The sequence below is a fragment of the Ruegeria sp. HKCCD7559 genome (assembly GCF_013110575.1).
Lineage (GTDB): Bacteria > Pseudomonadota > Alphaproteobacteria > Rhodobacterales > Rhodobacteraceae > Ruegeria.
This window is the reverse complement of record NZ_WVQU01000009.1, coordinates 55,047-111,251: the sequence shown is the minus strand read 5'-3', so window position 1 is coordinate 111,251 and position 56,205 is coordinate 55,047. Positions and strand designations below refer to the sequence as shown.

The window sequence follows — 56,205 nt, the reverse complement described above, 5'->3', positions numbered from 1 at the left end:
ATGCGCAAAGGCGACTGGAACGCAGCGTTGCGCGTATCCGGCCAGCGTGGTTCTGTATCGCGCGATATCATTGTCTGGCACTGGCTGCGCGAGGGCTTCGGCAGCTCTGGCGACGTGTTGGTGTTTCTCGAACGTCGCCCGGACTGGCCCGGGCTGGCATGGTTGCGCCGCAAGAGCGAGCCTGTTTTCACCGGTGCCGATCCAGACAGGGTTCTGAAATTCTATGCCGGCATGCCGCCTCAGACGGCAGAGGGCGCGTTGAACTTTGCCGTCGCTCTGAAAGCCAAGGGACGCATCGGAGAAGCGGAGGCCGACATTGTGACCGCTTGGCGCACCATGCCAATGGGTTCGGGTCTGCAAAAAAGCTATCTGGAGAACTTTGCCAAACTTCTGAAGCCGCATCACGCGGCGCGCTTGGACAGAATGCTGTGGGACGGTCATCTTGTAAGCGCCGGGCAGATGTTGCCTTTGGTCGGTTCAGACGAACGCAAACTGGCCGAAGCACGGATAGCATTGCAGAAACGCCAACCCGGTGTGGACACCAAGGTGGCAGCAGTTCCCAAGTCTCTGGCGGATGCGCCCGGGCTGGCCTTCGATCGTTTTGTCTGGCGCGACAAGAAAGAACTGGATGACAGCGCCGTCGATCTGATGCTGGCACGCTCTACCGGGCCTGACGCCCTGGGTGAGCCTGACAAATGGGCCGAGGGACGGCGCCGTCTTGCACGGCTTGAGATGCGATCGGGCCGTGCGGCGCGCGCATATGACGTGGCCGCCAATCATCACATGACCCCCGAAATGGGTTACGGCTATGCCGATCTTGAATGGCTGGCCGGTTTTCTGGCGCTTCGCAAACTGAATGATCCTGCCACCGCCATTCGCCACTTCCAGAACTTTTCGGACGCCGTGAAATCTCCGATCTCGAAAGGCCGTGGTGGCTATTGGCTTGGGCGCGCTTACGCGGCATTGGGTGACGCGGACAAGGCGTATGACGCCTATGCGATGGGGGCCGACTACCAGACCTCATTCTACGGTCTGTTAGCCGCAGAACGGATCGGACGACCGTTTGATGCAGAACTGGCCAATCCGCGGCGCGCGCCGCATTGGCGGCAGGCGGAATTTGCCGATTCCAGCGTTTTGGAGGCCGGATTGCTGTTGCTGAAAGCCGGAGAAGCAAACCTGTCCGAACGGTTCCTGACCCATCTGGTCGAAAGCCTTGATCCAGTACAGGCCAATCAATTGGGCGATCTGGTGATCGAACTGAAACAGCCGCATCTGGCCGTGATGATCGCCAAACGGGCGGCAACTACGGGAACCGTTCTGCCCGCAGCCTATTACCCGGTCCATCCCGTTGCAGATATGCGATTGCCGATGGCCAAGGAAATGACATTGGCCATCGCGCGCCGTGAAAGCGAGTTCGACCCGGTCGTCGTCAGCGGTGCGGGTGCACGCGGCCTGATGCAGGTAATGCCCGCCACGGCCAAGCTGGTCGCGGGCGAGCTGGGCATTCTCAGCGGCCATCAGACGGGACGATTGACCACGGACTGGCAATACAACGCAAAGCTTGGGGCCAACTATCTTTCTGGTCTGGCGGCCGATTTCAACGGCAACGTTGTGATGATGGCGGCGGGGTACAATGCGGGGCCACGGCGCCCGATCTCGTGGATGGAACGCTATGGTGATCCGCGCACAGGCGAGGTCGATATCGTCGACTGGATCGAGACGATCCCGTTCAACGAAACGCGAAACTACGTGATGCGCGTGACCGAAAGCCTGCCGGTCTACCGTGCCCGCCTGGGGCAACCCGCCCTTCCGGTTCCTTTCTCGCAGGAGCTGATCGGATCATCTCTGGCGGCGTTCGCGCCATAAGGTGAACAAACCTGCGGCCACGACGATGGTTGCGCCCGCCACGACTTCGGGGCGCAACGTTTCGCCAAAGATCGAAATACCCAGGATCGCGCTCCAGACCAGGTGAAAATATGCAAAGGGTTGAACCGCACTGGCTTCGGCCATCTCATAGCACTTGATCAACAGCCAGTGCCCGAACACCCCACTGACACAAAGCAGCGCCATCCAGAGCCAGTCGCCGCGCGCCATCGGCTCCCAGAACCACATGCCAAACACGGTCATCGCCACGGCACCGGCGACACCGGTCCAGAAAAAGCTGGTCGCCGCGCTGTCCTGACGGGCGACATATCGCGTCAAAAGACCATAGATCGCAAACAGCAAAGCGGAAATCAAAGGTATGACAGCCCATGGGTTAAAGACCCCGGCGCCCGGTTGCAGGATGATCAGAACGCCGATGCAGCCGACACCGATCGCGGCCCATCGCCGCCATCCGACCTTTTCGCCCAGCACCGGCCCGCTCAGCGCGGCGACAAGCAAAGGATAGCAGATGAAGACGGCCATACTGTCGATCAGGCCAAGGACCGTAAAGCCGAACACCGCAATGCAGATCTCGGCCGCCAGCAACAAGCCCCGCACGATCTGCAAACCCAACTGACTTGTCTTTGTGGCCGCCTTCAGCCCACCGGGGGCCCGGGCGGCCAGAGCGATGACAAAAGCCGCAAAGAACCAATAGCGGATCATGACCACCATGTAGGTGTTGTAGGTTCCGGCCAGATGGCGCGAGATACCGTCCTGCAAGGCAAAGACAATTGTCGCGCCCACCATCAAAGCGATGCCCGCACCGACATTGTTCGTCTGGGTCATGCTTTGTGTGCCCGTGTCATGTGCCGCTTGCGACCATAGCCGGGTGTGCGGGTTACGTTGAAACCGGCGCTTTCAAGCCCCCGGCGCACAAAACCCGCGGCTGTATACGTGGCAGCTGTACCGCCTTTGACAGTGTGGCTTGCCACGTCCTGCATCAGGTCCGCGCCCCACAATTCAGGGTTCTTGGCTGGTGAAAACCCGTCGAGAAACCAGGCATCTGCCACACCGTCCCAGTTCGGCAATGTCTTGCGTGCATCGCCGATCACCACCTCAAACCGAAGCGAATCCAACATACACGTGCGCCCTGTCCAATGCGCCAGAAACCGGCTGCTCCACGGATGCAATTCGGGAAAGGCCCCAAGCGCGCGCTGCATGTCGTCCGGTGCCATAGGAAAGGCTTCGAAACTGGTAAAGCGCAATGGCCCTTTCTGGCCGGATGCCTCCCATTCCGACCAGGCGGTCAGCAGGTTAAGGCCGGTGCCAAAACCCAACTCGGCAATGTGAAACCCCGGCGCAAATCGCGCAGGCAAATCATTTCCCGCCAGAAACACATGGCGCGTCTCTTCCAGCCCGTTCTGTAACGAGTAATATGGGTCGTCGAAGCGATCCGAGACCGGTATCTGATCTTCGGTCCACGTCAATTCGGCGCACTGGTCTGCCATTGGGGAATCCTGTAGCTAAGCGGCGCGACACTGAACAAGGAAAAGGGAATTGGCAATGGTCGATGTGACGGTTCGCGGCGCAGGAATTTTCGGCCTGTCCATCGCCTGGATTTGTGCGCGCCGCGGCGCGAAAGTGCAGGTTGTCGATCCGTCCGGTCCCGGCGCCGGGTCCAGCGGAGGTCTGGTCGGCGCATTGGCCCCGCATGTGCCGGAAAACTGGAACGCCAAGAAAGCATTTCAGTTCGACAGTCTGATCATGGCTGAACCGTTCTGGCGACAGATCGAAGACACCGGCGGGGTTTCACCCGGCTATGGCCGGCTGGGCCGCCTTCAGCCGATCCCGGACGCGCGTGGTCTGGAACTGGCCCGCCAGCGCGAAGGCACCGCAGATGAGCTTTGGCAAGGTCGGGCGGAATGGCGTGTCATCACCGCGACCCAAGCGGGTTCATGGTGCCCACCCAGCCCCACAGGCTTTGTCATTCGCGATACGCTGACGGCACGAATGCACCCCCGGCGGGCCTGTGCCGCGCTGGTCGCAGCGCTGGAGGTCATGGGCGTTCACATTGTCAGTGAAGCCGAGGACAAGGGGCAGGTCATCCACGCCACGGGCCTTGCAGGATTGCAGGAACTGAACGACGCCTACGGCAAGACCGTCGGAAATGGAGTCAAAGGGCAAGCCGCCCTGCTGCGCTTCGACGCCGGGGAAGTGCCGCAACTATTCGCCGACGCGATTCACATTGTGCCGCATGCAGACGGAACACTTGCGGTCGGATCGACCTCGGAACGGGATTATGAGGACCCGACCAGCACGGACGAAGCTCTGGACGACGTGATAGACCGCGCCACGCGCGTCCTGCCCTTGTTGCACGGGGCCGAGGTGATCGAACGCTGGGCTGGTGTGCGCCCGCGCAGCAAAAGCCGAGCGCCGATGTTGGGCGCCCATCCCCTGCATCAAGGGCAGTACATCGCCAATGGCGGGTTCAAAATCGGTTTCGGCATGGCCCCCAAAATCGCCGAGGTCATGGCCGATCTTATGCTGGAAGATCGGGATACGATCCCTGATGAGTTCCGGCCCGAAGCCTCATTGTGACTGGGCGACGGCTTGCATGCATTGCCGCCCGTCAGGGCCGCGCACCCACATGTTTGCACCCCTCCGACACAACTGGGCAGTTTCGAAATGCATCAATGGCGAAGTCGCGCGGAACGAAAACGAGGCGAGCGGACCGATCAGGTCAACCGCGAAAAGCATCAGAAGCTGCGCCAGAAGCGGCCCGTGCACGACCAGCCCGCCATATCCTTCCACATCGCGCGCATAGTCCAGATCATAGTGAATACGGTGGCCATTGAAGGTCAGGGCCGAGTATCGAAACAACAACGTTGAATCGAACCCGACTTCGCGGCAATCGGTCTCATCGGTGCGCGCTGTGGGCGGTTGGGGCATTTCAGCATCCGGCGCAGGATCTTCGCGATAAACAAGATCCTGCCACTCTGTCATGCGCAACTGACCGTTCTGCCAGATCTCGTGCCGCAACGTGACAAAGCCCAACGGGCCGGACCGCCCCACCTTGGCGCTTTGACTTTCAAGAACCGATTTCTTTTCGGCGGTGATCCCTGCGATCAGAGGAGCATGAAAGGTCAACCGCCCGCCGGCCCACATTCTGCGCGGCAACCCTATATCCGGGATCAAGCCCCCAACCTTGGGATGCCCATCCCGACCCAATGCGGCGGCCGGTTGCGGGGTCCAGAAATAAAGCTGATGGAAGAAGGGCGGCAATTCCGAACCACTGGCGATCGTTGGCACACCACCCAGCGCGACCTGAAATGCGGCCGCGCGGGCCGGATCCAAGAGATCGGTCTGTCGCTCTTGCGTCATTTGCCTGACCCGCGATCAGAAACCGGCCTCGGCCCGGAGTTTCTGCATCAAGTCATGCAAAGACTTTTCGTACCGGTCCGAACGCAGCTTTCCCAGATCGTCGAATTCGTTCGAACTGTTCGCCAGATGGATTTCGGGCCCTTGCAGGATGCGCGGCTGAAATGGAACCATACAGGCCCGCAGGATCATCTGCGCCCGTTCCCCGCCTGCACGACCAGCGGCCGCCGACATTACCGCAACCGGTTTGTCGGCCCATGGATTGCCTTGCGTTCGGCTGACCCAGTCCAGCGCGTTTTTCAGAACGCCTGATGGACCCTTGTTGTACTCTGGTGTCGAAATGATCACCGCATCGGCCTGTGCGATCTGATTGGCCAGCGTATGAACCGCCTGGGGAATCCCTTCTTTGTCTTCCAGATCACCGTCGTAGAGGGGCAGGTTCAAATTCGCTTCGACAAAGCTTGCCGGATCGAACAACCGTGCCGCCTCGCGCAGAAGCTTACGGTTGGTCGCGTTCTGGCGCAGGGACCCGGACAGGCCAAGAAGGGTCGGTTGGGACATCGGGAAAGCTCCGTTTCTGTGTTTGGCGCAAGTTAGACCGAGATCACCCCGATCCAAACCCCATTTGACGCACAGTCATTGCGCAAACCGAGCCGCCCATTGGGCGGCCCCGCTGTTCACGCCGCGCAGTGGTTACGCGTTCCCGCTGGGCACCACGACAATCTCGACACGCCGGTTTTGCGATTTTCCTTCCGGCGTCAGGTTGGACGCGACAGGGTTGTTTTCGCCCTGCCCGATCGTGCGAATACGGTTGTAGCTGACACCGTTGGCCTGAAGGATATCGGCCACGGCATTCGCGCGGCGCTCTGACAGGCCCTGATTGTAGGTTGCGTCGCCGTCGCTGTCAGTGTGCCCGATGATCTGCACGTTCGAATTCGGGTAGTTGACCAGATTCTGGCCCACTTTCACCAGATCAGACCGCAACGCCGGGCGCACAGTCGAACTGTCGGTGTCAAAGGTGATGTCATTCGGGACCGTCACAATCAGGCGATCGCCTGCGTTGACGATTGTAATTCCGTCATTTGCCAGTTGTTGGCGCAGCTCCGCAGCCTGCTTGTCCAGTTGATTGCCGATCACGCCGCCCCCGGCAGCACCGATTGCAGCACCGGCCAACGCGCCCAGACCGGGGTTCGAATTATTGGCAATCGCCCCGATTCCAGCGCCGACCAGCCCACCCAGAACGGCGCCCTGTTTGGCGTTCTGGTTCGGGTCGTTTTGTACTGTCAGCGTGCCCGGGTCGGTACAGGCCGCCAACACAAGGGCTGAACACAAACCTGTGGCCACGAAAAACTTGGAAATCGTCATGATATCACCTTCTGCTCCAGCACCCGTTATTCGGGCGTGCTTCGTTTTCCTCAGTATATCACTGTGCAGGCTTGGCGGCTCAAGCTACAATGCGGTGAAGTCGGCGAATACCCGCCAAACACGTATTCAAACCGCTTCAACGAACGTTTCTGCGTTCTGTTGCTCCAGCCAGAGCTCGCGCAACGACCTGCTTTGTCCTGAAAAGCTATCTTCGGTGCATTCACTGGACCAGATACGGTCGGTGCGGAAATGGCGAAACCCGTTGCGCAATTCGCACCAGCCTGCCAACATCGTGCATTCGATGTGATAGATCAGCGCCACAGGGCGCACGACCCGAACCGTGCGTTCGCCTTCGCCATCTTCATAGGTGATACGGATTTTCCGCTCTGCCCTGATGGCTTCGCGGTAATGCGCGATCGAAACGCAACCCTTGTTTGGATCATCCGCCGGGGCACCCCATGGGGCAACCTGCAACCAATCCGCTGGGCAATGCAATGCGTCGATCTTCTGGCATATCCGGCTGGCGGCCCTTTGAAGGTGACTGTCGCCGGTACGCGCAAGAAGAGACAGGCCAACCCACAAGGCCTCAACTTCTTCTGCATCGAAATTGAGCGGCGGCAGATCATAGCCTCGCCGCATCACGTACCCGATACCGGCCTCACCTTCGATGGGCGTCCGTTGCGCCTGCAACTCGGCAATATCCCGATAAACCGTGCGCACGGACACCTCCAACCTTGCGGCCAGGGCCTCTGCCGTGACCGGAGCGCCCGCAGCCCGCAGGATCTGGATGATTTCAAACAATCGGGTCGAACGGCGCATTGCATCCTCCTGTCACCATGCTGACACCCTAGCACACCCCACTGACAAGAGGGTGTCAGGAGTGATGGGCCAGATTGAATTGGCATCGAAAGAAGGAGCACGAAAAATGCCATACCTCGACACCCATGTCATGATGACACTCAGGCTGGGGCAATGGTCTCAGGACCATACCCTGCGCGCCTTCGAGATCGAGCGCGAAATCGCCATGGCCCGGCAGTGCAAGCAGCCCGTATCAAAGAAACGATCCAGACGATTTTCGCTGGGAAATCTAAAGATGCTCTGGACCAGCACGGCCTGAGATCAGAACTCGGGCCGGGCCCGAAACTTCATCGAAACCCCACCTTCCGGGTGTTTCAGACGCAGTTCTTCCGAATGCAGCATCAATCTGGGGAAGTCCAACGCATCGCCCGTCGCATAGAATGGATCGCCCAGGATCGAGTGGCCCAGCGCCTGCATATGGACGCGAAGTTGATGAGACCGGCCCGTTTTGGGAAACAGACGCACACGCGTCGTATCGCCTTCGGTCTTCACGACACGCCAGTCCGTCACGGCAGGTTTGCCCGTCGCGTGGCAAACCATCTGTCTGGGTCGGTTGGGCCAGTCCACGATCAGAGGCAAGTCCACGGTGCCGGTCTTGGGTTCCAGCTGCCCCCAGACTCGGGCGATATAGGTTTTGCGGGTCTGACGCTGCTCGAATTGCATGCTCAGGTTGCGCTGTGCGTGCGGCGTTTGGGCAAAGACCATGACACCGGACGTGTCACGGTCCAGCCGGTGCACCAGCAGTGCTTGTGGAAATGCATCCTGCACCCGGGTCAACAGACAATCTGAAAGATGCGCGCCCCGCCCCGGAACCGAAAGCAGGCCCGAAGGTTTGTTCACCACGATCAGCTGTGCATCTTCATGCAACACATCCAGCGGGGTTTGAGGGGGATCATAGGTGTCGCTCATGCAGGGTGCCTATCCCAGCTCGTGACCTCCCGCAACGTCGTCCTTGCATGCCCGCCGATGTTCGGTGACCTTCTCTTCAAAAGCGGAGGAGATGCCATGCACCCGACAATTGAACGCATGCAAGAGGTTGTCGCAAAGGGCGATGAGACCTTGATCCATCAGCTCCTGGCCGAAGATGTGCAGTTCCTGCCGCCCACATACTACAGCACCTGGACAGGGCGCGCTCCGGTCGCTGCCGTTCTGGGGCATGTCGGGCAGGTGTTTTCAGATTTTCGTTATCGGCGCGTCATGGGCGACGGGAAAGACTGGGCATTGGAGTTTCAATGCAAAGTCGGTGATCTGGATGGTATCGGCGTGGATCTTGTTACATTGAATGACGACGGGTTGATCCAGGTTTTCGAGGTCGTCATGCGCCCCCACAAAACGGTAGGTGCCTTGCGCGATGCCATGATGGCGCGGGTCATGACAGACGCTCGCTTTCTGGAATTCAAAAACGCGCTGAGCTGACAATGCCTCGTTCCCTAGCTGCCGATCAGATTTTGCGGGTTCCGTTGCTTCCGGTGCTTGCCACGCAGGGGCTATCGGTGCGAAGGAACGCGCAGTTGCTGCCGGAACCGACTGGCCCGCGCGAAGGCCGCACAGGGCGCGGGCCACGTCTGCGGCTTTTGATCACCGGTGACAGCTCGGCTGCCGGAGTGGGCGCAGGCACGCAAGATCAGGCGTTATCCGGTCATCTGGTCAACCGTCTGGCCGGCCACTATGCGGTCGAATGGCGGCTGGAAGCGACAACCGGGCACACCACCCAGGACACGATCGACCGCCTGTCGCAAATGGACGGCGAGTTCGATGCTGTCGTTACGGCACTCGGAGTCAATGATGTCACCCGTGCCGTAACACGCCAGCAATTTGCGCGCCGTCAGACCCGCCTTATCCGCTTGCTTTCAGAAAACCTGGGGGCTCGTCGCATCGTCGTAACCGCTGTCCCGCAGATGAACAGGTTTCCGGCCCTACCACAGCCGCTGGCCTGGGTGCTTGGATGCCAGGCCGCGCGCCTGGATCAGGGGTTGCAAGAGGTTGCGGCTGCATTTCCGCATGTTCAACATCTGCCACTCGACCTGCCGGACGACCCGGCATTGGCTGCACCGGATGGCTACCATCCCAGCCCACGGGCGTATGCGCTCTGGGCGGATGCAGCCGCGCGTATGTTGCTTCAGGCCTGACCGCGCGCCTGCCGGATCATAGGGATCGAGTAAACGACCAGAGCCGCCCAGATCAGTGGGAACGCGATCATCCGGCCCGTGTCTATCTTCTCGCCGAACAGGGTTATCGCTGTAATGAAGATCATGGTCGGCGCGATGTATTGCAGGATGCCCATCGTGGACAGACGCACCAGTTTGGCGCCATTTGCATAAACCAGCAATGGCACCGCCGTCACGACCCCTGCACAGGACAACAACAAGGTGTCCGACATCGCGACACCGAAATGACCAGTGCCCCGCACACCCAGAAACGTGACATAGACCAGCGCCGGGATCAAAAGGATCAGGACCTCAAGCAGGAAACCCTGGTTCGGCCCAATCGGCAGCGAGCGCTTGAAGAACGCGTAGAATCCCCAACTGATCATCAACCCAAGAGCCGCCCAAGGCAAACGACCGGCTTCCACCACAAGTACCACCACACCCAGCGCGGCCAATCCGACCGCGAACAGTTGTGTCCGTGTCAGGGGTTCTCTCAACAGGATTGCCCCCAGCGCGATACTGAATAGGGGGTTGATGTAATACCCCAACGCCGCATCCAGTGCGTTGCCCGTGGAAATGGCCCATACGTAAATCGCCCAGTTCACGGAAATAAGCGCAGCGGTCAAAGCGGCCATACCCAACATCTTCGGATTGACAAGCGCGGCCTTCAGATCCCGGGTTCGGCCCAGGACAACCAGCAACAACCCGGCCACAGGCACTGACCAGATAACACGGTGCGCCACAACCTCGACCGCGCCCATATGATCCAGCGCTTTCATGTACAGAGGCAAGAACCCCCACAGGACATAGGCCGTGACTGCCAGCGCAAGCCCTTTTGGTGTGTCCGTGTTCTGTGAAGGTAGAAGCGTGTCTGCCACATCGGGTCTCCGGTTGATACCGGTTCGGTTTAAGGCAGAAATGAACGGGTTGAAAACTCTGAAAACAGTGAAGTGTCACATAACAATGTTTGATGAGTTGTCAGACCACGCTTTTCAGGTGAGGTCTGAAATGCGAGGCTCTGCCTCGCGCTCCGGGATATTTGTGGCCAGATGAACAAGGGACCCGCTCTTCATCTGGCCGAAAATATCCCGGGGGAGTCGCCGAAGGCGGCGGGGGCAGCGCCCCCACCAAAACCCGTGGTCACACCTTCACCCGTTCGGATTTCGGATCATACATCGGCTTGAGCGACGCTTCGGCTTTGACCTTCACGCCACACACATCGATCTCGTAGCTCGAGGCCAGCACGTCGGCAGCCTTTTCCCCCTCGCAAGGCACATAGCCCATGCCAATCGCGCCTCCCAGCGTGTGGCCATAGTTGCCCGAGCTGAGATAGCCCACATACTCGCCATCGCGGATGATCGGTTCATTGTGGAACAGCAGCGGCTCGGGATCGGTCAGGCGGAATTGCACCAGGCGCGATTTCGGCCCGCTTTCCTTGCGAGCGATCACCGCCTCGCGGCCGATGAAGTCGCAGCCCTTGTCCACCTTGACGGCAAAGCCCAGCCCGGCGTCCACCACGTGATCTTCGCAGGTGATGTCATGGCCGAAATGGCGGAAACCCTTTTCGATCCGGCAGCTGTCCATCATGTGCATGCCGCAAAGCTTCAACCCCATGTCCTGCCCCGCCTCGTGCAGCGTTTCAAAGACGTGGCCCGCCATGTCGGACGAGACGTAGATCTCCCAACCCAGCTCGCCCACATAGGTGACGCGGTGGGCGCGGGCGAGGCCCATACCGATCTCGATTTCCTGCGCGGTGCCGAAGGGGTTTGCCGCGTTCGAGAAATCGTTGGGCGAAACCTTTTCCAGCAGGGCCCGCGTATTCGGACCCATCACCGCCAGAACGCCTTCACCCGCCGTGACATCGGTGATGACCACGTTGAAGTTCCCCGAATGACGCATCATCCACGTCTGGTCCGCCAGGCGCGTCGCCGCCGGGGTGACCACCAGATAGGCGGTCTCGGAAAGGCGGGTCACGGTGACATCCGCCTCGATCCCGCCGGAACGGTTCAGAAACTGCGTGTAGACGATCTTGCCATTGGGCACCGCATAATCGCCGCCACCGATATAGTTCATGAACTTCTCGACATCGGGGCCTTCGACCCGGATCTTGCCGAAGGAGGACATGTCATACATGCCCACGTTCTCGCGCACCGCGCGGTGTTCGGTGGCCGAGTTCTCGAACCAGTTCTGACGCTTCCAGCTGTAGCTGTATTCGCGTTCCTGCCCTTCGTTGGCGAACCAGTTGGCGCGCTCCCACCCGGCCAGTTCGCCGAACACGGCACCGTGTTCATTCAGGTGGTGATGGAATGGCGTCCGGCGCACGCCCCGCGCCGTGGCTTTCTGGCGATAGGGATAGTGATCAGCGTAGAGCAATCCCAACGTTTCTTTTGAGCGTTCATAAAGGTATTTCTTATTGCCCTGAAACGGCTGCATCCGACCGATATCCACATCGCCCAGGTCAAAGGGTTTTTCACCGGCATCCATCCACTCGGCCAGCGACATGCCCGCGCCACCGGCGGACTGGATACCGATCGAGTTGAACCCGGCCGCGACCCAGACATTGTCCATCTCGGGTGCCAGACCCAGGTGATAGGCGTCGTCGGGAGTAAAGGATTCGGGGCCGTTGAAGAAGGTGTGAATACCCGCCTCGGACAGCATTGGCATCCGGTTGCACGCCGCTTCGAGGATCGGTTCGAAGTGGTCGAAATCCTCGGGCAGTTGGTCGAACTCGAAGCTGTCGGGAATACCGTTCATGGCCCAGGGTTTGGCATTGGGCTCGAATGCGCCCAACATCATTTTGCCCGCATCTTCCTTGTAGTAGGCGCATTCATCTGGCACCCGCAGAACCGGCATCTGGCTCAACCCTTCAATGGGTTCAGAGACGATGTAGAAATGCTCGCAGGCGTGCAGCGGCACATTCACGCCGGCCATCTTGCCTACCTCGCGCCCCCACATTCCCGCGCAATTGACAACCATATCACAGGCGATATGCCCTTGGGATTGCCCGTCATCACTGACCCAGTCGACACCGGTCGCGCGCCGTCCGTGCCGGGAAATCCCGGTCACCTTCACCCGTTCCTTGATCAACCCACCGCGTTGACGCGCACCCTTGGCCAACGCCAAGGCAATATTAGCAGGATCTGCCTGGCCATCGGTTGGCAACCAAACGCCACCTGCCACGCCGTCGAGGTTGATATGCTCATATCGCTCTTTGACTTCGGTCGGAGAAAGCTCTTCGACCGGCACGCCAAAGGCGCGGGCCATTGCCGCATTTCGGTGAAGCTCCTCCAACCGCTCACTGGTCAGGGCGACCGAAACGGACCCGACCTGACGTAGGCCGGTGGCGACACCGGTCTCTTCCTCAAGGCCCAGATAGAGCTCTGCGGAATAACGCGCCAGTTTGGTCATGTTGGAAGACGCGCGCAGTTGCCCGATCAGGCCCGCCGCGTGCCAGGTGGTGCCACTGGTCAGTTGCTTGCGTTCTAGCAGAACAACATCGGTCCAGCCCTTCTTGGTCAAATGATATGCAACCGAGCATCCGATGACGCCACCGCCGATGATGACCACTCGGGCCTTGCTGGGAAGATCAACCATCCTGAAATCTCCGCTGTGTCAGGTTTGGCACAGATTGCCATGAAAGATCGACGACAAATGCATCAAAAGCGTCACAGAATCCGCAGTTTTCACCGATGTGATGCGGCTCGCTTTTGCCGGCGTACGACAAAGGGCGTGACCCCGAAGAAGCTTTTGTACACGGACGAAAACCCGTTCGGAAAACCACAGGCCAATCCAATTTCGCGTACGCTCATCGTGGTGTTCAGCAACAGGTTATTTGCCTTGGCCAGTCGCATTTCCCGGTAGAATCCGTTGGGAGTGGTTCCAAAAAAGGTTTTGAACTTGCGCTCGAGGGACCGGTTCGACAGGTGCAGCGATTCGACGATCTGATTGATCGGCAGGGGGTCTTCGATATTGGCCTGCATGAGCTTTATGCACTGATCCAGCTTCGAATCGCCGGTCGCCGTCAACTTGGCCCCCGAGAACGGTTGCATCGAAGCGAAATCGCGGATGTTCTCATGCAGCATGATGTCGGCCACGGTCATCTTCGCAGGCCCCGAGATATGGCGCCCGATCACCGCCAAGGCGATATCCGTCGTGGCCTCCATCCCGGCGCATGTCACAACCGCGCCCTGTTCGGTTGCGATCGACAGCTTGGCTTCGAACCGGGCACCGCGTTCCCGCAGGAACGATGCGTTTTCCCAATGGGTTGCCAAGTCGGCTGTTCCCTGCTCGTCGATATAGCGGCTGGCGGCTTCGGCCAGCAGGAACACCTTGGCGTCCCGGAAGGTATAGTCCGACACCACCCGCCCCAACGACAAATCCGGATGGTCCGGATCTGAATTGCCGATTACGAACAGGTAATCCGCCCTTGGCTGTGACGGCACCGCTTCTGTTTGAACCACGGCGTCACTGCTGCTGGCAATCGGGCCACCTTTGAGCGAGCGATAGGTGAAGGAGAACGGAGGGCTTGGGCATACGCGGTTGGCCAGCCTCAATACCTCTACCAACGACGCCAGCTCCAACAGCACGAAACCCGGCGCGACAAGGATGTCGAAATGCCGGATGGCCTGCTTTGGAGCGTCCGAAGTAGATTTTGCCGCCATTTTTTTCAAACGATGTTATGACCGGCGGCCCGCAACCGGTTCGCCAGTTCTTCGATATGATCCGGCCCGATTTCGCAGCACCCGCCAACAATCGTTGCCCCCTGATTGATCCACCGCATCACCTGATCCGCATAAGCCCTGGGGCCAAGGTCATGCCGTTCTTGCAGGGAATCCACGGTCGGCGCATCCTGAAGGAAATCATCCGTAATATGCGTGAAGCCATTGGCGTAGGCCCCGTAAGGCCGGTTCATGCCGGACAGAACCTCGAGCGCCGCCGGGATCGCCTCGGGGCGCGAACAGTTGATTAACACGGCATCGGGCGAAAACTCCTCCATCAACGGTGCAATGTCCGCCAACGGTTCGCCGGACCTGAGAAGGCTGCCATCGTCATCATTGACCGACAGGGACAGCCAAACCGGTTTTCCGCATCCGACCGTGCCACGCAATGCGCCCTCGGCCTCTTGCACCGAGGACACGGTTTCGATCAAAAACAGATCGACCCGCGCGGCCATCATGGCCACAAGTTCAGCGAACTTTTCAGCCGCATCCGCAGGGTCCGGGTTAAGGTCGGGGCGATATGAAGCGAGCAATGGCCCCAGTGCACCCGCAATCCGCCCCCCGGTTGCCGAGCGGGCACGTTCGGCCTGCGTCAAGGCAGTGTCGATCAGGGTGGGCATCTGATCCTCCATCCCCACCCGCACCAGGCGAGAGCGATGGACGGCATAAGTATTGGTTGTCGCGACCGTCGCACCCCGGCTGAAATAGTCGCGGTGCACTTCCGCAACCAAATCGGGGTGATCGATCATCACGCGCGTCGACCACAGCGGTGTCGCCCGGTCGCCACTGCGTTTTACCAGTTCCTGCCCGATAGAGCCGTCCAAAAGAGTGATATCCGCCATGTCATTACTCCTCAGGGCACCAATACCAGTTTTCCCGGAAGAGTCTTTGACTGAAAATCAGCCTGTGCAATACCAATATCCTTCAACGGATAGGTCCGGGAAACCAGTGGCTTGATCCGTCCGGTATTCACCAGTTCGACAAGACGGGCAAAGACTTCGGGCGCCTGGTGCGTGCACCCATGTATGGTGATGTCGCGCAGATATATGTCCCGCAGATCAGCTTCGACAATCGGGCCTGCTATTGCCCCCGAAACGGCATAGTGCCCGCCGGATTTCAGGGAAAGGATCAGCGACGGCCAGGCCGGGCCACCCACAACATCGATCACCACATCGAACTTATCCTGCGGCAGCGGGTCGTTCCGGTCAAACGTATTCTCGGCCCCCTGGGATTTCACGATCTCGGCTTTCGTGCCCGCTGTTACAGCCCAAACCGACGCCCCGCGCAGGGCGGCCAGTTGCACCGCCGCCAGCCCGACGCCGCCCGAGGCGCCGGTGATCAGCACATTGTGCCCGGCAGTCACGCCTGCGCGGGTCAGCAGGTTTTCCGCCGTCCCGAAGGCGCAAGGAATGGCGGCGATTTCCACGTCCGAAAGGGGCGAGGCGCTGACGTCATAGAGATCATCGGCTTCAACCAGACAATACTGGGCAAAGGCCCCATCGATTTCGGATCCAAGCGCAATGAAGCCCTGCGGGTTTCCCGGGCGCGGACGCGGCAGGTTTATCGGACAGGTCACGCGCTGCCCGGGTTTGAAGGCAACACCCGGCCCAACCTGTTCCACGATGCCACAAAGATCTCCGCCCTGAATGCGGGGAAAGTGCAATGCACCGCCCCAACCGCCCGCTTCGACCTTCTGATCAACGGCATCCGTCGCACCGGTGACGCCCGAGGAATACCAACCGACCCGTGTGTTGATATCCGTGTTGTTCACACCTGCGGCAGCGACCCGAACAAGAACTTGCCCTGCCCCGGGTTCAGGAGCCGGAATATCATCACGCCATTCCAGAACCTCGGGTCCACCGTGATCGGTCAGGTAAACGCCCGACATGGTATTGGGAATCGTCATCTCAGACCTCATCATCCGAATGTTTCGGACTGTGGCTCGTGATCCTCAGCCCACATCAACGCGATCCACATCAACAAGGAAACCAACCCCGCCTTCCGGACAACAGAATGTCCCGGCATGGCTGTCGTGGCGATGAAGGCCAAGTGCGAAGCTGGCCTTCACGTTGTCTTCCATCAGTGTGTAGGCTCCGCCCGTGTCCTGACCGGAAACTTTCACGAAGGTATGGTCGTTTTCCCAGTCATAGTTGGGACCTTCACCAGGTCCCATCTTGGAATATCGCGGGCGCATGGGGGCCTCCTGTTTGTCAGGCGCGCAGCCGCTCGTTTGCGGGATCCCACAGCGGCTGATCCTCCTGTACCACGGCGCGGCACTTCTGGCCGTAGATTTCAACCTCGAGCTCGGTACCGGGGTTTGCAAGTTCTGACTTGATCATGCCCAGCGCGATGGATTTGCCGACGCGGTAACCCCATGCGCCGGAAGTGGTCTCGCCCACGATCTGATCGCCCTGCCAGATGCACGACATGTAAGGCGCATCGCAATCACCTGCGTCGACAGTCAGGGTGACGAACGACTTTTTCACACCCTGCTGCTTTTCGTTCAGGATTGCAGCCTTTCCGGGGAAGTCCTGTGGCTTGTCCAGTTTGACAAACCGCTCCAAACCCGCTTCCAGCAGCGAGTAGTCGGTGCTCAGATCACCCTTCCATGCGCGATAGCCCTTTTCGATGCGCAGGCTGTTCAGTGCATACATGCCGAACGGCTTGGCCCCGGCGGCAAGGATCGCGTCATAGATCGCGGGCATGTGCTCGTTCAGCGCGTGCACCTCCCAGCCCAGTTCGCCAGCAAAGGACACGCGGATCAGGTGGGCGGGTTGCCCGGCCACGGTGGCGGCCTGATGGGTCAGCCAGCCCAACGAAAGGTCGGCATCGGTCAGACCCGACAGGATCTCGCGCGATTTGGGTCCTGTCACGATCAGGGTGTCGCGGGTGGTGGTCACGTCCTCGACGGTGACGCCCGCGGGCATCGTGTTCATCAGGATGTCGCGGTCGTGCCATTGCGCGGTGGCGGCGGTGATCATCACGAACTCATCCTCGCCCAGGCGCATGCAGGACATCTCGGTCAGGATGCGGCCGCGGTCGTCAGCGATGTAGACCAGGTTGATCCGCCCCACTTTGGGCAGGCCGCCGGTGACCAGCCCGCGCAGCGTCTCGGCCGCGCCTTCGCCTTTGACGACGAAGCGCGAGAAGCCCGGCAGGTCGAGCACGCCGCAATGGTCGCGCACAGCTTCGCATTCTTCCTTGATCCGTTGCTCCCACGGGCCCGAGCGGCCCCAGGTGTGGGTGCTTTCCTCGGAGGTATCGTCCCCCGGCTGCGCAAACCAGTTGGCGCGCTCCCAGCCATTATAGGCCCCCATAACGCCACCCAGTTCCTTGACCTTGGCATGTACCGGCGACAGCTTCTTGTCGCGTGCGGCGGGCCATTCGTGATAGGGGAAGTGCATGGCGTATTCGTTGCCATAGACCTCCATACCCTTTTGATTGCAGTAGTCCTGATCGGTGTAGTCGGTATAGCGGCGCGGATCGACGGCCCACATATCCCATTCGGTGGCGCCATCCACGATCCATTCGGCCAGTACCTTGCCCGCGCCGCCGCCTTGGGCGATGCCGAAGGTGAAGGTATGCGCCTCAAACGCGTTCTTGACGCCGGGCATCGGGCCGATCAGCGGCAGGCCATCGGGCGCATAGGGGATCGGCCCGTTGATCACGCGCCCCACGCCCGAGGTCGCCATCAGCGGCACCCGCTCCATCGCATCGGCGACAATGTCCTCGATCCGGTCCAGATCGTCGTTCCACAGCTGGAACGAGAAATCTTCGGGCATCTGGTCGTCCTCGGTCATCCAGTGCCCCTTGCAGTTGGGCTCGTAGGGGCCGAGGTTGAAGCCGTTCTTCTCCTGCCGCAGGTAGTAGGAGACATCCACGTCGCGCAGCAGCGGCAGCTTGCCGCCGTTTTCCTTCGACCAGGCCTCGATTTCGGGGATTTCCTCAGTCAGCAGGTACTGGTGGCTCATGACCATCGCGGGCACGGTGCGGCCACCATAGGGCTTGAACCATTCACCCACACGCTGGGCATAGTAGCCCGCGGCGTTGACGACATAGTCGCAGCCTATATCGCCCTTTTCGGTATGAACGGTCCAGGTGCCGTCGCCATGCTGGGTGACGCCAGTTGCCGGACAGAAGCGGATGATCTTCTGGCCCATGTCACGCGCGCCCTTGGCCAGCGCCTGCGTCAGTTGTGCCGGGTCGATGTCACCGTCGGTCGGGTCATACAGAACACCCTCAAGATCATGAGTTTCCAGGAAAGGGTAGCGTTCCTTGGCCTGCTCCGGCGTCCACATCTCCATCGGAATTCCCTGATAGCGGCCCATCGACATGGCCCGCTGGAACTCCTGCATCCGTTCCTTGCTGTGCGCCAGACGGATCGACCCCGAAACATGGTAGTTCATCGGATAGTCGACCTCTTCGCCCAGACGCGAATACAGCTCGGTCGAATAGCGCTGCATGTTCATGATCGCCCACGAGGTCGAGAAGGTCGGAACGTTACCGGCCGCGTGCCAGGTCGAGCCTGCGGTCAGTTCGTTCTTTTCCAGCAGAACGCAGTCGGTCCAGCCTTTCTTGGCCAGATGATACAGCGAGGAAGCCCCCACCACACCGCCACCGATAATGACCACGCGTGCTTTTGTCGGAAAATCACTCATGAGTTTTGGTCCCTGTTACTGTGCCCGTTGGGGCAGATCGTCCGTGATGTCGTAATAGTCGCCCTTGTCAGCCACAAAGATGTGCCTCGAGAGCTTTTGGCCCGTGGGCGCATCGAACGCGCCCATGGCAATCGAAATCGTGTCCTCTTCGGTATGTTGCCAGAAGAGGAATGAACCGCATTTGCTGCAAAAACCGCGCCGTGCGATGTCTGATGCACGGAACCACTTCAGCGTGTCGCGGGCCGAGAAACTCAGGTTGTCCTGATGGGTCGTGGTCGAGGCCCAGACGTGGCCGGATTGCTTTCGACACTGCCCGCAATGGCAGGCTGAAGGCGGAGAAAGGTCTCCGTCGATGGTGAAAGCAACTGAACCGCAAAGGCAGGACCCTCTGTACATAAGATTACCCCCTTGCCGCAGGCGCGGTGCTGGTTCCCAACAACACGCCGTAGATTATGAAACAGGCCGCCATCACCCGGCGCACCCAGATGTTGAATACTGCGCCTAGTGCCGCCTTGCCCATCAAAGCGCCCAAAACGGTAAAACCGGTATAGCTGAGCGTTGTGATTAATAGTGCGGTTGGCATAATCACGACCATCTGCTGCCAGATCGGCACGTCCGGCTGCACGAATTGCGAAAACGCGGCCAGATAGCCCGCGACGCTTTTTGGGTTGATCGTGGCCACTGCCAGCGCGTGCAGATAAACGTGCCGGGCCGGGCGTTCCGAGACCGGAGCGGGCTTGCCGGCATTCATCCATCCCCGCAGGCCCAACCAGATCAGAAAGCCCGCACCGACCAACTTGGCCACGAAAAACCCGGTCGGAGAAGCCGCAATCAGGGCTGTGACGCCCAGCGCGGATAGGATCAAAAACATGCTAGCCTGCGTCAGTATGGCCAATACACCCATCATGGCCTTTGGAAACGGCAGGCTCATCCCGTTCGAGATGCAGTTGACCGCGTTAGGCCCCGGTGTGGTGACGAATACCACCCAGAACAGCGCGAAAATGGACCACGCCTCGAATGACATCAGTACACCGGCGGAGCAATGACCCAGATGGCCACTGCAGGCTCTTCATAGGGGTTGGCCCATTGATAAGGTTCATGTTTGATCCGAAAACTGTCGCCCGGCCCCACCAGGAATTCACGCGACCCGATCGTCAGATTCAATCGACCTGAAATCATATAGCCCACTTCCTGAGTCGGGCGGTTGGCCGGTGTCTGCATCCGTGAATTTGGCTCGAAAGTGGAATGCACCATTTCGAAATCATCAGTCAGATCCGGCGACAGCAACTCTTCGATCAGCCCTTCTTCGCCCGACCCCATCGGGCGACGCGACCCGGCGCGCACAACGTAGCCCAATTCGTTCGCAGGGGCGGCTGAATGCGCAAACAGCATCGACATTGGCACGCCGAGGCATTCGGCAATCTGGCGCAGGTCCGAGATTGAAGGCTCGGACAAATCGCGCTCGACCTGGCTCAACCAACCGACAGAGCGATCCAGCCGAGTTGCGATCTCGGTCAGGGTCAACCCTCGGGCCTTGCGCAAGGCCCTCAGGTCAGCACCAAGGGTCGCGCTTTGGGGGGCTTGGCTGTTCACAGGCCGCTCCGAATCTTGTGAAATTCTTCCTTCGTTTTTCACGATGAAGCAAGCCGGTGAAATTTCCAAGCGTTTTTTCACGCCCGGTTAAAATGGGGTGTCGATCATCATCGTGTGCGAAAGACAGAATTGAGGAGCAGAAGGCGCACAGGCCCCTGAAACACCAGAAAAACCGCAGGGGCGCAGCAGCCGGATTTCAGTGTTTGCCGTACAATGGCTTCATTTCAAAAAGACAGCACATATCGTTGCCCCGTCGTGCTGCGGCGACATGCGAAACCCTTCGCGACAGAAACAGATCTGGAAAAGCCTGGATCGTGCAAAGCCCGCCCGGCCTTAGAATTGAAGACCGGCAAAAACCTTCACTTCATCCAACACATGTTGAGGCCAACGACGGGTGAAACTGTCGGCGATCGTTTCGCGCTTTTCCGGCTCAAGCCCGGCAAGCAAGCTGGGAAAGCGGCGGCGATTTCTGGGCAGCGTCCACATTTCGATACCATTTTCGAAACAGTAACGGGCAAAACGCACATCGACGAACTTCTCGCTGCCTTCCATGTATTCCAGTGTCGGGAACAGCGACCCGGACACCATGACGGTTCCGGTTCCCAGCTGGTGCACCCTGGTCGAGTAGGTCAGCCGTTGGTTCATACGCAACAACGTGCGCTGCCGTATCGACTTGGGCGTCGGGTTTGTGAACGTCGTGGCATGATAGCCGAAGACACGCTTTTCCAGTCCGACGCCCCGCGCCCGGCGTATGGTCTGACGGACATAGTTGTCCGCATATTCGATATCATCGTCGACCAGAAAAACGGTATCTGCCGGATCCGGTTGGAAGATGAACTTGCCGACATCCTTGTAATCCCGGTCGGGGATCACGGCGGTGACGTTGTCGAACTCACCCAGAAAATCGGGAACTTCCTGATATTCGTTCAGGCAGATGAAAACTCTGTCGACCTGATGCGCGATGCTTGCCACCGAATGGGGCAATACGCCGATGCGATCCGGGAATGTCGCCATATGGGCGCGTCTGATCCCTTTTCGAGGCGCTTCATCTGCGACCGTCGGATTGATGTCAGACTCTTGCATCCCTGAGAAACACCCCAAAACGAAACTTCGCTATGGATTCTGATAGGAGATCGCTTCGAAGCCTGCAAGATGAAGTCAGCCGCGCCCTTCATTCGCCCGGGAATCCCTTGGGTTGATGCACATCCGCAACGACCGCAGCGGTCAGTGCCCGGCAAACACTGCGGTCAAAATGCCTTCCAGATTTTGCGCATCCTGTTGCGTGAAAGCATCCGGCTGGTCGCTGTCAATGTCAAAAACGGCGATGACTTGTCCCGACGAATCCCGCACGGGCAGAACCAGTTCGGACCGGGTTGAGCTGGCGCAGGCGATGTGACCCGGAAACGCATCGACATCCGGCACCAGTTGCGTTTCGCCCGTTCTTGCTGCGGCACCGCAGACGCCCCGTTCGAACGGGATGACCAAACAACCATGCCCACCCTGATAAGGGCCGATCTTCAGAACGCCCGGTTCGGTGACACGATAAAACCCGGTCCAGTCGAAACGATCGTCGGAATGGTGAACCTCGCAGGCGACAGTCGCCATAAGAGCAACCTGGTCCGTTTCGCCTTCGGTCAGGGCCGCGATGGTTTTGGCAAGCGTTTCATAATCGGCAGTCATTGATTGCAACCCCTTCGGATGGTTGGGGGCACGGCCCCCGAACCCCCGGAGTATTTGGAAAAAGATGAAGGGTCAAACGCGTTCGATGGCAATGGCCGTGCCTTCCCCCCCGCCAATGCAGATCGCCGCGACGCCCCGTTTGAGGTTACGTTTTTCCAGCGCATTCAACAACGTAACGATGATGCGGGCACCCGAGGCACCGATGGGATGGCCTAGGGCGCAGGCGCCGCCATTCACATTCACCTTGTCTCGTGGCAAGCCCATTTCGTGCATGAAAGCCATCGGCACAACCGCGAAGGCCTCGTTCACTTCCCACAGGTCGACGTCATCCTTGCTCCAGCCAATGCGTGACAAGAGCTTCTGCGCCGCCGGAACCGGAGCCGTCGTGAAAAGGCCGGGGGCCTGAGCATGACTCGCATGCCCCAAAATCCGGGCCCGAACCGTCATGCCCCGCGCTTCGGCGGTTTCTGCCGACGCAAGAACCAGCGCCGCCGCGCCGTCCGAAATCGAAGACGAGTTGGCGGCCGTCACCGTACCGTCCTTGCGGAACGCAGGCTTCAGCGTCGGGATCTTCTCGGGGCGGGCGGATTTTGGCTGCTCATCTGTCTCCAGCAGAATTTCACCTTTGCGCGTCCGGACGGTAACGGGTGTGATTTCCTGATCGAATGCGCCATTTTCCTGCGCAGACAGCGCGTTGGACAAAGATTGCAGCGCGTATTCATCCTGTGCTTCACGGGTGAACTGATACGCCTCGGCACAGTCTTCGGCGAAAGTCCCCATTAGACGGCCTTTGTCATAGGCATCTTCAAGGCCGTCGAGGAACATGTGATCAACCACCTGACCGTGGCCAATGCGGGCACCGCCGCGCATCTTGGGAAGAAGATAGGGCGCGTTGGTCATGCTTTCCATGCCGCCCGCAACCATCGTATCTGCATGACCCAATGCAATTTGGTCGAAGGACATCATAGCGGCCTTCATCCCGGAACCACACATTTTGTTCAGCGTCGTGGCGGGTACCTCTTCGCCCAATCCCGCCGCGAATCCGGCCTGCCGCGCAGGGGCCTGGCCCTGCCCCGCCGGCAAAACGCAGCCCATCAGCACTTCGTCGACCGTCTGCACCCCTGCCTGCTGCAAAGCCGCGCGGATTGCTTCGCCCCCGAGGTCAGCCGCAGCAACACCGTCAAACATGCCCTGAAACCCGCCCATCGGTGTACGGGCGGCCCCTGCTATAACAACGTCTCTCATCCGGGTTTTCCTCCTGCTTTCGGGCTCTTGAATACCGAATGGTAAGAATTGCCGTCTAGCGTATTTCTACGACTCAATTTCAGTTTGGAAGGCGGCAGGATCATGGGGCTGACCAGCAAGACAACCGGCGAAACTCAGATCATCACCGTTCATGCCGACCGGATCGATGCTGCAATGGCCATTCAGTTCAAGGAAGACATGCGCACCAATACCGAGGACAGCGCTCATCGCGTTGTGCTGGATCTGTCCGATGTCGAGTTCATTGACTCCAGCGGTCTGGGTGCAATCGTTGCTTCAATGAAACAGCTGGGAAAAGACCGGAGGCTTGATCTGGCCGGGTTGCAGCCAGTGGTCGAAAAAGTCTTTCGCCTGACACGCATGGATACGGTTTTCAGACTTTTTGAAACTCTGGATGACGCGTTGTCAGAGACAGACGCCTGACGGCAGCAGGGGATAGATGGCGTGGAGCCGATTGAAAACAAGACCTGCCTGGAATTGACCTTCCCTGCGACGGAATCAGAGGCCAGCGAGGGCATTGCAAAGCTTAGCGTCGGTCTGGCGGAACGGGGATTGCCCCCGCATAAAGCCGGCGATGTGAAGATTGCTTTGGCTGAAGCCATCAACAACGTCGTGGAACACGCTTACAATGGCATCGCCGCGGCCAAGGTTCAGGTCACCTGCCGGCTGGACAGGGATCTTCTGGACATCTTGATCTCGGATACGGGGCGCCCGCTGCCTGGATACCGACTTCCGGATGGCACCCCTGCTCCGATGGGAACGGATCTACAGGACCTCCCCGAAGGTGGGTTCGGCTGGTTCCTGATCCATCGCCTCACCAGTGATATCCGGTACGAGCGGCGCGGTGGATGCAATCGTCTGTCCCTGCGGTTTGATTTTGAACCCAACGGGTGATCGACCACAATTGGTCACAATAAGGTCATTTTCGAAACATTGTCGCGCCGCAAACAACCACCATACAGTGACTCGTAGCTCAGATAGCTTCCCTCGGCGCCACAAATCACAGCCCCCACCCAGTGAATGGCGCCGAGGAACTTCCCATCCTGAAATCGCTGGACAATCGCTGATCAGTGAATAGCTTTCTCTTGTTCTAACGAGAGAGAATTCGCCATGCGTGATCTGCATAATCCGGGCCGATCCGAAGTTTTTGCCACGCAAGGCATGTGCGCGACGTCGCATCCGCTGGCGGCCAAAGTGGCCATCGATATCTTGGGCCAGGGCGGCAACGCGATGGATGCCGCGATTGCCGGGGCTGTTCTTTTGGGGATTTGCGAACCACAGATGACCGGATTGGGCGGCGATTGCTTCGTTCTGTTCAATCGTGCCGGCGAAAGCAGGATACGCGCGCTCAACGGATCGGGCCGCGCACCGGCTGCCGCGCAGTCCCAGATGTTGCGCGATCAGGGCCTGTCATCCGTACCTTTGGGCGTGCCGGATGCCGTGACCATTCCCGGAGCCGTCGATGCCTTTTGCCACCTGGCCCAGACCGAGGGTCGCCTGGGGTTGGGCGCGATTTTGAAGCCGGCGATTCATTATGCTGAAGCGGGTGTTCCGGTGGCTCCTCGGGTCGCTTTCGATTGGAAATCAGGTGCCGCAACACTTCAGGGCGCCGCCCGCGACCACTATCTGATTGACGGGCAAGCCCCGTCGATCGGGCAGGTTTTCCGTGCGCCGGGACAGGCGAAGGTATTGCGCCAGATCGCGGCCCACGGGCGCGACGCGTTCTATTCAGGTGAAATCGCCGATGATATGATCACCGCGCTTTCGGAAAGGGGTGGTGTCCATTCCGCTGAGGACTTTCATCACACAAGATGTACTGAAACGCAGCCGATACATGGGGCCTACAAAGGTGTGGATCTGGTGGAACATCCGCCGAACGGTCAGGGCGCAACCGCGATTTTGCTACTGAATATCCTCAAGCATTTTGACATGGCCTCGATGGATCCATTCGGAGCGGAGCGTATTCATATCGAAGCCGAGGCCACCAAACTGGCCTATGACGCTCGAAACCGGTTCATCGCGGATCCCGACCACATGGCAAGAGTAGAGCGCTTTCTGGATCCGGATATCGCTGCCAGACTGGCTGCTTTGATCGATCCCCAAAAGGCGATGCCTGCTGCGGCGCCTCTGACCGAAGCGGTTCACAAGGACACGGTTTACATCACCGTCGTCGACCGCGACCAAATGGCTGTTTCGTTGATCTATTCGATCTTTCACAGCTTTGGATCCGGTATCGCGTCGGGAAAATACGGCATATTGCTGCAAAACCGCGGGGCAGGATTCACATTGCAGCCCGGCCACCCCAACGAACTGGGCGGCGGCAAACGCCCGATGCACACGATCATTCCGGGAATGTTGGCGCAGAACGGTCGGGTCACGATGCCATTTGGTGTCATGGGCGGCGCCTATCAGCCAACCGGACACGCGCGCTTCGTGTCAAATCTTGTCGATTTCGGGCTTGGGTTGCAGGAAAGCATCGATGCGCCACGCGCCTTCTTTGACGGATCGGTTCTGAAACTGGAGCGTGGCTACAGCGACGAGATCGCGAAACAATTGTCCGATATCGGCCATAATATTGAGATGCCGGAAACACCACTTGGCGGAGCGCAAGCGATCCGAATCCGAAAAGACGGTGTTTTGGAGGGTGCCAGCGACCCACGCAAGGATGGCTGCGCCCTTGGATACTGATCTGCGGCAGACCTACGCCCGCCGGTTCGGCGCACTTAGTTCAGGTGGAAATGCAGGGGGTATGCACCATCTTCGAACGGTCCGAACATATTGGGAATATCCGGGTGCTCGACCGGTTCGCCTGAATAGTCTGCAACCAGATTTTGTTCTGAAACATAAGCAACATAGAAGGATTGGTCGTTCTCGGCCAGCAGATGGTAGAACGGTTGCTCTTTCCTTGGGCGGCTGTCTTCCGGAATGGCCTGATACCATTCTTCGGTATTCGAAAACTCGGGATCCACGTCAAAAATCACCCCTCGAAAAGGGTGTTTCTTGTGACGAACCACCTGGCCCAAGCCGTATTTTGCACGTGTCTTTAGCATTGTATCAGCCCCCAACGCTTTTTTTACCCGTTTCCGGGCGGAAAAGCCAATCATTGATGTGAAAATCAGGGAAACAGTCTGTGAACCTTATACTGACAGTGTTCGAAATCGTGGCGCCGGTTTTTCTATTGGCGGCTGTTGGTTTTACATGGGTTAAGCTGGGTTTCGAATACCGCCTGCAATTCGTCACCCGCTTTGCAACGATGCTGGCAATGCCCAGTCTGATCTTTGTTGCCCTGATGCAAACCGAGATCCCGGGCAATGATCTGTCACGCTTCACAATGGCGACACTGGTCGCAAATCTGCTGCTGGCGGTGTTGTTCTGGCTGATCGTTCGAGGGCTGAGACTGGACCCGCGAACATACCTGTCGCCTTTGATCTTCGGCAATACCGGAAATCTGGGCCTGCCGCTGTGCATCTTTGCCTTTGGTCAGATTGGTCTGGGATATGCTGTTGTCTTTCTGTCAGTTACCGCATTGTTTTCTTTCACTTACGGGATTTATCTGGTCGCCGGGAAAGGGGCGTGGGGACAGGTTGCGCGCCAACCAATGGCCTGGGCGACGATCCTTGGCGCAGTGTTTTTGTGGCAAGGATGGCAGACGCCGACATTTCTGACCAACACGCTGGAGCTTTTGGGGCAAATGGCTGTCCCGCTGATGTTGGTCACGTTGGGTGTGGCAATCGCCCGCCTGACTTCGCACAGCCTGGGGCGGGCGCTGTGGCTGTCAGCGCTGAAACTGGCGGTGTGCTTTGCGCTGGGATGGGGAATCGGACGATGGTTTGATCTGGATACGATCGCATTTGGCGTTCTGGTTCTTCAAATCTGTACGCCGGTTGCCGTAACCTCTTACCTGTTGGCCGAACGGTTTGGGGCCGATTCCGACGCCGTCGCCGGCATGGTCATGGTGTCCACCGTGCTTTCCGTTGCGGCGTTACCGGCTATTCTGGCTATCATTTTATAGCGATTGTGATTTCCTAAGCGCTCAATCTGCGCTAGAATACACAAAAAAAGGCACGAGGCACATGAGCAGAATTCTTTTCGTACTCCTGGGGGTGCTGCTTCTGGCATCCTGTGGGGGCGGCTCTAAACAGCCGCCCAGCAGATTAAACGATGCGTGCAGTATTGCGCGTGAAAAACCCGACTATATCAAAGCCTTCAAGAACACCGAGCGCAAATGGGGCGTTCCGGTTCACGTTCAGATGGCGACCATCTATCAGGAAAGCCGGTACAGGCATGATGCGCGCACTCCGCATAGATATGTATTGGGCGTCATCCCAATGGGCCGTCAAAGCAGCGCTTACGGCTATGGTCAGGCACTGGACGGCACGTGGGAACAATATCAGCGCGAAACAGGAAAACGTCGGGCCAAGCGCGATCGCATCCGCGACGCCTCGGATTTTATCGGCTGGTACATGAACAAAAGCTACGAGCGTAACGGTATCCACCCGGCAGATACGCGCAATCAGTACCTGGCCTATCACGAAGGCCATACAGGCTACGCCCGTGGCAGCTACAACAGCAAATCCTGGTTGTTGAACGTTGCCAATGACGTGGACGCACGCGCACAACTATATCAGGCACAGTTGGCGAACTGCCGGTATTGATACGTACAAGCGGGTCAGCGATTGCCTGACCCGCTTCTCTTTTTGTCCGAGAACAGCTTCTGATCAAGGCGACCGCCTTCATTCAGGGCGCCCAGCAATACCGTCGTCTGGCTGCCCGCATTGTCGTGAATCACCCACTTGCGCAGCTCGACCGGATTGTCCGTGAACATCAGTTCGATCCGACCCGCTTCGGGGTTCTTGGGATCCTGCGCGGTGACGACGGTGGCCGTGCCGTCAAAGCTGTGACCTACAACCATATTTGCCTGGCTCAGGTTCACGTTTCGCGCCAGCACGATGGACAGTGGTGTGCGCTTAAGCGGGTATTGCTCGGGCGGCTGGTTCGATTTCGGATCAAAGATCTGAACACTTCCGGATCTTGCCAGCACCACGGCACTGTTGGGTGGGTCATATTCAAACCGCATCTTGCCGGGGCGCTGCATCCACAGCTTGCCGGTGCTCAGCGAGCCATCGTCATTCACCTGGGTGAATGTCGTCTGAACCGTCTTCAACCCGTTCAGGTAATTGGAAATCTGCGAGAGCGGCAGCTTCTCCGCCGCCCATGCGGCGGGTGCGGCCAGTGTCAAAGCAAGGGCAAAAGCAATCTGTTTCATGCCGTACAGATAGGTCTTCTGCCCTTGTAATTAAATATCCTATTGCTCGGGGACGAGGATTTCGCGTTTCCCGACATGATTTGCTGACGAAACAACACCTTCGTCTTCCATTTGCTCAACAAGCCGTGCAGCTTTGTTGTAGCCAATGGCAAGTTTTCGCTGAATATACGAGGTCGAGCATTTGCGATCCTTGATCACGATTGCCACCGCCTGATCGTACAACGCGTCCTCTCCGTTCGTATTGCCGCCTGTGTTCAGTCCCAAAACGGCATCGATATTGTCAGCCTTTTCTTCGGCCGGACCGTCGACAACACCGCCAATGTAGTCCGGCGGACCAAACTGTTTCAGGTGGTTGACAACTTCCTCGACCTCTTCATCCGAGACAAAGGGCCCGTGGCAGCGGGTAATCTTGGCACCGCCAGCCATGTAAAGCATGTCGCCCTGCCCCAGCAGCTGTTCGGCCCCCATTTCACCCAGAATGGTGCGGCTGTCGACTTTCGACGTCACCTGGAAGGAAATCCGCGTTGGGAAGTTCGCCTTGATCGTACCGGTGATCACGTCGACCGAGGGGCGCTGTGTGGCCATGATCAGGTGAATGCCCGAGGCCCGCGCCATCTGTGCCAGACGCTGGATGCAGGCTTCGATTTCCTTTCCCGCCACCATCATCAGGTCGGCCATCTCATCGACGATGACAACGATATAGGGCATCGCTTCGGGCGCGAATTCTTCAGTCTCGAACGTTGGTTCACCGGTTTCATCGTCAAACCCGGTTTGCACCGTGCGGCTGAACATCTCGCCTTTGGCCAACGCATCCTTCACCCGGCCGTTATAGCCTGCGATGTTGCGGACGCCCATTTTGGACATCTTGCGATAGCGATCTTCCATCTCGCCCACGACCCATTTCAGGGCGACCACCGCCTTTTTCGGGTCGGTCACAACAGGCGACAGCAGATGCGGGATACCGTCGTAGACCGACAGTTCCAACATTTTCGGGTCGATCATGATCAGGCGGCATTCATCCGGTGTCAGCTTGTACAGCAGTGACAGGATCATCGTGTTGATCGCCACTGATTTACCCGAACCCGTGGTTCCCGCAATCAGCAAGTGCGGCATCTTCGCCAGGTTCGCCACGACGGACTCGCCGCCGATATCCTTGCCCAAGGCCAACGGCAGTGCCTGGTTGCCATCGCCGAAATCACGGCTGGCCAGGATTTCGCGCAGAACCACCATTTCGCGATTTTCGTTCGGTAGTTCGATACCGATAACCGAACGGCCCGGTAGGGTCGAAACCCGCGCCGACAGGGCCGACATCGAACGTGCGATGTCATCGGCCAGGCCGATCACGCGGCTTGCCTTCAGCCCCGGAGCGGGTTCCAGTTCGTACATGGTGACGACCGGGCCCGGGCGAACGCTGACGATCTCACCCTTCACGCCATAATCATCCAGCACATTTTCCAGCATCCGCGCGTTTTCTTCCAAGGCTTCATCGCTCAGATGGTGGCGCTGAATGCTGGCCGGATTCGACAAAAGGCCCAGAGGTGGCAGTTCGAAATCCGAGTGCCGCTCTTCAAAGGATAGTGCAGGCTGTGCCTCGGCCTGTGCGCGGCGAGACGGTTGCGGTGTACGGCGTACCGGTTGCGCGACCACGGGCTTGCGCGGTTCGGCTACCGGGATTTTCATCGCCGGGCGCGGTTGCAAAACAGCTTCTTCGACATCCTCGAATACCTCGTCCTCCACATCCGGCTTGGGCGCATAGGGGGTCTGCATAGGCGCGGGCGCGTTTTCAACCGGCGTGGATTCTTGCCACTCTGGCTTATCACCCGCTGTTACGGGTGGCTCGGGCGGCAGTCCTGCTGCTGTCACCGGCGGTTCCGCCGGCAAGCCATCGGGCTGGCTTGTGTTCAGGATCAGCGGCCCCGGGCGGCGGCCACGGCCTTTGGTCAGCGGAAGGTTCGGGTCGGGTTCGGGCGTCAACTCACCTGTGGCCACTTTGCGATTGCGCACAGCAGCCGAGATTTTCGAACGGATGCGATCCTCGCCCGGCATTTCGTCGAAACCCGCGATTGGTTCCGGATCGACCAGCTCTGGCTCGGGCATGGGATCGGGGCGCCGGATAAGTGACGGCATGCGCGCCAACAGACCGGACTTGACCGGAGGTTCGGGACTTTCCAGTTCGGGTTCTTCAAAGATTGGATCGGCATAAGCCAGATCATCCTCGAACACGGCTTCGGCCTCTGCGGTTCGCGCAAGTTTGCGCTCTTCCCATTGCGCGCGGCGATCTCGTGCTGCCTGCGCAGCCGAGGCTGCACCACGGCCCATCAGGGTCATCAGCATGTCATATGCCATCACCAGACCCAGCAAGAAGGCGCGGAAACCCCGCTTGACATCGATTTTGGTGAAACCCAGCACAAAAATACCCAGCGCAATCATCCCGACCGCCATGGCCAGCGACATCAGCTTCACCAGAAAATGCGACGAAATCGGCAACAGCGTCAGCAATGCGCCCATGACCGTATCGCCGAACAAACCGCCCAGACCATAGCTGTGGGTCGCGCGCCAGCCTGCATCAGGAACGAGGGTCGCGGCATACACCGAGACGACGGCGATCCAGATCGGGGCAAAAATCAGACGCGCAATGGCGCGATCTTCCCCGAAATGGCCCGCAAACCGAAAACCCCAACCAATCAGAACCATTGCGATGCCCCAGCTTCCCCAGCCGACGATCATGAACAAGGGTGCGGCGATCGAGGCCCCAATCCGCCCCATCCAGTTCTGCACCGGCGCGTCGGTGGACACCATCCAGTTGGGATCATCGGGCGTGTAGGACCAGATCATCGCGGCCGCTGCCAAACCCAGCAGGATCAGGGCGATGCCAATCAACTCCTTGCTGCGTCGCTCCAGGGCTGCCTGCGTTGTGCTGTCCAGCAATGGATCGCGGTTGCGCGCGTTATATGATGCCATTTTGCCCTCGTACCTCACGAATAGATGCAGTCGCGGAGTGTGATCAGACCACGCTGCAACTCTGTTTTTGGGGCCACCAATGCAGCCCGGATAAATCCTTCGCCCGGGTTCTTTCCCGGATCGCCTTGTGAAAGATATGCGCCCGGCAGGACCCGGACACCGGTTTCCTTCCAGACTTTCAATGCGGTGTCTTCACCATTCTCGACCGGCAGCCACAGAAAGAAACCGGCCTCTGGCGCCATATAGCCCTGCACGCCTGCGAATACCTCATCCGCAATGGCGTATTTTTCCTGATACAGCGCGCGGTTTTCGCGAACGTGTTCCTCATCCGCCCAAACCTTTGCTGCGGCGGCTTGCAAGGGCAGAGGCAGAGGCGACCCGGCATAGGTGCGCAGCTGCTTGACCTGTTTGATCGTCTTTGGACCACCGGCGATAAACCCCGACCGCATACCGGCCAGATTCGAACGTTTAGAAAGTGAGTTGAACAGCGTGATCCGTTCAGGATCAGCGCCCAGTTCCTGCGCGACAGTCAGAATACCTGTCGGGGCTTCTTCACGGTAAATCTCGGAATAACACTCATCCGCAAAAATACGGAAATCGTACTGCTCGGCCAGACGGATCAGGTCGGCCCAATACTCGCGCGAGGCAACGGCCCCCTGTGGATTGGCGGGTGAACAGATATAGGCCACGGCGGTGCGGTTCAGCACGTCCGCAGGCAGGCCGGCATAGTCCGGCAGATGGCCCGTCGCGGCGGTGGCGGGCACAAAATAAGGCTGCGCGCCCACCGACAGCGAGGCGACCATGTAGACCTGATAAAACGGGTTCGGGCACAGGATGATCGGCTGCTGACCGTTCTTCTGTTCCGGGCACAAAGCCATGGCCGCGTTGTATAGCCCCTCGCGCGTGCCGTTCAGCGCCATCACGTTGGCATCAGGGTCCATCTGAACCCCATATCGCCGTTTGATCCAATCCGTGATCGCTGTGCGCAGGTCATCCGACCCTTCGTTCGGGGGATACCCTTGGAACCCGGCGGCGTTTTCCAAGATGACATCCGTCACCCAAGCCGGAAAATCATGTGTCGGCGCACCAATGGTCATGTGAACGACATCACCGCCCGGCTGGTGGTGATCCAACAGGGCGCGCAGACGCGGGAATGCATAAGCCGGTAGGTTCGAAAACCGCTCGGGGAAATCCATAATACTGCCTCAATATCGGGGTCATTGGCGCCCCGTTTTTTTGGCAGATTACAGCCCGGGTCCCTCTTCGTCCAGACAAAGAGGTTCCGAATCAGGGGATTGTGGCATTCAGGCCAGCACCGTTTCCGCTGCCGAACCCAGCCGCAACAACGCCTCTTCCGAGCCGGGATAGCCCAGCATCATCAACCCGCAGCCGGGCGTTCCGGTGGGCAGGCTCAGCGCCGCCAGCCCCATCAGATTGCCAATCCGCGTGTTCCGCAGGGCCAGAAGATTCTCGGTTACGTAATAGTCATGATCGCTGAGCAAGCGCTCCAGATTGGGCGGCAAAATCGGCGCTGTCGGCGCCAGAACCGCATCAAACCCGGCGGTTGCCGCGTCCCAGGCGCTGCGGCATGCCTTGAGTTTGGCCCAGGCCGCCACATAGTCGGGACCCGAATAACCCATGCCAATGCGGAAGCGTTCGAGAATCTCGGGATACATTGCCTCGGGATTGGCTTCGATGACATCGCGCCACAGCCCATAGGCCTCGGTCGTGTATACGATGCTGGTCAACGTCATGGCCTCGTTCAACTCGGGCACTTCCAACGGCACGATCTCGGCCCCCGCGTCGGCAAGTTTGGCCACGGCTTCGTCATATGCTTTGCGCGGTGTGTCGCGCAGGTCGTCCTTGGCAATGTTCTGCAAATCGGCAAAACGGCGCCCTTTCAGCGAAGCACCACGCAGATCGGCAGGTGTTCCCCCCTCGAGCAGAGCCAGCACATGCGCCGCGTCCTCGACCGAACGCGCCACAGGTCCAACCGTGTCGAAACGCAGGCACAGCGGCACCACACCTTCCAGGCTGAGCCGTCCCGCAGTGGTTTTCAGCCCCACCAGATCATTCCAAGCCGCCGGGATACGCACCGAACCACCCGTGTCCGAGCCGATGCCACACGCCGCCAACCCCCACGCGACCGAGGCCGCCGCCCCCGAAGACGACCCTCCGGGCACTGCTGCCTCGTCATGAATGCAGGGCGGGGTTTCGGTGATCGGATTCAACCCGAGGCCGGAAAAGGCCAGCTCGCTCATATGTGTTTTACCCAGGCAAACGGTGCCCATCTGAGTCGCATTGCGCAGCACCAGCGCATCCGCATCCGGCACGCGATCCTTCAACAAAGCCGAACCCGCCTCGGTCACGGTGCCGGTGGTGTCGAACAGGTCTTTCCAACTGATCGGGACGCCATCCAGCAGCGACCGGCGCAGGCCCAGTTGCGCGCGTTGCCGAGCGGCTTCCGCTTCGGCCCGGGCGCGGTCGTGGGTGACGCGGGCATAGATGCGGTCCCGATGCGGATGAGCGTCAATAGCGGACAGGTAGGTTTCCGTCAGTTCGACCGGATCGATCTGCCCCATGCCAATGCCACGGCCCAAATCACACGCGGTCATTGTCAACCAATCCTGCATCTCATCCCTCCTGGTTTTTTCGGCTGTGGGTGACGGTAGCGACAGGACTGCACATGGACAATCCCGAAAGGGCGCGCATATTGCAGGGCATGACACAGGCTTCTGACATTCTGATCGTGGGCGGCGGGTTGAACGGCCCTGCTTTGGCGCTGGCACTGGCACAAACCGGTCATTCGGTCACGGTGATCGATGCGCTGGTCGAAAAGGTACGCAAGAACGCGGCATTCGACGGGCGCGCCTATGCGCTGGCTCTGGCCTCACAGCGGTTGTTGGATGCCATCGGTATTTGGGACCGCGTCGCGCAGCACGCCCAACCGATGCTGGAAATCAAGGTCACAGATGGCCATGCCGGGACAGGGCCATCGCCGTTTTTCATGCATTTCGACCATGCCGAGATCGAAGAAGGCCCGATGGGGTATATGGTCGAGGATCGCCACCTGCGCCGTGCTTTTCTGGACGCGATGGCCGAAGAGCCGCGCATCACCCAGGTAAGCGGCAAATCCGTCGTTTCGCAACAGACCGACACGGCCAACGTGACCGTGACGTTGGATGACAGCAAAACCCTGGGCGGCAGCCTGCTGGTTGGCTGCGACGGTCGCCGCAGCGGAACCGCGTCACGGGCCGGCATCAAACGCACCGGTTGGGATTACGGCCAGACGGCATTGGTCTGCGCCATCGAACATGAGCTGCCACATAATGGCATCGCGCATCAGTTTTTCATGCCACCCGGTCCGCTGGCAATTCTGCCGTTAACTGGCAATCGCAGTTCCATCGTCTGGAGCGAACGCACCGACAGCGCACAGCACATCAACGCCCTGCCCGAGGATGACTACGTGCAAGTTCTGCGCCCGCGATTTGGCGATTTTCTTGGCAAAATCAGTCTGGCGGGAGATCGTTTCACTTATCCGCTGAACCTGACCATAGCCAATTCCTTCATCAGCGATCGCATGGCGCTGGTCGGAGATGCCGCGCACGGAATGCACCCCATTGCCGGTCAGGGCCTGAACGCTGGCCTCCGCGATGTCGGCGCTCTGGCTGAGGTCCTGACTTTGGCGGGACGGCGCGGCGAGGATATCGGCTCGTTGATGGTTCTGGAGCGCTATCAGGAATGGCGCCGTTTCGACACGGCCTCGCTGGCGATGGCGACGGATGTCTTCAACAAGCTGTTTTCCAACGACAACCCGCTGCTGCGGCTTGGACGTGACATTGGCATGGGGGTTGTCGGCGCTTTGCCCGGCCTCCGTCGCGGTTTCGTTCGCGAAGCGGCCGGGCTGACCGGGGATCTGCCCAAGCTGTTGCAAGGGCGCCCGATTTAATCCAGCTGTCGGGCCTCGTCGACCAGCATGACCGGAATGCCGTTGCGGATGGGAAAAGCCAAACCCGCCGCTTTTGAAACAAGCTCTCGCTTTTCGGCGTCATAGTGCAGGGTCGTATGTGTCTGCGGGCAGATCATCGCCTCGAGCATGTGGCGATCAAAGGCGTGTTCAGGGTCGGTCATTGCAGTTTTTCCTCGTTTGATCCGCCGCGCATGGCGAATTCAATCAGCGTCACCAACGTTTCGCGCCGGGTGCGCAGGCAGGGGGCTTCCAGCAGGGCCTGTTTGTCCTCGGGGTCGAAATCCAGAAGCATCGACAGGGAATTCACCAAAAGTTCATCCTCTGCGTCCTTAAGCGAATCCCAGTCGGTGGACAATTGACGGGATGAAAAGAAACGCTCCAACAATGTCAGGAACGCGTTGCGGTCAAACTCGTTGTCTTTCTCGGCCTTTCCCAGATCACGGTCGAACCCGTCCCACGAGACCGCGCACCTCCGGTAGGGCGTGAACGAATCCAGCTCTGACATGACCCTGAACCGGGATATACCGGTCAACGTGATCAGGTACCGGCCATCTTCGGTTTCCGAAAACTGCGTCACCCGCCCTGCGCATCCGATACGGTGCAGCTTGTCTTCGTCATTGACCGAAGGATTCGGCTGAACCATTGCGATCAACCGTTCCTTGGTTTTCAGCGCGTCGTCCAGCATCTGAAGATAGCGCGGCTCGAATATGTGAAGCGGCAAGCGCGAACGCGGGAGCAGCAGCGCCCCGGGCAATGGAAAAACAGATACCGTTTCCGGCAGGTCGGCGGGATGCATCATGTACCCGACTCTAGCTCTGATGAGAGATTAGGCAAATATCATCGAACTGAGTTTGCGACGTCCGTTCAGAACAATCGGGTCATTGGGCTTGAGCGCATCGAAGATGGTGAAAAGCTGTGTCTTGGCTGCGCCTTCATTCCATTCACGATCCCGGCGGAACAGTTCCAGCAATTGTGCCACGGCTTCTTCCACATTGCCGTTCGCGTGCAGCGCCTGCGCCAGATCAAAGCGGGCTTGATGGTTGTCCGGATCCGCCTCAACCGCTGCCGTCAGCTCGGCGACGGGGCCGGCATCTGCTGCCTGCTTTGCAAGCTCCAGCTGCGCATGTGCGGCCTCCAGCTCGGCCGATGTGGAGATCTCGGCCGGAGCGCCGTTCAGGATCGCTTCTGCCTGCTCCAGATCACCGGTGGCAATATGCGCCCGCACCAGACCACCATATGCAGCGGCGTGGTTCGGATCTTCGCCCAGAATTGCGGCAAAGGTCTGAGCCGCGTCCGCAGCCGCGCCTTCGGCAAGCATTTCCTCGGCAGCCTGCACAGCATCATCCAGTTGGCCCCCGGGGCTTTCCCCCCCTGCGGCTTCGATCACGCGGTCCACGAAGGCCTTGATCTCGGATCCCGGCAACGCGCCTTGAAACCCGTCCACAGGCTGGCCCTTGAAAAAGGCATAGACGGTCGGGATCGACTGGATGCGCATTTGCGCAGCAATTGTCTGCGCCTCATCCACATTGATCTTGACCATCTTCACCGCGCCTTTCGCGGCTGTCACAGCCTCTTCCAGCATCGGTCCAAGGGTTTTGCACGGGCCACACCAAGGTGCCCAGAAATCGACGATCACAGGTGTTTCCTGCGAGGTTTCCACCACATCGGCCATGAAAGTGGCCTCGGTCCCGTCTTTGATCAGATCGGTTGCTGGGGCGTTTCCGCCGTTCAGAAGGTCCATGGCAATCACTCTTTCGTTCGAACTTGGCCCTATATGCAGTCGCTTGTCCCGGAAACCAAGGGCTGAGTTGCGGATCAGACGTCGAAACTGGCAAAGACCGGAGCGTGATCGCTGGGTTTTTCCCATCCACGGGCGTCCCGCAGAATACGGCTGGAATGGCCCGCGTTCGAGATATCGGCAGTGGCCCAGATATGGTCCAGCCGGCGCCCCTTGTCCGCCGCATCCCAGTCCCGGGCGCGATAGGACCACCAGCTGTAAAGCTGCCCTTCCGGGATATCCTGACGGGTGATATCGACCCAGCCACCTGCTTCCTGTGTCTCGGCCAGATGCTCGACTTCGATGGGCGTGTGCGAGACGATCTTCAGCAGTTGTTTGTGTGACCACACATCATCCTCGCGCGGGGCGATGTTCAGGTCGCCGACAAGGATGGATTTAGCCGGCTTTTCCGCACGGAACCAATCGCGCATATCAGTGAGATAGTCGAGCTTCTGGCCGAATTTCTCATTCACCTCCCGGTCCGGCACGTCGCCGCCCGCCGGGACATAGAAATTGTGGATCGTGACACCATTTTCCAACCGCCCGGCAATATGGCGGGCATGTCCGAGACCGGCGAAATCCTTGTCGCCCACCTCTTCCATCGGCAGGCGCGACAGGATGGCGACGCCGTTATACCCCTTCTGCCCCCGCGCGATCATGTGGGTGTAGCCCAGTTCGGAAAACCCTTCGGTCGGGATCTTCTCAACCGGTGACTTGCACTCTTGCAGGCACAATACATCAGGGGCTTCTTCTTGCAGCAATTTCAGCACGATAGGCTCGCGCAGGCGAACAGAATTGATGTTCCATGTGGCAAGGGTGAAAGGCATGTCGGGGATTCCTTTGTCGCGATTGGCGCAGGTTAACGTGGCACAACGCCAGTTGCCACGAGAAAAGGCAGCCCCGATGCCAGGACCACAGACCGGCAGTTAGGCGGGCGTCACATTCGTGCTTTCCCTTGCCCTGATATCTCGCCTGATGCAGACTTGTCTGCGAATGAGGAATGTCTGTTTCACCGCTGGGTCTGTTCGCGAACAGACCGGCCCGGCACCATGCTTTGGGAGGAGTGTGTCATGGCATCCGAGACCGCAGGTTCCACGCCACCGGAAAACCTGACGCCGCAGCAGCGGGACATGCCGCAGGTCAACAAGATCACGACGGATGACATCAGGGCGTCGCTGAAAGCCGGGTTTTCCGACTTTTTGGCCCGCCCTGTCCTGAGCGGCTTTTTCGGTCTGTTCTATGCAGTATTCGGAATTCTGCTGGTTTGGGTCCTGATCTGGCTTGGCCAGATCTGGATGATCATTCCCGCCATTGTCGGCTTTCCGCTGGTCGCACCTTTCGCCGCCGCCGGGCTTTATGAAATGTCGCGCCGCTTGCAAAAAGGCGAAAGCTTTGGCTGGGCTGAAATCCTCAGCGTCATGGCCAATCAACGCAAACGCGAATTGGGCTGGATGGCCTTTGTCACACTTTTCATTTTCTGGGTGTGGATCTACCAGGTTCGGCTTTGGCTGGCGATCACCCTTCAGAACGCATCCTTCTCGGATTTCGACGGGTTTTTGAACACCGTTTTCTTCACGCCGCAGGGCTGGATCTTCCTTGCCATTGGCACCTGTGTCGGCGCGTTCCTGTCAGCCGTACTGTTTTCGGTGACCGTCGTCGCCATGCCCTTGCTGCTGGACCGGGAAACCAACTTCATCTCTGCCATGTTGACCTCTTTGCGCGTCGTATCCGAAAGCCCGGCGGTCATGCTCGGCTGGGCGGCGATCATCTCGGTCACCATACTGTTGTCGCTGGTTCCAGCGTTTCTGGGCCTGATCTTTACCCTTCCGATCCTTGGCCACACCACGTGGCACCTTTACCAGCGCGCCGTTGCCCCGGCGGAAGGGTGAACCGCGGCAGAGCTCACCTCCGTCATTGGGCGAATATCGGTCAGTGCTGCTGTCTGCCTTCGTGTGGAAGCCGCCCCTCAGCAGCAAAAAAAGCCGGGCCATTCGGCCCGGCAGTCCAACAGGGAGGTACATGTCATAACCCGGACATGCACGGGTTGGGAGTAACCTAATTATGAGTACAGAGTATCACTTTGATCCACATCAATCCACAACCAGTTAAGACACGAGCCTATATCCACCCGATTCTGTGACCAAAAGGCGCGCATTGGACGGATCGGGCTCGATCTTCTGACGCAGACGATAGATGTGGGTTTCCAGCGTGTGGGTCGTGACCCCGGCATTGTATCCCCACACTTCGTGCAACAGCACATCCCGCGCCACGACACCATCGGTTGATCGGTACAGGAACTTGAGGATGTTGGTTTCCTTCTCGGTCAGACGGATCTTGCGGTCTTCTTCCGTGATCAGCATCTTCATCGCCGGCTTGAACGTATAGGGGCCAAGAACAAATACCGCGTCCTCGGATTGTTCGTGCTGCCGCAGCTGAGCGCGGATACGGGCCAGCAATACCGGAAATTTGAAGGGTTTGGAGACATAATCGTTCGCGCCGGCGTCCAGGCCCAAGATCGTATCGGCATCGCTGTCATGACCGGTCAGCATCAGAATCGGGCTTTTCACGCCCTGTTTACGCATCAGGCGGCACAATTCCCGCCCGTCGGTATCCGGCAGACCCACATCAAGAATGACCAGATCATAGATCGCTTCGCGTGCGCGCTCCATAGCGGAGTGGCCGTCTGACGCTTCGAAAACGTCAAAGTCTTCGGTCATGACAAGTTGCTCGCTGAGCGCCTCACGCAGATCCTCGTCATCGTCCACCAACAGGATTTTTTTGAGTTGAGCCATTTCCCGATCCTCCAAACGCTTTTCCATCACTTGCGCGCGGAATATGCAATCAACAAGATTTGCTGCAACGGTTTCACGCCATCGTGTCAGAGTTGGCAGAAATGTTTCACATTTCCTTTGGAAACAGCTAGGAGAAGGGCTGAGCGTTATAGGGTAACATAGATGAGCCTCATTCCCGATATCACCGAACTTCTTGCCCGGGCCCGGGCCGATCTGCGCATGGGCGTTCCAGTGGTTCTGACCGATGACAGCGGCTTTAGCGTTGTGGCGATCTCTGCGGAAACGCTCAACCCGCAGCGCCTGGCCGATCTGAAAAAGCTCGGAGACCCGGTGGTGGCCATTACCGGGCGGCGGGCCGAAACACTCAAGGCGCGGGCCTATGACGGCGATCTTGCACGCGTTTCAATTCCCGCCGATGCAGACATCACTTGGGTGCAGGCGGTTGCTGATCCCTCTGACGATCTGAACGCGCCGATGAAAGGGCCGTTGATGACCGAGCGCCACGGTAACGCCAATTTGCACCGCATCGCGATTGCGTTGGCCAAGTCCGCGCGCATTCTTCCTGCCGCGGTCGTCGTGCCGGTCGAAGATGGCCGGGCCTTTGCGGTATCGAACGGCCTGACCTGCATTGACCACACGCGCGCCGCCCCGCATCTGGCGGACCGCAGCGCCCTGCACGAGGTGGTTGCCGCGCGTCTTCCGATGGAAGTATCCGAGGCCGGCCGTCTGCATGTTTTCCGCCCCGAAGATGGCGGAGAAGAACATTACGCAGTCGAAATAGGCCGCCCGGATCGGGACAAACCAGTGCTGGCCCGATTGCATTCCGCCTGTTTCACGGGCGATCTGATGGGCAGCCTGAAATGCGACTGCGGTCCGCAATTGCGGGGCGCACTGGCGCAAATGGGGGCCGAAGGGGCTGGCGTTCTTCTGTATCTGAACCAGGAAGGGCGTGGTATCGGGCTGGCCAACAAGATGCGTGCCTATTTTCTTCAAGATCAGGGTTTTGACACGGTAGAAGCAAACCACAGGCTGGGTTTCGAGGATGATGAGCGCGACTTCCGACTCGGGTCGGATATCCTGAAATCTCTGGGTTTCAACTCGGTGCGCCTGCTGACCAACAACCCTGCCAAGATCTCGATGATGGAACGCACAGGGATCGCCGTGACCGAGCGCGTTCCTTTGAAAGTGGGTGAAACCGCGCATAACCGGGGATACCTGGCCACGAAAGCCGCGAAATCCGGGCACCTGTTGTGACTCCAGGCGATCTTGTGCTCACCCCGCGTGGTGTTCGCTTTCGTGGCAGGACGTTCCCCTGCTCGATTGGCAAAGGCGGATTGAGCAACACGAAACACGAGGGCGATGGGGCGACACCTACCGGATGCCATCGAATCGTCGGCATGCTCTACCGGCCCGACCGGCTGGTCGCCCCCAACTTCTGGGCGATCCCGATTGGGCCGCAGGACTTGTGGTCTGATGACGTCGAAGACAGCCACTATAATCACTTGGTGCTTGCCCCTTATGCGTTCAGTCATGAGAAACTGCGCCGGGCTGATCCGCTTTATGATCTGGTCCTGTTGACCGACTGGAACTGGCCGAATGCCGTTCCCGGCAAGGGATCGGCGATTTTTCTGCATCAGTGGCGCAGGCCCGGCTACCCGACCGAAGGTTGCATCGCCTTCCGTCGGGACCATTTGCACTGGATTGCAGGGCGAATCTCTCCTGGAACGCGCCTGATCATCCCAGAGGCTTGACCCGCTCGCCGAAAATGGCCGACCCGACGCGGACATGGGTCGCGCCCAAGGCGATGGCCTGCTCGAAATCACCGCTCATACCCATCGACAAGCCCTCAAGCCCGTTGCGTGCGGCGATCTTGGCCAAAAGTGCGAAATGAAGTGTGGGTTCTTCATCGACCGGCGGGATGCACATCAACCCGCGCACCGGAAGGTCCAAAGACTGGCATTCCGCGATGAACCCGTCCGCGTCCGCGGGAAGAACGCCGGCCTTCTGCGCTTCTTCACCCGTATTGACCTGAATGAACAAGTCGGGGCAGTATCCCAACTCTTGCGCCAGCCGCGCCAGGGTTTTGGCCAGTTTGGGGCGATCGACCGAATGGATCGCATCACACAGTTCCATCGCCTGCCTGGCTTTGTTGGTCTGCAACGGGCCGATGAGATGCAGATCGACGGCATCGAACTGCTCTTTGAAAGCGGGCCATTTGCTGGCCGCCTCCTGTACGCGATTCTCACCAAAACACCTGTGCCCCTGCTCAAGAACGGCCTGAACCCGTTCGTTGGGCTGCACCTTGGAAACGGCAATCAATTTGACCGAACCGGCCTGCCGTTGTGCTTTGGCTTCGGCTTTGGCGATACGCGCGGTGATCTCTTGCAACGACATGGGGCCCTCAATCTGTCTTTGGCGCAGAAAAACACCAAGTCGGCGCAAAAGAAAAGGGCGAGTCCGAAGACCCGCCCTTAAACCTTACGGTTCAGATCAGCTTAGAAGTTGAACTGAGCACCGAAGTCAGCCTTGATGGTCGAGTCTGCGCAAGAGTCACAGTCGTTTACACCCAGACCACCGCGCAGCGATGCACCGCCACCCAGGTCGTAGATTGCACCGATTGCAACCTGCTGAAGGTCAGCAGATGCGTTACCGTCACCATAGGTGAACAGCAGGGTGGTTGCAGCGCCCAGGTTGTAGGCAGCCGACAGACCCCATGCAGTACCGTCGGTCGAAGCAACTTTGGTTGCGTCGTCCGCGACAAACAGAGTACCCGAGAAGTCACCCCATTCGCCACCCAGGGTCAGAACGGTCAGGCTCGGATCGCTGCCTGCGCCACCGTCGGTCTGACCATAGGCCAGAGCGGCAGTGATGTTGTTGAAGGTGTAGGTCGCGCTGATGTCCCAGCGGTCTGCGTCAGTGGTGGTCGAAGCGGCACCACCAGCTGCAACAGTTGTAACCTGCGCTTGGTCATAAGACGCACCAAACGAGAAGTCGCCAACCGAATACTGGAAGAACACAGCGTTCGCGCCCGAACCGGTCGACGAGTACGCCAGGAAGCTGTAGTCAACGCCCGAGTACTGACCTGCGAACAGTTCCAGACCTACTTCGTTGCCGTAGTAGTTTGCCAGGTTGTCAAACGAACCTGCGACGTTGCCCGCGTCAACACGCAGACCGCCGTAGATGACCGAGAAGCGTGCGCCGTTCAGGCCGGCCGAGTTTGCTTCACCGGTGCTGCTGTCTTCGTCAGCTTGCAGACGAACACGGCCTTCAAAACGAACGCCGCCGTCGGTTTCTGCGATGCCGTCGATGTTCAGACGGAAGCGCGAGACCAGGATAGCGTCGTCAGACTGTGCGGTCGAGCTTGCGGATACGTCATCTGCTGTGCCCATCAGGCCGTCTGCGCCAGGTCCAGTAACGGTTGTGGTTGCGGTACGGTCTTCAGTGTAACCAATACCAAAACGGCCGTAACCGCTGAAGTTAATCTCAGCTGCCGCAACGCCTGCGGTCGCGATCAGCGCCGTCGATGCGAAGAGAACTTTTTTCATCTTGTTTCCCTCGGTTTCTTTCAAAAGAGTTATCTACTCGACACATGCCTCGGCATATGTCTCAGCACGGACACCGTTTCGCTCTTTTTGCCCCCATTGCGCAAGCTTGGCATAAACCCGGTCCCGTCATTGGGGTCAGATTGGTGCAAGGATGCCACAGTTCCTTTTCGCCCGGATGCGGGTGATACACTTACATTTCAGAAGAATAGGCTTGTTGCAGCGAGGGTCCTTGGCTAGGAGTATGCCCTGAATACTGCAAAACAAGTGAAACAGGACCTGCTGACAATGCGCCTGCCTACGATTTTGGGATTAATCATGCTGACCACCACGATTGCGGCATGCGGGCAGAATCGAACCACTTCGACATATTCCCCCAATCCCGCCAGCGGTAATTCCGATGAACGCGAACTGAACGATCCCGAACGTTCAACGTTGTGGGACATTTTCGATCGCAGCAAGGCCGAGCAGACCACCAATGTAAACCGGTACCTGTGGGCAGCTTCTCTGGACATACTGAATTTCCTGCCTGTGCAGGAGGTCGATCCGTTTACCGGAGTGATCGTAACAGGTTACGGCACCCCTCCGGGCGGAGGCCGGTCATACAGGGCGACCGTACACATCAGCGATCCGGCGCTTGCGGCCCGGTCTTTGTCCGTCGCCCTGCAATCCAGCGGGGGCGCCCCGGTAAGCGCGGCAACAACCCGCGCCGTGGAAGATGCGATTCTGTCCCGCGCCCGTCAGCTGCGCATCGCCGACAACAAGTTCTAGCACTCCGCCGAAAATCACACTAATACCACGCCGGGTTCCTACCCGGCGTTTTCATTCACGAAGGACCGCACAATGTCGCGCTATTCGGCCACCGAAATCGAAGCAAAATGGCAAGAGGCCTGGGACAAGGCAGGAATCTTCATCGCCAACCACAAGGCGGACAAGCCGAAATACTATGTGCTTGAGATGTTCCCCTACCCGTCCGGCCGAATCCATATGGGGCATGTGCGCAACTATACGATGGGCGACGTCATCGCGCGGCACAAGCTGGCCACCGGGCACAATGTTCTGCACCCCATGGGCTGGGACGCGTTCGGGATGCCGGCGGAAAACGCTGCCATGGCGATCGGCGGCCACCCCAAAGAGTGGACTTACGGCAATATCGCCGACATGCGCGCCCAGATGAAGCCACTGGGCCTGTCGATCGACTGGTCCCGTGAATTCGCCACATGTGATCCGGAATACTATGGCCAGCAGCAGGCGCTGTTCCTCGACATGCTCGAGGCCGGGCTGGTCTATCGCAAGAATGCCGTGGTGAACTGGGATCCGGTCGACATGACCGTTCTGGCCAATGAACAGGTGGAAAACGGGCGCGGCTGGCGCTCGGGTGCGCTGGTGGAACGGCGCGAGCTGACGCAGTGGTTCTTCAAGATCTCGGATTATTCCGAAGAACTGCTGAACGCTCTGGACACGCTGGAAAACTGGCCCGCCAAGGTTCGACTGATGCAGGAAAACTGGATCGGCAAGTCGCGCGGCCTGCAATTCGGGTTCGAGCGCACGGATGGTGGGGAACCGATCACTGTCTACACGACGCGCCCCGACACGCTGCTGGGCGCATCCTTCGTTGGGATATCGCCCGATCACCCGATCGCCAAACAGCTTGAGGCCGAAAACCCGGAAGTCGCTGAATTCGTTGCCGAATGCCGCAAGGGCGGCACCACGGAAGAGGCCATCGAAACCGGCGAAAAGCTGGGTTTCGACACCGGCATTCGCGTCAAGCACCCGTTGGACCCGAACTGGGAGCTGCCGGTCTGGATCGCCAATTTCATCCTGATGGATTACGGCACCGGCGCGATCTTCGCCTGCCCGGCCCATGACCAGCGCGACCTTGATTTCTGCCGCAAATACGATCTGCCGGTGATCGACACCTTCTTTGCGCTGGACGACGACACGCCGGTCGACAAGATCGCCTTTGTCCCACCAAAAGAGCAGAAAGTCCGCTGGGTGAACCATTTCGCGGGCCTGACCGAAGCAACCGGAGAAGAGGCGATCAACACCACCATCGATTTCGCCGAAAAAGCCGGTTGGGGCGAAGGGGTCACGAAATATCGCCTGCGAGACTGGGGCTTGAGCCGTCAGCGCTATTGGGGTTGTCCGATTCCTGTCGTTCACTGCGAAAGCTGTGGTGTGGTCCCTGAAAAGAAAGAGAACCTTCCGGTTCGCCTGCCCGATGATGTCACCTTCGACAAACCGGGCAACCCGCTGGACCGTCACCCGACCTGGCGCGACTGCGCCTGCCCGAATTGTGGCGCCCCTGCCAAGCGCGAGACCGACACGATGGACACATTCGTGGATTCGTCGTGGTATTTCGCGCGCTTCACCGCTCCGCGCGCGGAAACGCCCACCGATCTGGCCGAGGCGGAATACTGGATGAATGTTGACCAGTATATCGGCGGGATCGAACACGCGATTCTGCATCTGCTGTATTCGCGGTTCTTCGCCCGCGCGATGAACATCACCGGGCATTTGCCGGACAAAGCCATCGAACCCTTCGACGCGCTGTTTACCCAAGGCATGGTGACGCACGAGATCTACCAGACCCGCGATGCCAACGGTCGTCCGGTCTATCACCTGCCCGAAGAGGTCACGGACGGAAAACTGGCTGACGGCACAGAGGTCGAGATCATCCCATCGGCCAAAATGTCAAAGTCCAAGAAGAACGTTGTCGACCCGGTCAGCATCATCTCGGCCTTCGGCGCCGATACCGCGCGCTGGTTCGTGCTGTCCGATTCGCCACCCGAACGGGACGTGGAATGGACGGCTGCGGGGGCCGAGGCCGCGTACAAGCATCTCAACCGTGTCTGGAATCTCTGCGACAAGATCGGCGCCATGGACCCGAACGCCACGGGTGAAGGCGATGAGGAACTGCTGCGCGAGATGCACAAAACCATCCGCGACGTGACATTGGGTGTTGAAAGCTTTGGCTTCAACGCGGCCATCGCCAAGCTTTATGCCTTCACCAACACCCTGGCGAAATCCAAGGCAGGTGCTGCGGCCCAAAAGCAGGCCATCAAAACGTTGGCACAGCTGATGTCGCCGATGACACCGCATCTGGCGGAAGATATTTGGGCCCATCAGGGCGGCGAAGGCCTTGTGGCCGTCGCGCCATGGCCCGTCGCCGACGAGGCGATGCTGGTTGATGACACCGTCACCTTGCCGATCCAGATCAACGGCAAGCGTCGCGCGGAAATCAGCGTGGCCAAGGATCTGGATAAAGCCGAGGTTGAAAAAATTGCGCTCAGCACTGAAGCTGTTCAAAAGGCGCTGGAAGGGAATGCGCCGAAGAAAGTGATCGTCGTTCCGGGCCGGATTGTGAATGTTGTCGTTTGATCGCAGAACGTTTTTGCTGATGCCGCTGGCGCTGGCCGCCTGCGGCTTTGAGCCCGTCTATGCACCTGGCGGATCAGGTTCGGCCTTGTATGGCCGCGTCGAGGTGTCGGCGCCCAACACCGTGGAAAGCTATTTGCTGGTCCAAAATCTGGAACAGCAACTGGGGCGAAGCGCCGGGTCGGTCAACGACTACAAGCTGGACGTTCAGGTTTCGACCGTGACGCGTGGCGCTGCAATCACCACCACAAACGAAACGCAACGCTACACCATCGACGGAAGCGCGCAATACACGCTGCGGTCCAACGCAACCGGTCAGATCATCGCCTCGGGCTCGGTGGCGGATTTTGTGTCATATTCTGCCGCAGGATCGACCGTTTCCACCTTGGCGGATGAGCGCGATGCCAAGAGACGGCTGATGATGATTCTGTCGGGTCAGATCATGAACCGTCTTTACGCCACACCGGGTCTGGCTGCATGAAGTTGGGCCCGCGCGAGGCTGAGGGGTATTTTGTCAAGCCGGACGCGGACAAGACAGGGCTGCTTATCTATGGCGCGGATGCGATGCGGGTTGCGCTCAAGCGGCAACAGGTGCTGGCCGCTCTGCTTGGCGCCCAAGCCGAAGAAGAAATGCGCCTGACCCGCATGCCCGGTGGCGATCTGCGTGGTGATCCCGCCCTGCTGCTGGACGCGGTCAAGGCGGTCGGCTTCTTTTCCGGCCCACGTGCCGTTTTCGTGGAAGACGCAACCGAAACCGCGGCGCCGGCAATTCTGGCCGCACTCGAAGATTGGGCCCCCGGAGACGCCCAGATCATCGTGACCTCAGGGCAATTGAAACCCAGCTCGAAAATCCGCAAGGCGTTCGAAGGCCACCCTGCCGCCTACGCCGTCGGCATTTATGACGACCCGCCCTCACGCGCCGAAGTGGAACGGGTTCTTGCCGAGTCGGGTATGAAAAACGTGCCCCGAGATGTCATGTCTGCAATCAGCGAATTGGCCGTCAGCCTCAGCCCCGGTGATTTCGCCCAAACGATTGAAAAACTGTCTCTTTACAAGCGCGGTGACAGCGCTGATTTGACGATCGAAGATATTGAGGCCTGCGCCCCGCGCTCGACCGAGGCGGCGCTGGATGATGTTCTCAACGTCGTTGCCGAAGGCCGCGCCGGTGAGATCGGGCCGCTGATCCGGAGGTTGCAGGCGCAGGGCACCAACGGCGTGACTCTGTGCATCGGAGCGATGCGGCATTTTCGGACACTCTATGCCTGCGCGTCCGATCCCGGCGGTGCTGCGCAGGGCATCGGTAAGCTGCGTCCACCGGTTTACGGCAAACGGCGTGACCGTATCCTGCGGCAGGCACAAGGTTGGGGCGCGACCAAGCTGCAAACCGCACTGACGGTTCTGACCGATACAGATTTGGCGTTGCGGTCGGCCGGGCAGACAGCCCCTGCCATGGCGCTGGTGGAACGCGCGATGATCCGATTGGCGATGTTGGCGCGATCCCGCTAGGTCACTCAGCCTTTTCCAGCCAGTCGGCGGCAGACCGACCGGCCCAGCGCCCGGTCGCCAGGCAAGCCGTGAGCAGATAGCCCCCGGTCGGGGCCTCCCAGTCCAGCATTTCCCCAGCGCAGAACACACCCGGCAGGGCCGTCAGCATCAGCCCGTCATCCAGCGCTGCCTGTTTGACACCACCTGCGGTCGAAATGGCTTCGCCCATCGGGCGAAGGCCGACATGCCGGACAGGCAGCTTTTTCAACATGCTCACTTGCACGGATTGAGGGTGGCCACCGCGTTTTGCCATTTCATGAAACAGGGCGATTTTCTGAGCAGACAGGTTCAGCGATTTCCTCATCCACTGGGACAGCGTTGTTTTCGACCGTTTCGCGGACAACCGCGCCAGCAGAGCCTGTTGGTCCAGATCAGGCGTCAGATCAGCAAACAATGGTGTCCCCGCGCGCAAGGCCGGTGTCAGCTTATACAGCCCTCCGCCTTCCAGACCGGTTCTGGAAATCGCAGCCTCTCCTCGGCTCTCCAAATCGCCTGCCATCCATCGGATCGATTTCAATGCGGCCCCGAAATGGGGCTGCATATGTGGGCTCCAATCAACGGAAATGGCTGAGTTTGCGGGTTCAAAGGGTGCCAAAGCCACGTCTTTTCCGGCCAATATCTGCGCCCAGTGACCGTCCGAGCCTAGGCGGGCCCAGCTTGCACCGCCCAGTGCCAGCACGGTGACATCCGTCGAAACACTGCGCCGCCCGTCCGGAGTGTCAAACACCGGCGCATCACCGTCCCAGCCTGTCCAACGCCAGCGGGTCCTGATTTCGACCCCGGCCTTGCCCAATCGTGCCAACCAGGCCCGCAATAAGGGCGAGGCCTTCATTGCTTGGGGAAACACGCGCCCCGTCGAGCCGACAAACAGCGTCTGCCCCAACCCGCGCGCCCAGTGCTGAACAGCTTCGGCATCAAAGTCAGACATGATCGGACGCAACCAATCTGCCGCTTCACCATAGGCGCGGATCAGGTCATCACGCGGCTCGTCCTTGGTCAGGTTCAGCCCCGATTTCCCGGCCATCAGGAACTTGCGCGCGACCGAAGGTTTGGCCTCGGCCACCAACACGGAATGCCCGGCTGCGGCGAGCTGTTCGGCCGCCATCAACCCGGCGGGGCCTGCTCCAATCACCACTGCCTGCGCCATTCGCACCCTCTTGCCTTCGCCCGTCACAGGCGCAAGTTTCACATCATCATGACGAACAGCGATCCAATCTGCCCGCTTTGCGACCGCCCGATCCCCGAGGGGGGTGGCAGCCTGCATCATCTGATCCCAAAACTCAAAGGAGGCAAGGGCGGACCTACCGTTCTGCTGCATCAGATCTGCCACAAAGAGGTGCACGCCACCCTGACCGAAGCCGAACTGGCACGCAGTTTCAACACGGTCGAGGCCCTGCGTGCGCATCCAAGGCTCGAGAAATTTCTGACTTGGGTTCGCAAACGCCCACCCGGATTTCGTTCGAAAGTTCCGGGCAAGCGGCGCGGGCGCTGATCAACCTGGCAGGATCTGGTCCCCGACAATATCTGTAAGAGGTTCGGACAGGCCTTCGATCACGATACCCTGAAAGTCCGGTACATGCACGAATTGTGCGCCCGCAACATGTTGGAATTCCAACGTCGTATAGGCGCGTTTCCACAGCCATTCGCGGTTTTCAACAGCCCAAAGGTCAGGATTGGGCGGGGTTTCGTCCGTAAAAGCATAAAAATGCAGGTCAAAGCCGTAAGGGGCGACCTCCTGCATCGACAACAACGACATGCCCTGGGCGCGCCAGAACGCGTCTTCGGCGGCAATATCGCCGGTTCGAAGGGTAATCTGACCGATCCGAGCCTGCGCAAAAGGCGCGTCAGGGTCCGCTGCATGCGGCGGTCGGTTGCCTTCGAAATCATGTTGCAGCAGCTCGATGACGAACCCTTCGGGATCCGCAAGATGGCACATGTAGCCGATGTCCAGAAACTGATTCGGCGTGCTCACTGGAACGTCAAACCTGCGCAGATGAGCCGCAGCAAGATCGACATCCGGCACGGTGATTCCTATCTTCCAGTAGCGCTGCCCCTTGTCATGGGTGTACCCTCCTCCACCCGGCAGCAACAAAATATCTGCGTCTGCACCGTCATAGCCGACACGGTGGCCGGTTTCTGTTCGGCCAACGGACATGCCCAGAATGTCGCGATAAAACGCGGCCAGCCGATCCGGGTCAGCGACCCGCAGGCGCAGTGCAGACAGCCTCATGAGCACAACCTTGCGATTCCCGCCGCGATCTCGGGGTCGGCGTTCACGCTGTCGGCAACCAGATCGCGTGCGGTTTGCATCAGGTGATCGGGATCGACAATCCGGTCCACTAGGCCAAATTCATACGCCTCTTGCGCGGTGATTTTCTGACCCGCCATAAAGATCAACTTGGCCCTTGCCGGTCCGACCAGAGCCGCCAGCCGCGCGGGGTCGGACGGTTGTGGCAGAAACCCCAGCTTCATCACCGGATAGAAGAACTTGGCCGACGGCACGGCAATGCGCAGATCGCAGGCCAGTGCCATACCGTTGGCCCCGCCTGCCAAAGTGCCGTTCAGTGCGGCAACGGTCAGACAGGGCAACGCGGCAATGGCGCCGGACAGCCTTTCCCAGACATCCGATTTGGCCAGACCGGCGCGCGCTTCGTCCAGATCTGCCCCGGCGCTGAACACTTTACCCGCGCCCGTCAGGATCAACGCCTTGGCCTCTGTCGCGGATTCGGCGATCTCGGCCAGTTCCGCCAGCATGACCCCCGTCAGGGCGTTCGCCTTGCCGGGATTGTTGATCGTGACGGTCCACAGGCCGCCTTCTTTGGTCAAATCGATCATATCAGCCCGGCCCGTTTGCGTATGTCATCAAGCCGGAGCGAAATTTCAGTGCCAAGGAACTCATCAGCATTATCCGTGCACATCCACAACAGCGCCCGCGCGGGCCAATCTGCTGGGATATGCACATCCCAGTCCAGCTGACTGACGGGATTTATGCCGCTGGCCTTGATCGACCGCTGCATATCGGTGGCCACCGTCCCCGGTGACAGGCCCATGGCGCGAATACCATTATGGGCTTCTTCCAGATGCAGACATTCCGTGAGCATCTTGGCCCCGGCCTTCGAGGCGCAATAATGGCTCCAGGCTTCGACCGGGTTCGACGCTGCACCGGACGAGATCGTCAGAATGCTCCCTCCTCCCGCAGCCCGCATCACCGGCAACGCCGCGCGCATCCCGTAGAAAATACCTTTCAGGTTGATGTCGATGGCCTTGCTCCACGCCTCGGTGTCAGCATTCGAGAGATGAAAGATCGGATCGATCACACCCGCGTTGCCGATCAGAACATCCAACCCACCGAACCGGTCCACGCATGTGGCCACGGCTTGTTCCACCTGCGCGAAATCGCTGACGTCACAGGCCAATGCGATGGCCTTATCGCCCAATGCGGCCGCCAGAGCGTCAATCTGATCCTGACTGCGAGCCACCAATGCGACATTGGCGCCGGCTGCGGCAAAAACGCGCCCTGCCTCGGCCCCAATTCCTCGGCTGGCCCCGGTTATGAGAACAGTTTTTCCCTGCATTTGCCCTTCCTCACGCATTGCAATCTCTGTCGGCTACAGCCGTAACGCGTAAACGGGGAAAGGGTCCAGCCCTTGCCCCCTTGACGATACCCGCCACAAAACCGACCATGCGCCACAAATTGATCAAGAAGGGTTACCTTATGTCCGTTTTCCTTCGCCGCAGCTGCGGCGCTGCCTTGGCTTATGCCGTTGCCACCCAAGGGGCGTTTGCCGATCTGTCGGCCGATGACGTCTGGTCCGATTGGCAGAGCTATTTCACCTCGATGGGTTACACCGTCACAGGAGACGAAAGCACTTCGGGCGACGTCACCACGATTTCCAACATGACACTTTCAGTGGCCCTTCCCGAAGAGGACGGACAGTTTCAGATGGTCATGCCGGAAATGACATTGACCGAAAATGGTGACGGGACCGTTACCATTGACCTGCCGGAAAGCTTTCCCATGGAAATCACCGGTCAGGCCGAAGACGAAAACTTCGCAGCCACTGTCACCTATTCCCACAGCCAACTGAACATGGTCGTGTCGGGCGCACCGGACGACATGACCTATGACTACAAGGCTGACAATCTGGGCGTGAAACTGGATTCGATTGAGGTCGATGGTGAGGCGCTGCCCAATGATGTGTTTGGCATCGATGTCCAGGCAAGCGATCTGTCCGGCAGCTCGCGGATGCAGATCGGCGACAATCGGAACATCAGCCAGACGTTCAACGCAGCCACGTTAACTTATGATCTGAACTTTAAGGATCCTGAAAGCGGCGAAAACGGGTTGATCAACGGTCAACTCGATCAACTGGCATTTGAGGGCAACAACGTCGTCCCGCCGGATTTTGACTTTTCGGACCCAGAAGCCTTTTACAAGGCTGGTTTTTCGTTTGACGGCACCTTCACCTATGCCGCAGGCAGCACGGATCTGAGCGGGACCAGCGAAGGTCAGGCGTTCTCGATGAACAGCACGTCCGAAGGCGGGCGTTTTGCAGCCAGCATCGATGCAGAGCGTATCGTCTATGACATTGACCAGAACAGCACGAAGATGGCCGTTACCACGGCGGGCCTGCCGTTCCCGATCGAACTTTCGATGGCCAAGGCGGGCCTGAACTTCGAATTCCCCATCCAGCAATCGGACGAGGTTCAACCCTTCGGCTTTGGGCTGAACCTGACCGATTTCACCATGTCGGACGTATTGTGGGGCATTTTCGATCCTGCGGGCGCGCTGCCGCGTGATCCGGCGACGATTGCGCTGGATGCGACGGGAACCGCGAAAGTGCTGATGAATATCTTCGATCCTGAAATCGACGTCGAATCCGACGAAGCGCCGGGGGAACTGCACTCGCTGAAGATCAACGAACTGCTGGTTTCGCTGGTTGGCGCCAAACTGACCGGTACCGGTGATTTTGCTTTCGACAACACCAATACCGAAGAGTTTGATGGCCTGCCCAGCCCAAGCGGCGTGGCGAACCTTCGGCTGGTTGGCGCCAACCAGTTGATCGACACTCTGATCGGCATGGGAATCATCTCGGAAGAAGACGCGCTGGGTGCCCGCATGATGATGGGTCTGATGGCAGTTCCGGGCGAAGAGCCGGACACACTGAACTCGAAGATCGAGTTCACCGAAGACGGCCAGATCCTGGCGAATGGTCAGCGTATCAAGTGACAATCAACGGAAAGGGCCGCGCAACATGCGGCCCTTTCTCTGCCCTGCCAACCCTTGCCCAAACCTCTGAAACGGCACGGGTTCACCGCGATACTCAACGCACAATCTGGTCACAGGTCTTGCGAGACGGGCGGTCCAAGGCTAGGTCCTTGGCAATCAACCCGGAGGCCTCATGACCTGCTCACCAGAAGAAATCAGCCATCATTTGCTTGACGTGGCCCGCAAGGCAGGCGCGGACGCGGCGGATGCCATCGTTATCGACGGATCCTCTGTTTCCGTCGAAGTGCGGGGCGGCGCGCTGGAACATGCCGAGCGCTCGGAAGGGACTGATTTGGGATTTCGGGTGTTTCTGGGCAAACGATCCGCCATTGTGTCCAGTTCCGACAGCCGCCCTGAAACCCTGCGCGCCATGGCGGAACGAGCTGTCGCAATGGCCAGGGAGGCCCCCGAAGATCCGTTTTCCGGGCTGGCTGACAAGGACCAGCTGGTCACAGACTGGAACATAGAGTCACTGGAATTGTCAGACCCCGCCCCGGCCCCGTCTGCCGAAGCCCTGATGCAGGATGCCCTGACGGCCGAGGCCGCAGCGCTGGCCGTCGCCGGCGTCACCCAGGTGTCGGATGCGGCCGCAAGCTATGGAACCCACCATGTGCATCTGGCCGCGACAAACGGGTTCACCGGCGGGTACGCGCGCAGCAGCCGGTCGGTTTCCTGTGTTGCGATCTCGGGCGAAGGCACGGGGATGGAACGGGACTATGACGGCGACAGCCGGACGTTCCAATCCGACCTGCGCAGCGCGAAAGAAATCGGGCGCACTGCAGGCGAACGCGCCGTGCAACAGGTTGGTGCGCGCAAACCTGAGACGGGAAGTTTTCCGGTGCTCTTCGACGAACGGATCTCGTCTTCGCTCATCGGCCACCTTCTGGCCGCCAGCAATGGCGCGGCGATCGCACGGGGCGCATCTTGGATCAAGGATTGTTTGGGGCAGGACGTTCTGCCTGCGCATCTGTCCCTGATCGAAGACCCGCACCGCCCGCGCATTTCGGGCTCGCGTCCCTTTGATGCCGAGGGTCTGCCGACACGACGCCGGGCAATCGTGGAAAACGGTGTTCTGACCGGCTGGACGCTGGACCTGTCAAGCGGGCGAAAACTGGATATGGCGTCCACGGGAAATGCCGCGCGTGGGGTCTCGGGCCCGCCATCGCCCAGCAACTGGAACCTGAGCCTGACACAAGGTGACCAAAGCCGCGCCGACCTGCTGCGCGATATGGGAACCGGGTTGCTGGTCACGTCCATGATCGGTTCAACGATCAACCCCAATACCGGTGACTATTCAAGGGGTGCATCGGGCTTCTGGGTCGAGAATGGCGAGATCACGCATCCGGTCAATGAATGCACCATCGCGGGCAATCTGCGGGACATGCTGCGCCGGATCATCCCGGCGAACGATGCCCGCCCATACCTGTCGCGCGTGGTTCCGTCGCTTCTGATCGAAGGAATGACACTTGCCGGCAACTGATCTGCCCCTGCTGATCGAGGCGGCGCTGGAGGCCGGCAAGATCGCCACGCGCTATTCCGGCACGCAAGCACAGCGCTGGGACAAACCCGATGGCGCCGGCCCAGTGACCGAGGCGGACCTTGCCGTGAACACGATGCTAGAGGAGCGGTTGTGTTCGGCGCGACCGGGCTATGGCTGGCTTAGTGAAGAATCCGAGGATTCCACCGACCGGCTGGACCGCAACAGCACTTTCATCATCGACCCGATCGACGGCACCCGGAGCTTTGCAGAAGGCGCGCGCACCTGGGCACATTCCATAGCCGTCGCCGATAACGGCGTGGTGACGGCGGCGGTCATTTACCTGCCGATGCGGGATTTGCTGTACACGGCGGCCCAAGGTCAGGGCGCGTCTCTCAATGGTAAGACGATCACGACCTCGGACACCGCAGAGCTTTTGCAATCAGAAATTCTGGCCGCCAAGCCGAACCTTGACGCACGGCATTGGCGCAATGCGCAGGCGCCAGAATTCGAACGCGCGTATCGTCCGTCACTTGCCTATCGCATGGCTTTGGTTGCGCAGGGGCGGTTCGACGGCATGCTGACCCTGCGCCCCAGTTGGGAATGGGACATTGCCGCCGGCGACCTGATCATCCGAGAGGCCGGCGGCGTGTGTTCCGACCGTACGGGTCAACGGCTGATCTTCAACAACATGCATCCCAGGTT

General features: G+C 59.3%; 58 protein-coding genes (2 of these 58 running past the window's edge). 22 read left to right on the top strand and 36 right to left on the bottom strand.

Going from position 1 to position 56,205, the window contains the following annotated elements; genetic code table 11:
* A protein-coding gene (locus GS605_RS18625) for a lytic transglycosylase domain-containing protein (protein WP_171724940.1) crosses the window boundary here: on the top strand, positions 1 to 1,866 show its 3' portion. 108 nt of this gene lie to the left of the window's left edge; 1,866 of the gene's 1,974 nt are visible here — the last part of the coding sequence; its start codon lies off the left edge, out of view; it ends in the stop codon at positions 1,864 to 1,866.
* On the opposite strand, the gene GS605_RS18620 is transcribed toward GS605_RS18625, so the two are convergent.
* Positions 1,840 to 2,709: a DMT family transporter gene (locus GS605_RS18620; protein WP_171637697.1), complete on the bottom strand. Its 870-nt coding sequence runs from the start codon at positions 2,707 to 2,709 to the stop codon at positions 1,840 to 1,842. The genes GS605_RS18625 and GS605_RS18620 overlap by 27 nt on opposite strands.
* Positions 2,706 to 3,371: a tRNA (5-methylaminomethyl-2-thiouridine)(34)-methyltransferase MnmD gene (gene mnmD / locus GS605_RS18615; protein WP_171724939.1), complete on the bottom strand. Its 666-nt coding sequence runs from the start codon at positions 3,369 to 3,371 to the stop codon at positions 2,706 to 2,708. Before mnmD ends, GS605_RS18620 begins: the two co-directional genes overlap by 4 nt.
* Positions 3,372 to 3,426: 55 nt before the next feature.
* On the opposite strand from mnmD, the gene GS605_RS18610 reads away from it, so the two are divergent.
* Positions 3,427 to 4,461: an FAD-binding oxidoreductase gene (locus GS605_RS18610; protein ID WP_171724938.1), complete on the top strand. Its 1,035-nt coding sequence runs from the start codon at positions 3,427 to 3,429 to the stop codon at positions 4,459 to 4,461.
* Here the strand turns inward: GS605_RS18610 and GS605_RS18605 are convergent.
* The 4 genes from GS605_RS18605 to GS605_RS18590 all read right to left on the bottom strand — a co-directional run bounded on the left by GS605_RS18605 (position 4,453) and on the right by GS605_RS18590 (position 7,425).
* Entirely contained in the window at positions 4,453 to 5,244 is a 792-nt protein-coding gene (locus tag GS605_RS18605) for an acyl dehydratase (RefSeq protein WP_171724937.1), read from the bottom strand. The two genes, GS605_RS18610 and GS605_RS18605, sit on opposite strands and share 9 nt — an antisense overlap.
* Before the next feature lie 15 nt (positions 5,245 to 5,259).
* On the bottom strand, positions 5,260 to 5,802 hold the full coding sequence (locus tag GS605_RS18600) for an NADPH-dependent FMN reductase (RefSeq protein WP_171724936.1): 543 nt from the start codon (positions 5,800 to 5,802) through the stop codon (positions 5,260 to 5,262).
* 132 nt (positions 5,803 to 5,934) lie between these two features.
* Positions 5,935 to 6,606, bottom strand: a complete 672-nt coding sequence (locus tag GS605_RS18595; protein WP_170345626.1) for an OmpA family protein — start codon at positions 6,604 to 6,606, stop codon at positions 5,935 to 5,937.
* A gap of 126 nt (positions 6,607 to 6,732) precedes the next feature.
* Entirely contained in the window at positions 6,733 to 7,425 is a 693-nt protein-coding gene (locus GS605_RS18590) for a YafY family protein (RefSeq protein WP_171724935.1), read from the bottom strand.
* A 106-nt stretch (positions 7,426 to 7,531) separates the two neighbouring features.
* Between GS605_RS18590 and GS605_RS18585 the strand changes: the two genes are divergently transcribed.
* Positions 7,532 to 7,723, top strand: a complete 192-nt coding sequence (locus GS605_RS18585) for a hypothetical protein (RefSeq protein ID WP_170345624.1) — start codon at positions 7,532 to 7,534, stop codon at positions 7,721 to 7,723.
* A gap of 2 nt (positions 7,724 to 7,725) precedes the next feature.
* Here the strand turns inward: GS605_RS18585 and GS605_RS18580 are convergent, their stop codons facing one another.
* Complete coding sequence (locus GS605_RS18580; protein ID WP_171637705.1) at positions 7,726 to 8,373, bottom strand: RluA family pseudouridine synthase; 648 nt, start codon at positions 8,371 to 8,373, stop codon at positions 7,726 to 7,728.
* Positions 8,374 to 8,469: 96 nt separating this feature from the next.
* Here GS605_RS18580 and GS605_RS18575 point away from each other — a divergent pair, with 96 nt between their 5' ends.
* Both GS605_RS18575 and GS605_RS18570 read left to right on the top strand, forming a co-directional pair.
* Positions 8,470 to 8,880: a nuclear transport factor 2 family protein gene (locus GS605_RS18575; protein WP_171724934.1), complete on the top strand. Its 411-nt coding sequence runs from the start codon at positions 8,470 to 8,472 to the stop codon at positions 8,878 to 8,880.
* Between the two features lie 2 nt (positions 8,881 to 8,882).
* Positions 8,883 to 9,593, top strand: coding sequence for an SGNH/GDSL hydrolase family protein (locus tag GS605_RS18570; RefSeq protein ID WP_171724933.1), 711 nt, complete (start codon positions 8,883 to 8,885; stop codon positions 9,591 to 9,593).
* Here the strand turns inward: GS605_RS18570 and rarD are convergent.
* From rarD to GS605_RS18505, 13 genes are all read right to left on the bottom strand, one after another.
* Positions 9,584 to 10,489 (bottom strand): EamA family transporter RarD, encoded by a 906-nt coding sequence (gene rarD, locus GS605_RS18565; protein ID WP_171724932.1) that lies wholly within the window; start codon positions 10,487 to 10,489, stop codon positions 9,584 to 9,586. The genes GS605_RS18570 and rarD overlap by 10 nt on opposite strands.
* Positions 10,490 to 10,751: 262 nt before the next feature.
* The gene (locus GS605_RS18560) at positions 10,752 to 13,205 is read right to left on the bottom strand and encodes an FAD-dependent oxidoreductase (protein ID WP_171724931.1); all 2,454 of its coding nucleotides are present in this window, start codon (positions 13,203 to 13,205) and stop codon (positions 10,752 to 10,754) included.
* A gap of 89 nt (positions 13,206 to 13,294) precedes the next feature.
* Complete coding sequence (locus GS605_RS18555) at positions 13,295 to 14,272, bottom strand: GlxA family transcriptional regulator (RefSeq protein ID WP_171724930.1); 978 nt, start codon at positions 14,270 to 14,272, stop codon at positions 13,295 to 13,297.
* Positions 14,273 to 14,277: 5 nt separating this feature from the next.
* Positions 14,278 to 15,171 carry a homocysteine S-methyltransferase family protein gene (locus tag GS605_RS18550; protein ID WP_171724929.1) on the bottom strand — a complete coding sequence of 298 codons (894 nt, stop codon included), beginning with the start codon at positions 15,169 to 15,171 and terminating at the stop codon, positions 14,278 to 14,280.
* Positions 15,172 to 15,182: 11 nt separating this feature from the next.
* Entirely contained in the window at positions 15,183 to 16,235 is a 1,053-nt protein-coding gene (locus GS605_RS18545) for an alcohol dehydrogenase family protein (protein ID WP_216600251.1), read from the bottom strand.
* Between the two features lie 45 nt (positions 16,236 to 16,280).
* The gene (locus tag GS605_RS18540; protein WP_171637719.1) at positions 16,281 to 16,523 is read right to left on the bottom strand and encodes a hypothetical protein; all 243 of its coding nucleotides are present in this window, start codon (positions 16,521 to 16,523) and stop codon (positions 16,281 to 16,283) included.
* A gap of 16 nt (positions 16,524 to 16,539) precedes the next feature.
* Entirely contained in the window at positions 16,540 to 18,987 is a 2,448-nt protein-coding gene (locus GS605_RS18535; protein WP_171724928.1) for an FAD-dependent oxidoreductase, read from the bottom strand.
* 15 nt (positions 18,988 to 19,002) lie between these two features.
* A complete protein-coding gene (locus tag GS605_RS18530) occupies positions 19,003 to 19,383 on the bottom strand; it encodes a GFA family protein (RefSeq protein ID WP_171724927.1) in 381 nt (126 codons plus the stop codon).
* Positions 19,384 to 19,387: 4 nt separating this feature from the next.
* Positions 19,388 to 20,011, bottom strand: a complete 624-nt coding sequence (locus GS605_RS18525) for a LysE family translocator (RefSeq protein WP_171724926.1) — start codon at positions 20,009 to 20,011, stop codon at positions 19,388 to 19,390.
* Positions 20,011 to 20,580 (bottom strand): XRE family transcriptional regulator, encoded by a 570-nt coding sequence (locus GS605_RS18520; RefSeq protein ID WP_171331727.1) that lies wholly within the window; start codon positions 20,578 to 20,580, stop codon positions 20,011 to 20,013. The genes GS605_RS18525 and GS605_RS18520 overlap by 1 nt, the downstream gene beginning before the upstream one ends.
* 333 nt (positions 20,581 to 20,913) lie before the next feature.
* Positions 20,914 to 21,663 carry a hypothetical protein gene (locus GS605_RS18515; RefSeq protein WP_171637729.1) on the bottom strand — a complete coding sequence of 250 codons (750 nt, stop codon included), beginning with the start codon at positions 21,661 to 21,663 and terminating at the stop codon, positions 20,914 to 20,916.
* Positions 21,664 to 21,804: 141 nt separating this feature from the next.
* Entirely contained in the window at positions 21,805 to 22,260 is a 456-nt protein-coding gene (locus GS605_RS18510; protein WP_171724925.1) for a GAF domain-containing protein, read from the bottom strand.
* Positions 22,261 to 22,332: 72 nt separating this feature from the next.
* Positions 22,333 to 23,505 carry an acetyl-CoA C-acyltransferase gene (locus tag GS605_RS18505; protein WP_171724924.1) on the bottom strand — a complete coding sequence of 391 codons (1,173 nt, stop codon included), beginning with the start codon at positions 23,503 to 23,505 and terminating at the stop codon, positions 22,333 to 22,335.
* 102 nt (positions 23,506 to 23,607) lie between these two features.
* Here GS605_RS18505 and GS605_RS18500 point away from each other — a divergent pair, with 102 nt between their 5' ends.
* From GS605_RS18500 to ggt, 3 genes are all read left to right on the top strand, one after another.
* Positions 23,608 to 23,946: an STAS domain-containing protein gene (locus GS605_RS18500; RefSeq protein WP_171637735.1), complete on the top strand. Its 339-nt coding sequence runs from the start codon at positions 23,608 to 23,610 to the stop codon at positions 23,944 to 23,946.
* Positions 23,947 to 23,967: 21 nt separating this feature from the next.
* Positions 23,968 to 24,417: an ATP-binding protein gene (locus GS605_RS18495; RefSeq protein WP_171637737.1), complete on the top strand. Its 450-nt coding sequence runs from the start codon at positions 23,968 to 23,970 to the stop codon at positions 24,415 to 24,417.
* A 216-nt stretch (positions 24,418 to 24,633) separates the two neighbouring features.
* A complete protein-coding gene (gene ggt / locus GS605_RS18490; RefSeq protein WP_171724923.1) occupies positions 24,634 to 26,211 on the top strand; it encodes a gamma-glutamyltransferase in 1,578 nt (525 codons plus the stop codon).
* 35 nt (positions 26,212 to 26,246) lie between these two features.
* Here ggt and hspQ read toward each other — a convergent pair whose 3' ends face one another.
* Positions 26,247 to 26,573: a heat shock protein HspQ gene (gene hspQ, locus GS605_RS18485; RefSeq protein ID WP_050604943.1), complete on the bottom strand. Its 327-nt coding sequence runs from the start codon at positions 26,571 to 26,573 to the stop codon at positions 26,247 to 26,249.
* Positions 26,574 to 26,653: 80 nt separating this feature from the next.
* Between hspQ and GS605_RS18480 the strand changes: the two genes are divergently transcribed.
* On the top strand, positions 26,654 to 27,535 hold the full coding sequence (locus GS605_RS18480; RefSeq protein ID WP_171724922.1) for an AEC family transporter: 882 nt from the start codon (positions 26,654 to 26,656) through the stop codon (positions 27,533 to 27,535).
* Positions 27,536 to 27,596: 61 nt separating this feature from the next.
* On the top strand, positions 27,597 to 28,178 hold the full coding sequence (locus GS605_RS18475) for a lytic transglycosylase (protein WP_152459251.1): 582 nt from the start codon (positions 27,597 to 27,599) through the stop codon (positions 28,176 to 28,178).
* A 14-nt stretch (positions 28,179 to 28,192) separates the two neighbouring features.
* Here GS605_RS18475 and GS605_RS18470 read toward each other — a convergent pair whose 3' ends face one another.
* The 4 genes from GS605_RS18470 to GS605_RS18455 form a co-directional block, all read right to left on the bottom strand.
* Positions 28,193 to 28,789, bottom strand: a complete 597-nt coding sequence (locus GS605_RS18470) for an outer membrane lipoprotein carrier protein LolA (RefSeq protein ID WP_170345603.1) — start codon at positions 28,787 to 28,789, stop codon at positions 28,193 to 28,195.
* 39 nt (positions 28,790 to 28,828) lie between these two features.
* Complete coding sequence (locus tag GS605_RS18465; protein ID WP_171724921.1) at positions 28,829 to 31,750, bottom strand: DNA translocase FtsK; 2,922 nt, start codon at positions 31,748 to 31,750, stop codon at positions 28,829 to 28,831.
* Between the two features lie 14 nt (positions 31,751 to 31,764).
* The gene (locus GS605_RS18460; RefSeq protein ID WP_171724920.1) at positions 31,765 to 32,946 is read right to left on the bottom strand and encodes an aminotransferase class I/II-fold pyridoxal phosphate-dependent enzyme; all 1,182 of its coding nucleotides are present in this window, start codon (positions 32,944 to 32,946) and stop codon (positions 31,765 to 31,767) included.
* A 108-nt stretch (positions 32,947 to 33,054) separates the two neighbouring features.
* Positions 33,055 to 34,383 (bottom strand): amidase, encoded by a 1,329-nt coding sequence (locus tag GS605_RS18455; protein WP_171724919.1) that lies wholly within the window; start codon positions 34,381 to 34,383, stop codon positions 33,055 to 33,057.
* A 53-nt stretch (positions 34,384 to 34,436) separates the two neighbouring features.
* Between GS605_RS18455 and GS605_RS18450 the strand changes: the two genes are divergently transcribed.
* A complete protein-coding gene (locus GS605_RS18450; protein ID WP_253283348.1) occupies positions 34,437 to 35,699 on the top strand; it encodes an FAD-dependent monooxygenase in 1,263 nt (420 codons plus the stop codon).
* On the opposite strand, the gene GS605_RS18445 is transcribed toward GS605_RS18450, so the two are convergent.
* The 4 genes from GS605_RS18445 to GS605_RS18430 form a co-directional block, all read right to left on the bottom strand.
* Positions 35,696 to 35,881 carry a Trm112 family protein gene (locus tag GS605_RS18445; RefSeq protein WP_171119907.1) on the bottom strand — a complete coding sequence of 62 codons (186 nt, stop codon included), beginning with the start codon at positions 35,879 to 35,881 and terminating at the stop codon, positions 35,696 to 35,698. The two genes, GS605_RS18450 and GS605_RS18445, sit on opposite strands and share 4 nt — an antisense overlap.
* The gene (locus tag GS605_RS18440; protein ID WP_171637751.1) at positions 35,878 to 36,519 is read right to left on the bottom strand and encodes an LON peptidase substrate-binding domain-containing protein; all 642 of its coding nucleotides are present in this window, start codon (positions 36,517 to 36,519) and stop codon (positions 35,878 to 35,880) included. Before GS605_RS18440 ends, GS605_RS18445 begins: the two co-directional genes overlap by 4 nt.
* Before the next feature lie 27 nt (positions 36,520 to 36,546).
* The gene (trxA, locus tag GS605_RS18435; protein WP_152459258.1) at positions 36,547 to 37,461 is read right to left on the bottom strand and encodes a thioredoxin; all 915 of its coding nucleotides are present in this window, start codon (positions 37,459 to 37,461) and stop codon (positions 36,547 to 36,549) included.
* A gap of 74 nt (positions 37,462 to 37,535) precedes the next feature.
* Positions 37,536 to 38,324 (bottom strand): exodeoxyribonuclease III, encoded by a 789-nt coding sequence (locus GS605_RS18430; protein ID WP_171724918.1) that lies wholly within the window; start codon positions 38,322 to 38,324, stop codon positions 37,536 to 37,538.
* A 243-nt stretch (positions 38,325 to 38,567) separates the two neighbouring features.
* Here GS605_RS18430 and GS605_RS18425 point away from each other — a divergent pair, with 243 nt between their 5' ends.
* Complete coding sequence (locus GS605_RS18425; RefSeq protein ID WP_171637758.1) at positions 38,568 to 39,386, top strand: DUF2189 domain-containing protein; 819 nt, start codon at positions 38,568 to 38,570, stop codon at positions 39,384 to 39,386.
* 216 nt (positions 39,387 to 39,602) lie between these two features.
* Here GS605_RS18425 and GS605_RS18420 read toward each other — a convergent pair whose 3' ends face one another.
* Positions 39,603 to 40,289, bottom strand: coding sequence for a response regulator transcription factor (locus tag GS605_RS18420; RefSeq protein WP_171724917.1), 687 nt, complete (start codon positions 40,287 to 40,289; stop codon positions 39,603 to 39,605).
* Between the two features lie 162 nt (positions 40,290 to 40,451).
* Here GS605_RS18420 and ribA point away from each other — a divergent pair, with 162 nt between their 5' ends.
* Both ribA and GS605_RS18410 read left to right on the top strand, forming a co-directional pair.
* Positions 40,452 to 41,543 (top strand): GTP cyclohydrolase II, encoded by a 1,092-nt coding sequence (ribA, locus tag GS605_RS18415; protein ID WP_171724916.1) that lies wholly within the window; start codon positions 40,452 to 40,454, stop codon positions 41,541 to 41,543.
* A complete protein-coding gene (locus tag GS605_RS18410) occupies positions 41,540 to 42,040 on the top strand; it encodes a L,D-transpeptidase family protein (protein WP_171724915.1) in 501 nt (166 codons plus the stop codon). Before ribA ends, GS605_RS18410 begins: the two co-directional genes overlap by 4 nt.
* Here the strand turns inward: GS605_RS18410 and GS605_RS18405 are convergent.
* Positions 42,024 to 42,683, bottom strand: coding sequence for a YggS family pyridoxal phosphate-dependent enzyme (locus GS605_RS18405; protein ID WP_170345592.1), 660 nt, complete (start codon positions 42,681 to 42,683; stop codon positions 42,024 to 42,026). The genes GS605_RS18410 and GS605_RS18405 overlap by 17 nt on opposite strands.
* Positions 42,684 to 42,784: 101 nt before the next feature.
* Positions 42,785 to 43,834: a porin gene (locus GS605_RS18400; protein WP_171724914.1), complete on the bottom strand. Its 1,050-nt coding sequence runs from the start codon at positions 43,832 to 43,834 to the stop codon at positions 42,785 to 42,787.
* Between the two features lie 285 nt (positions 43,835 to 44,119).
* Between GS605_RS18400 and GS605_RS18395 the strand changes: the two genes are divergently transcribed.
* The 4 genes from GS605_RS18395 to holA all read left to right on the top strand — a co-directional run bounded on the left by GS605_RS18395 (position 44,120) and on the right by holA (position 48,715).
* Positions 44,120 to 44,602: a DUF3576 domain-containing protein gene (locus GS605_RS18395; protein WP_170345590.1), complete on the top strand. Its 483-nt coding sequence runs from the start codon at positions 44,120 to 44,122 to the stop codon at positions 44,600 to 44,602.
* A 72-nt stretch (positions 44,603 to 44,674) separates the two neighbouring features.
* Positions 44,675 to 47,212, top strand: a complete 2,538-nt coding sequence (leuS, locus tag GS605_RS18390; protein WP_171724913.1) for a leucine--tRNA ligase — start codon at positions 44,675 to 44,677, stop codon at positions 47,210 to 47,212.
* Complete coding sequence (lptE, locus tag GS605_RS18385) at positions 47,199 to 47,690, top strand: LPS assembly lipoprotein LptE (RefSeq protein WP_171724912.1); 492 nt, start codon at positions 47,199 to 47,201, stop codon at positions 47,688 to 47,690. The genes leuS and lptE overlap by 14 nt, the downstream gene beginning before the upstream one ends.
* Positions 47,687 to 48,715, top strand: coding sequence for a DNA polymerase III subunit delta (gene holA, locus GS605_RS18380; protein ID WP_171724911.1), 1,029 nt, complete (start codon positions 47,687 to 47,689; stop codon positions 48,713 to 48,715). Before lptE ends, holA begins: the two co-directional genes overlap by 4 nt.
* Before the next feature lies 1 nt (position 48,716).
* Here holA and GS605_RS18375 read toward each other — a convergent pair whose 3' ends face one another.
* Entirely contained in the window at positions 48,717 to 49,901 is a 1,185-nt protein-coding gene (locus GS605_RS18375; protein WP_171724910.1) for a TIGR03862 family flavoprotein, read from the bottom strand.
* A 48-nt stretch (positions 49,902 to 49,949) separates the two neighbouring features.
* Between GS605_RS18375 and GS605_RS18370 the strand changes: the two genes are divergently transcribed.
* Positions 49,950 to 50,246: an HNH endonuclease gene (locus GS605_RS18370; protein ID WP_171724909.1), complete on the top strand. Its 297-nt coding sequence runs from the start codon at positions 49,950 to 49,952 to the stop codon at positions 50,244 to 50,246.
* Here the strand turns inward: GS605_RS18370 and GS605_RS18365 are convergent, their stop codons facing one another.
* The 3 genes from GS605_RS18365 to GS605_RS18355 are packed head-to-tail and all read right to left on the bottom strand — an operon-like array spanning position 50,247 to position 52,329.
* Positions 50,247 to 50,984: a VOC family protein gene (locus GS605_RS18365; RefSeq protein WP_171637776.1), complete on the bottom strand. Its 738-nt coding sequence runs from the start codon at positions 50,982 to 50,984 to the stop codon at positions 50,247 to 50,249.
* Positions 50,981 to 51,589: an enoyl-CoA hydratase/isomerase family protein gene (locus GS605_RS18360; protein ID WP_171724908.1), complete on the bottom strand. Its 609-nt coding sequence runs from the start codon at positions 51,587 to 51,589 to the stop codon at positions 50,981 to 50,983. Before GS605_RS18360 ends, GS605_RS18365 begins: the two co-directional genes overlap by 4 nt.
* Positions 51,586 to 52,329: an SDR family oxidoreductase gene (locus GS605_RS18355; protein WP_171724907.1), complete on the bottom strand. Its 744-nt coding sequence runs from the start codon at positions 52,327 to 52,329 to the stop codon at positions 51,586 to 51,588. The genes GS605_RS18360 and GS605_RS18355 overlap by 4 nt, the downstream gene beginning before the upstream one ends.
* Positions 52,330 to 52,469: 140 nt before the next feature.
* Here GS605_RS18355 and GS605_RS18350 point away from each other — a divergent pair, with 140 nt between their 5' ends.
* The 3 genes from GS605_RS18350 to GS605_RS18340 form a co-directional block, all read left to right on the top strand.
* Positions 52,470 to 53,984 (top strand): DUF2125 domain-containing protein, encoded by a 1,515-nt coding sequence (locus GS605_RS18350; protein WP_171724906.1) that lies wholly within the window; start codon positions 52,470 to 52,472, stop codon positions 53,982 to 53,984.
* A gap of 172 nt (positions 53,985 to 54,156) precedes the next feature.
* A complete protein-coding gene (locus GS605_RS18345; protein WP_171724905.1) occupies positions 54,157 to 55,503 on the top strand; it encodes a TldD/PmbA family protein in 1,347 nt (448 codons plus the stop codon).
* On the top strand, positions 55,490 to 56,205 hold the 5' portion of the coding sequence (locus GS605_RS18340; protein WP_171724904.1) for a 3'(2'),5'-bisphosphate nucleotidase CysQ. Its footprint extends 85 nt past the window's final position; only the first 716 of its 801 coding nucleotides appear in the window; its start codon is at positions 55,490 to 55,492; the stop codon falls past the right edge of the window. Before GS605_RS18345 ends, GS605_RS18340 begins: the two co-directional genes overlap by 14 nt.

Coding starts and splice junctions, on each gene's coding strand:
- GS605_RS18620 (WP_171637697.1), bottom strand. CDS start 2,709: ATGACCCAGACGAACAATGTCGGTGCGGGCATCGCTTTGATGGTGGGC.
- mnmD (WP_171724939.1), bottom strand. CDS start 3,371: ATGGCAGACCAGTGCGCCGAATTGACGTGGACCGAAGATCAGATACCG.
- GS605_RS18610 (WP_171724938.1), top strand. CDS start 3,427: ATGGTCGATGTGACGGTTCGCGGCGCAGGAATTTTCGGCCTGTCCATC.
- GS605_RS18605 (WP_171724937.1), bottom strand. CDS start 5,244: ATGACGCAAGAGCGACAGACCGATCTCTTGGATCCGGCCCGCGCGGCC.
- GS605_RS18600 (WP_171724936.1), bottom strand. CDS start 5,802: ATGTCCCAACCGACCCTTCTTGGCCTGTCCGGGTCCCTGCGCCAGAAC.
- GS605_RS18595 (WP_170345626.1), bottom strand. CDS start 6,606: ATGACGATTTCCAAGTTTTTCGTGGCCACAGGTTTGTGTTCAGCCCTT.
- GS605_RS18590 (WP_171724935.1), bottom strand. CDS start 7,425: ATGCGCCGTTCGACCCGATTGTTTGAAATCATCCAGATCCTGCGGGCT.
- GS605_RS18585 (WP_170345624.1), top strand. CDS start 7,532: ATGCCATACCTCGACACCCATGTCATGATGACACTCAGGCTGGGGCAA.
- GS605_RS18580 (WP_171637705.1), bottom strand. CDS start 8,373: ATGAGCGACACCTATGATCCCCCTCAAACCCCGCTGGATGTGTTGCAT.
- GS605_RS18575 (WP_171724934.1), top strand. CDS start 8,470: ATGCACCCGACAATTGAACGCATGCAAGAGGTTGTCGCAAAGGGCGAT.
- GS605_RS18570 (WP_171724933.1), top strand. CDS start 8,883: ATGCCTCGTTCCCTAGCTGCCGATCAGATTTTGCGGGTTCCGTTGCTT.
- GS605_RS18560 (WP_171724931.1), bottom strand. CDS start 13,205: ATGGTTGATCTTCCCAGCAAGGCCCGAGTGGTCATCATCGGCGGTGGC.
- GS605_RS18555 (WP_171724930.1), bottom strand. CDS start 14,272: ATGGCGGCAAAATCTACTTCGGACGCTCCAAAGCAGGCCATCCGGCAT.
- GS605_RS18550 (WP_171724929.1), bottom strand. CDS start 15,171: ATGGCGGATATCACTCTTTTGGACGGCTCTATCGGGCAGGAACTGGTA.
- GS605_RS18545 (WP_216600251.1), bottom strand. CDS start 16,235: ATGACGATTCCCAATACCATGTCGGGCGTTTACCTGACCGATCACGGT.
- GS605_RS18540 (WP_171637719.1), bottom strand. CDS start 16,523: ATGCGCCCGCGATATTCCAAGATGGGACCTGGTGAAGGTCCCAACTAT.
- GS605_RS18535 (WP_171724928.1), bottom strand. CDS start 18,987: ATGAGTGATTTTCCGACAAAAGCACGCGTGGTCATTATCGGTGGCGGT.
- GS605_RS18530 (WP_171724927.1), bottom strand. CDS start 19,383: ATGTACAGAGGGTCCTGCCTTTGCGGTTCAGTTGCTTTCACCATCGAC.
- GS605_RS18525 (WP_171724926.1), bottom strand. CDS start 20,011: ATGTCATTCGAGGCGTGGTCCATTTTCGCGCTGTTCTGGGTGGTATTC.
- GS605_RS18515 (WP_171637729.1), bottom strand. CDS start 21,663: ATGCAAGAGTCTGACATCAATCCGACGGTCGCAGATGAAGCGCCTCGA.
- GS605_RS18510 (WP_171724925.1), bottom strand. CDS start 22,260: ATGACTGCCGATTATGAAACGCTTGCCAAAACCATCGCGGCCCTGACC.
- GS605_RS18505 (WP_171724924.1), bottom strand. CDS start 23,505: ATGAGAGACGTTGTTATAGCAGGGGCCGCCCGTACACCGATGGGCGGG.
- GS605_RS18500 (WP_171637735.1), top strand. CDS start 23,608: ATGGGGCTGACCAGCAAGACAACCGGCGAAACTCAGATCATCACCGTT.
- ggt (WP_171724923.1), top strand. CDS start 24,634: ATGCGTGATCTGCATAATCCGGGCCGATCCGAAGTTTTTGCCACGCAA.
- hspQ (WP_050604943.1), bottom strand. CDS start 26,573: ATGCTAAAGACACGTGCAAAATACGGCTTGGGCCAGGTGGTTCGTCAC.
- GS605_RS18475 (WP_152459251.1), top strand. CDS start 27,597: ATGAGCAGAATTCTTTTCGTACTCCTGGGGGTGCTGCTTCTGGCATCC.
- GS605_RS18470 (WP_170345603.1), bottom strand. CDS start 28,789: ATGAAACAGATTGCTTTTGCCCTTGCTTTGACACTGGCCGCACCCGCC.
- GS605_RS18465 (WP_171724921.1), bottom strand. CDS start 31,750: ATGGCATCATATAACGCGCGCAACCGCGATCCATTGCTGGACAGCACA.
- GS605_RS18460 (WP_171724920.1), bottom strand. CDS start 32,946: ATGGATTTCCCCGAGCGGTTTTCGAACCTACCGGCTTATGCATTCCCG.
- GS605_RS18455 (WP_171724919.1), bottom strand. CDS start 34,383: ATGCAGGATTGGTTGACAATGACCGCGTGTGATTTGGGCCGTGGCATT.
- GS605_RS18450 (WP_253283348.1), top strand. CDS start 34,437: ATGGACAATCCCGAAAGGGCGCGCATATTGCAGGGCATGACACAGGCT.
- GS605_RS18445 (WP_171119907.1), bottom strand. CDS start 35,881: ATGACCGACCCTGAACACGCCTTTGATCGCCACATGCTCGAGGCGATG.
- GS605_RS18440 (WP_171637751.1), bottom strand. CDS start 36,519: ATGATGCATCCCGCCGACCTGCCGGAAACGGTATCTGTTTTTCCATTG.
- trxA (WP_152459258.1), bottom strand. CDS start 37,461: ATGGACCTTCTGAACGGCGGAAACGCCCCAGCAACCGATCTGATCAAA.
- GS605_RS18430 (WP_171724918.1), bottom strand. CDS start 38,324: ATGCCTTTCACCCTTGCCACATGGAACATCAATTCTGTTCGCCTGCGC.
- GS605_RS18425 (WP_171637758.1), top strand. CDS start 38,568: ATGGCATCCGAGACCGCAGGTTCCACGCCACCGGAAAACCTGACGCCG.
- GS605_RS18420 (WP_171724917.1), bottom strand. CDS start 40,289: ATGGCTCAACTCAAAAAAATCCTGTTGGTGGACGATGACGAGGATCTG.
- ribA (WP_171724916.1), top strand. CDS start 40,452: ATGAGCCTCATTCCCGATATCACCGAACTTCTTGCCCGGGCCCGGGCC.
- GS605_RS18405 (WP_170345592.1), bottom strand. CDS start 42,683: ATGTCGTTGCAAGAGATCACCGCGCGTATCGCCAAAGCCGAAGCCAAA.
- GS605_RS18400 (WP_171724914.1), bottom strand. CDS start 43,834: ATGAAAAAAGTTCTCTTCGCATCGACGGCGCTGATCGCGACCGCAGGC.
- GS605_RS18395 (WP_170345590.1), top strand. CDS start 44,120: ATGCGCCTGCCTACGATTTTGGGATTAATCATGCTGACCACCACGATT.
- leuS (WP_171724913.1), top strand. CDS start 44,675: ATGTCGCGCTATTCGGCCACCGAAATCGAAGCAAAATGGCAAGAGGCC.
- lptE (WP_171724912.1), top strand. CDS start 47,199: ATGTTGTCGTTTGATCGCAGAACGTTTTTGCTGATGCCGCTGGCGCTG.
- holA (WP_171724911.1), top strand. CDS start 47,687: ATGAAGTTGGGCCCGCGCGAGGCTGAGGGGTATTTTGTCAAGCCGGAC.
- GS605_RS18375 (WP_171724910.1), bottom strand. CDS start 49,901: ATGGCGCAGGCAGTGGTGATTGGAGCAGGCCCCGCCGGGTTGATGGCG.
- GS605_RS18370 (WP_171724909.1), top strand. CDS start 49,950: ATGACGAACAGCGATCCAATCTGCCCGCTTTGCGACCGCCCGATCCCC.
- GS605_RS18365 (WP_171637776.1), bottom strand. CDS start 50,984: ATGAGGCTGTCTGCACTGCGCCTGCGGGTCGCTGACCCGGATCGGCTG.
- GS605_RS18360 (WP_171724908.1), bottom strand. CDS start 51,589: ATGATCGATTTGACCAAAGAAGGCGGCCTGTGGACCGTCACGATCAAC.
- GS605_RS18355 (WP_171724907.1), bottom strand. CDS start 52,329: ATGCAGGGAAAAACTGTTCTCATAACCGGGGCCAGCCGAGGAATTGGG.
- GS605_RS18350 (WP_171724906.1), top strand. CDS start 52,470: ATGTCCGTTTTCCTTCGCCGCAGCTGCGGCGCTGCCTTGGCTTATGCC.
- GS605_RS18345 (WP_171724905.1), top strand. CDS start 54,157: ATGACCTGCTCACCAGAAGAAATCAGCCATCATTTGCTTGACGTGGCC.